At 43.2% G+C, this 57,671-nt stretch carries 51 protein-coding genes, 6 tRNA genes, 1 rRNA gene, 1 other RNA gene and 1 pseudogene (1 of these 60 running past the window's edge); 53 read left to right on the top strand and 7 right to left on the bottom strand.

Going from position 1 to position 57,671, the window contains the following annotated elements; all coding sequences use genetic code 11:
• The 8 genes from G596_RS0105920 to G596_RS21175 all read left to right on the top strand — a co-directional run.
• Positions 1-351, top strand: a 23S ribosomal RNA gene (locus tag G596_RS0105920); the annotation flags it as partial.
• A gap of 95 nt (positions 352-446) precedes the next feature.
• A tRNA-Asp gene (locus G596_RS0105925) sits at positions 447-520 on the top strand.
• A 27-nt stretch (positions 521-547) separates the two neighbouring features.
• A tRNA-Val gene (locus G596_RS0105930) sits at positions 548-620 on the top strand.
• A 31-nt stretch (positions 621-651) separates the two neighbouring features.
• Positions 652-724 (top strand) — tRNA-Thr (locus G596_RS0105935).
• A gap of 8 nt (positions 725-732) precedes the next feature.
• Positions 733-814: transfer RNA gene (locus tag G596_RS0105940), tRNA-Tyr, on the top strand.
• Positions 815-827: 13 nt separating this feature from the next.
• Positions 828-901, top strand: a tRNA-Met gene (locus G596_RS0105945).
• A 9-nt stretch (positions 902-910) separates the two neighbouring features.
• Positions 911-983 (top strand) — tRNA-Phe (locus G596_RS0105950).
• 192 nt (positions 984-1,175) lie between these two features.
• Positions 1,176-1,733 (top strand): HD domain-containing protein, encoded by a 558-nt coding sequence (locus G596_RS21175; protein ID WP_022760923.1) that lies wholly within the window; start codon positions 1,176-1,178, stop codon positions 1,731-1,733.
• Between the two features lie 103 nt (positions 1,734-1,836).
• Here G596_RS21175 and pckA read toward each other — a convergent pair whose 3' ends face one another.
• Complete coding sequence (gene pckA, locus G596_RS0105960) at positions 1,837-3,450, bottom strand: phosphoenolpyruvate carboxykinase (ATP) (RefSeq protein WP_022760924.1); 1,614 nt, start codon at positions 3,448-3,450, stop codon at positions 1,837-1,839.
• A gap of 244 nt (positions 3,451-3,694) precedes the next feature.
• Between pckA and G596_RS21180 the strand changes: the two genes are divergently transcribed.
• The 8 genes and pseudogenes from G596_RS21180 to G596_RS0106000 all read left to right on the top strand — a co-directional run bounded on the left by G596_RS21180 (position 3,695) and on the right by G596_RS0106000 (position 10,748).
• Positions 3,695-5,140, top strand: a complete 1,446-nt coding sequence (locus G596_RS21180) for an aminotransferase class I/II-fold pyridoxal phosphate-dependent enzyme (RefSeq protein ID WP_022760925.1) — start codon at positions 3,695-3,697, stop codon at positions 5,138-5,140.
• A gap of 39 nt (positions 5,141-5,179) precedes the next feature.
• The gene (locus tag G596_RS0105970) at positions 5,180-5,770 is read left to right on the top strand and encodes a guanylate kinase (protein ID WP_022760926.1); all 591 of its coding nucleotides are present in this window, start codon (positions 5,180-5,182) and stop codon (positions 5,768-5,770) included.
• 12 nt (positions 5,771-5,782) lie between these two features.
• Positions 5,783-6,223 carry a YaaR family protein gene (locus G596_RS0105975; RefSeq protein WP_022760927.1) on the top strand — a complete coding sequence of 147 codons (441 nt, stop codon included), beginning with the start codon at positions 5,783-5,785 and terminating at the stop codon, positions 6,221-6,223.
• A 27-nt stretch (positions 6,224-6,250) separates the two neighbouring features.
• Positions 6,251-7,282 carry a DNA polymerase III subunit gene (locus G596_RS0105980; RefSeq protein ID WP_022760928.1) on the top strand — a complete coding sequence of 344 codons (1,032 nt, stop codon included), beginning with the start codon at positions 6,251-6,253 and terminating at the stop codon, positions 7,280-7,282.
• A gap of 3 nt (positions 7,283-7,285) precedes the next feature.
• Positions 7,286-8,176, top strand: a pseudogene (locus G596_RS25740) (PSP1 domain-containing protein); the annotation flags it as partial.
• A gap of 439 nt (positions 8,177-8,615) precedes the next feature.
• Positions 8,616-9,371 (top strand): tRNA1(Val) (adenine(37)-N6)-methyltransferase, encoded by a 756-nt coding sequence (locus tag G596_RS0105990; protein WP_022760930.1) that lies wholly within the window; start codon positions 8,616-8,618, stop codon positions 9,369-9,371.
• On the top strand, positions 9,361-10,218 hold the full coding sequence (rsmI, locus tag G596_RS0105995; RefSeq protein ID WP_022760931.1) for a 16S rRNA (cytidine(1402)-2'-O)-methyltransferase: 858 nt from the start codon (positions 9,361-9,363) through the stop codon (positions 10,216-10,218). The genes G596_RS0105990 and rsmI overlap by 11 nt, the downstream gene beginning before the upstream one ends.
• Before the next feature lie 80 nt (positions 10,219-10,298).
• Entirely contained in the window at positions 10,299-10,748 is a 450-nt protein-coding gene (locus G596_RS0106000) for a restriction endonuclease (RefSeq protein ID WP_026671218.1), read from the top strand.
• Between the two features lie 111 nt (positions 10,749-10,859).
• Here the strand turns inward: G596_RS0106000 and G596_RS0106005 are convergent, their stop codons facing one another.
• Positions 10,860-11,420 (bottom strand): hypothetical protein, encoded by a 561-nt coding sequence (locus G596_RS0106005; RefSeq protein ID WP_022760933.1) that lies wholly within the window; start codon positions 11,418-11,420, stop codon positions 10,860-10,862.
• A gap of 333 nt (positions 11,421-11,753) precedes the next feature.
• On the opposite strand from G596_RS0106005, the gene G596_RS0106010 reads away from it, so the two are divergent.
• From G596_RS0106010 to G596_RS0106085, 16 genes are all read left to right on the top strand, one after another.
• Positions 11,754-13,349, top strand: a complete 1,596-nt coding sequence (locus G596_RS0106010; RefSeq protein ID WP_022760934.1) for a xylulokinase — start codon at positions 11,754-11,756, stop codon at positions 13,347-13,349.
• An 11-nt stretch (positions 13,350-13,360) separates the two neighbouring features.
• Positions 13,361-14,056: an L-ribulose-5-phosphate 4-epimerase gene (locus tag G596_RS0106015; RefSeq protein ID WP_022760935.1), complete on the top strand. Its 696-nt coding sequence runs from the start codon at positions 13,361-13,363 to the stop codon at positions 14,054-14,056.
• Positions 14,057-14,263: 207 nt separating this feature from the next.
• A complete protein-coding gene (locus G596_RS0106020; protein ID WP_022760936.1) occupies positions 14,264-15,097 on the top strand; it encodes a transketolase in 834 nt (277 codons plus the stop codon).
• A 17-nt stretch (positions 15,098-15,114) separates the two neighbouring features.
• Positions 15,115-16,056 (top strand): transketolase family protein, encoded by a 942-nt coding sequence (locus tag G596_RS0106025; protein WP_022760937.1) that lies wholly within the window; start codon positions 15,115-15,117, stop codon positions 16,054-16,056.
• An 81-nt stretch (positions 16,057-16,137) separates the two neighbouring features.
• Complete coding sequence (gene rpe / locus G596_RS0106030; protein ID WP_026671219.1) at positions 16,138-16,797, top strand: ribulose-phosphate 3-epimerase; 660 nt, start codon at positions 16,138-16,140, stop codon at positions 16,795-16,797.
• Positions 16,798-16,933: 136 nt separating this feature from the next.
• Positions 16,934-17,173, top strand: a complete 240-nt coding sequence (locus tag G596_RS25180) for a hypothetical protein (protein ID WP_022760939.1) — start codon at positions 16,934-16,936, stop codon at positions 17,171-17,173.
• A gap of 294 nt (positions 17,174-17,467) precedes the next feature.
• Entirely contained in the window at positions 17,468-18,100 is a 633-nt protein-coding gene (locus G596_RS0106040; protein WP_022760940.1) for a hypothetical protein, read from the top strand.
• A 105-nt stretch (positions 18,101-18,205) separates the two neighbouring features.
• Positions 18,206-19,759 carry an O-antigen ligase family protein gene (locus G596_RS0106045; RefSeq protein WP_022760941.1) on the top strand — a complete coding sequence of 518 codons (1,554 nt, stop codon included), beginning with the start codon at positions 18,206-18,208 and terminating at the stop codon, positions 19,757-19,759.
• A 128-nt stretch (positions 19,760-19,887) separates the two neighbouring features.
• Entirely contained in the window at positions 19,888-20,763 is an 876-nt protein-coding gene (locus G596_RS0106050) for a methionyl aminopeptidase (protein WP_022760942.1), read from the top strand.
• A gap of 69 nt (positions 20,764-20,832) precedes the next feature.
• The gene (gene metG / locus G596_RS0106055) at positions 20,833-22,890 is read left to right on the top strand and encodes a methionine--tRNA ligase (RefSeq protein ID WP_022760943.1); all 2,058 of its coding nucleotides are present in this window, start codon (positions 20,833-20,835) and stop codon (positions 22,888-22,890) included.
• Between the two features lie 179 nt (positions 22,891-23,069).
• A complete protein-coding gene (locus tag G596_RS0106060) occupies positions 23,070-24,005 on the top strand; it encodes an alpha/beta fold hydrolase (protein WP_022760944.1) in 936 nt (311 codons plus the stop codon).
• A 68-nt stretch (positions 24,006-24,073) separates the two neighbouring features.
• Complete coding sequence (locus G596_RS21190; protein WP_022760945.1) at positions 24,074-24,790, top strand: YesL family protein; 717 nt, start codon at positions 24,074-24,076, stop codon at positions 24,788-24,790.
• 204 nt (positions 24,791-24,994) lie between these two features.
• Positions 24,995-26,104: an ABC transporter ATP-binding protein gene (locus G596_RS0106070; RefSeq protein ID WP_022760946.1), complete on the top strand. Its 1,110-nt coding sequence runs from the start codon at positions 24,995-24,997 to the stop codon at positions 26,102-26,104.
• 329 nt (positions 26,105-26,433) lie between these two features.
• Entirely contained in the window at positions 26,434-27,903 is a 1,470-nt protein-coding gene (locus G596_RS0106075) for an ABC transporter substrate-binding protein (protein WP_022760947.1), read from the top strand.
• Between the two features lie 93 nt (positions 27,904-27,996).
• Positions 27,997-28,914, top strand: coding sequence for an ABC transporter permease (locus tag G596_RS0106080; protein WP_022760948.1), 918 nt, complete (start codon positions 27,997-27,999; stop codon positions 28,912-28,914).
• Positions 28,915-28,932: 18 nt separating this feature from the next.
• Positions 28,933-29,820, top strand: a complete 888-nt coding sequence (locus G596_RS0106085; protein ID WP_022760949.1) for a carbohydrate ABC transporter permease — start codon at positions 28,933-28,935, stop codon at positions 29,818-29,820.
• 15 nt (positions 29,821-29,835) lie between these two features.
• Here G596_RS0106085 and G596_RS0106090 read toward each other — a convergent pair whose 3' ends face one another.
• Together G596_RS0106090 and G596_RS0106095 are read right to left on the bottom strand one after the other, a co-directional pair.
• Complete coding sequence (locus G596_RS0106090; RefSeq protein ID WP_022760950.1) at positions 29,836-30,570, bottom strand: response regulator transcription factor; 735 nt, start codon at positions 30,568-30,570, stop codon at positions 29,836-29,838.
• Positions 30,548-32,398 carry a sensor histidine kinase gene (locus tag G596_RS0106095; protein ID WP_022760951.1) on the bottom strand — a complete coding sequence of 617 codons (1,851 nt, stop codon included), beginning with the start codon at positions 32,396-32,398 and terminating at the stop codon, positions 30,548-30,550. The genes G596_RS0106090 and G596_RS0106095 overlap by 23 nt, the downstream gene beginning before the upstream one ends.
• 104 nt (positions 32,399-32,502) lie before the next feature.
• Between G596_RS0106095 and G596_RS0106100 the strand changes: the two genes are divergently transcribed.
• The 16 genes from G596_RS0106100 (at position 32,503) to ffs (ending at position 47,423) form a co-directional block, all read left to right on the top strand.
• Complete coding sequence (locus tag G596_RS0106100; RefSeq protein ID WP_022760952.1) at positions 32,503-34,113, top strand: ABC transporter substrate-binding protein; 1,611 nt, start codon at positions 32,503-32,505, stop codon at positions 34,111-34,113.
• Between the two features lie 18 nt (positions 34,114-34,131).
• A complete protein-coding gene (locus tag G596_RS0106105; RefSeq protein ID WP_242829168.1) occupies positions 34,132-35,760 on the top strand; it encodes an alpha-L-arabinofuranosidase C-terminal domain-containing protein in 1,629 nt (542 codons plus the stop codon).
• Positions 35,761-35,880: 120 nt separating this feature from the next.
• On the top strand, positions 35,881-36,972 hold the full coding sequence (locus G596_RS0106110; RefSeq protein ID WP_022760954.1) for a PucR family transcriptional regulator: 1,092 nt from the start codon (positions 35,881-35,883) through the stop codon (positions 36,970-36,972).
• 89 nt (positions 36,973-37,061) lie between these two features.
• Positions 37,062-37,616 (top strand): tRNA adenosine(34) deaminase TadA, encoded by a 555-nt coding sequence (gene tadA, locus G596_RS0106115; protein ID WP_022760955.1) that lies wholly within the window; start codon positions 37,062-37,064, stop codon positions 37,614-37,616.
• Positions 37,606-38,595: a radical SAM protein gene (locus tag G596_RS0106120; RefSeq protein ID WP_022760956.1), complete on the top strand. Its 990-nt coding sequence runs from the start codon at positions 37,606-37,608 to the stop codon at positions 38,593-38,595. Before tadA ends, G596_RS0106120 begins: the two co-directional genes overlap by 11 nt.
• 219 nt (positions 38,596-38,814) lie before the next feature.
• Positions 38,815-39,360 (top strand): hypothetical protein, encoded by a 546-nt coding sequence (locus G596_RS0106125; protein ID WP_022760957.1) that lies wholly within the window; start codon positions 38,815-38,817, stop codon positions 39,358-39,360.
• 137 nt (positions 39,361-39,497) lie between these two features.
• Positions 39,498-40,910, top strand: coding sequence for an ABC transporter substrate-binding protein (locus tag G596_RS0106130; protein WP_022760958.1), 1,413 nt, complete (start codon positions 39,498-39,500; stop codon positions 40,908-40,910).
• Positions 40,911-41,068: 158 nt separating this feature from the next.
• Positions 41,069-41,956: a carbohydrate ABC transporter permease gene (locus tag G596_RS0106135; protein ID WP_022760959.1), complete on the top strand. Its 888-nt coding sequence runs from the start codon at positions 41,069-41,071 to the stop codon at positions 41,954-41,956.
• Between the two features lies 1 nt (position 41,957).
• The gene (locus G596_RS0106140; RefSeq protein ID WP_022760960.1) at positions 41,958-42,806 is read left to right on the top strand and encodes a carbohydrate ABC transporter permease; all 849 of its coding nucleotides are present in this window, start codon (positions 41,958-41,960) and stop codon (positions 42,804-42,806) included.
• Between the two features lie 286 nt (positions 42,807-43,092).
• Complete coding sequence (locus G596_RS0106145; RefSeq protein ID WP_022760961.1) at positions 43,093-43,323, top strand: hypothetical protein; 231 nt, start codon at positions 43,093-43,095, stop codon at positions 43,321-43,323.
• Positions 43,324-43,376: 53 nt separating this feature from the next.
• Positions 43,377-43,772: a hypothetical protein gene (locus G596_RS0106150; protein WP_155829172.1), complete on the top strand. Its 396-nt coding sequence runs from the start codon at positions 43,377-43,379 to the stop codon at positions 43,770-43,772.
• A 37-nt stretch (positions 43,773-43,809) separates the two neighbouring features.
• A complete protein-coding gene (locus tag G596_RS24700) occupies positions 43,810-43,947 on the top strand; it encodes a hypothetical protein (RefSeq protein WP_022760963.1) in 138 nt (45 codons plus the stop codon).
• A 24-nt stretch (positions 43,948-43,971) separates the two neighbouring features.
• The gene (locus G596_RS0106160; RefSeq protein ID WP_022760964.1) at positions 43,972-44,484 is read left to right on the top strand and encodes a hypothetical protein; all 513 of its coding nucleotides are present in this window, start codon (positions 43,972-43,974) and stop codon (positions 44,482-44,484) included.
• Positions 44,485-44,577: 93 nt separating this feature from the next.
• The gene (locus G596_RS23600) at positions 44,578-46,347 is read left to right on the top strand and encodes a sensor histidine kinase (RefSeq protein ID WP_022760965.1); all 1,770 of its coding nucleotides are present in this window, start codon (positions 44,578-44,580) and stop codon (positions 46,345-46,347) included.
• A 129-nt stretch (positions 46,348-46,476) separates the two neighbouring features.
• A complete protein-coding gene (locus G596_RS0106170; protein ID WP_022760966.1) occupies positions 46,477-47,232 on the top strand; it encodes a response regulator transcription factor in 756 nt (251 codons plus the stop codon).
• A 91-nt stretch (positions 47,233-47,323) separates the two neighbouring features.
• Positions 47,324-47,423, top strand: an RNA gene (gene ffs / locus G596_RS24335) — signal recognition particle sRNA small type.
• A 26-nt stretch (positions 47,424-47,449) separates the two neighbouring features.
• On the opposite strand, the gene G596_RS0106175 is transcribed toward ffs, so the two are convergent.
• Positions 47,450-48,322, bottom strand: coding sequence for a helix-turn-helix domain-containing protein (locus tag G596_RS0106175; RefSeq protein WP_022760967.1), 873 nt, complete (start codon positions 48,320-48,322; stop codon positions 47,450-47,452).
• 311 nt (positions 48,323-48,633) lie between these two features.
• Here G596_RS0106175 and G596_RS0106180 point away from each other — a divergent pair, with 311 nt between their 5' ends.
• Entirely contained in the window at positions 48,634-49,614 is a 981-nt protein-coding gene (locus tag G596_RS0106180) for a glycoside hydrolase family 43 protein (protein WP_022760968.1), read from the top strand.
• 140 nt (positions 49,615-49,754) lie between these two features.
• On the opposite strand, the gene G596_RS0106185 is transcribed toward G596_RS0106180, so the two are convergent.
• A complete protein-coding gene (locus G596_RS0106185) occupies positions 49,755-51,230 on the bottom strand; it encodes a nicotinate phosphoribosyltransferase (RefSeq protein ID WP_022760969.1) in 1,476 nt (491 codons plus the stop codon).
• A 199-nt stretch (positions 51,231-51,429) separates the two neighbouring features.
• Here G596_RS0106185 and G596_RS23605 point away from each other — a divergent pair, with 199 nt between their 5' ends.
• The 3 genes from G596_RS23605 to G596_RS0106200 all read left to right on the top strand — a co-directional run bounded on the left by G596_RS23605 (position 51,430) and on the right by G596_RS0106200 (position 55,272).
• On the top strand, positions 51,430-52,740 hold the full coding sequence (locus tag G596_RS23605) for a 5-bromo-4-chloroindolyl phosphate hydrolysis family protein (RefSeq protein WP_022760970.1): 1,311 nt from the start codon (positions 51,430-51,432) through the stop codon (positions 52,738-52,740).
• A gap of 87 nt (positions 52,741-52,827) precedes the next feature.
• Positions 52,828-53,982: a toxic anion resistance protein gene (locus tag G596_RS0106195; RefSeq protein WP_022760971.1), complete on the top strand. Its 1,155-nt coding sequence runs from the start codon at positions 52,828-52,830 to the stop codon at positions 53,980-53,982.
• A 126-nt stretch (positions 53,983-54,108) separates the two neighbouring features.
• A complete protein-coding gene (locus tag G596_RS0106200; RefSeq protein WP_026498698.1) occupies positions 54,109-55,272 on the top strand; it encodes a galactokinase in 1,164 nt (387 codons plus the stop codon).
• A 62-nt stretch (positions 55,273-55,334) separates the two neighbouring features.
• On the opposite strand, the gene G596_RS21205 is transcribed toward G596_RS0106200, so the two are convergent.
• On the bottom strand, positions 55,335-56,018 hold the full coding sequence (locus G596_RS21205; RefSeq protein ID WP_022760973.1) for a hypothetical protein: 684 nt from the start codon (positions 56,016-56,018) through the stop codon (positions 55,335-55,337).
• Positions 56,019-56,214: 196 nt separating this feature from the next.
• Here G596_RS21205 and G596_RS21210 point away from each other — a divergent pair, with 196 nt between their 5' ends.
• Positions 56,215-57,671: the 5' portion of a VanW family protein gene (locus G596_RS21210; protein WP_022760975.1), read on the top strand. Its footprint extends 259 nt past the window's final position; 1,457 of the gene's 1,716 nt are visible here — the first part of the coding sequence; its start codon is at positions 56,215-56,217; its stop codon lies off the right edge, out of view.

Raw genomic sequence — 57,671 nt, forward strand, 5'->3', positions numbered from 1 at the left:
GGGCTGTTCGCCCATTAAAGCGGTACGCGAGCTGGGTTCAGAACGTCGTGAGACAGTTCGGTCCCTATCCGGCGCGGGCGTAGGATATCTGAGAGGAGCTGTCCTTAGTACGAGAGGACCGGGATGGACGGACCGCTGGTGTATCAGCTGCATCGCCAGATGCATAAGGCTGGGTAGCCAAGTCCGGAAGGGATAAACGCTGAAGGCATCTAAGCGTGAAGCCCCCCTCAAGATGAGATATCCCTGCTTCGGCAGTAAGACCCCTTAGAGACTATGAGGTAGATAGGCACAAGGTGTAAGCATGGTAACATGTTCAGCTGATGTGTACTAATAGGTCGAGGGCTTGTCCAAAAAAATATGGATATAGAACAAAAAAAGTAGTTGATTTTCTGTAAGCGATGTAGTATCATTTCAGTGTTCGGTTTTGAAGGTACAGACGAAGATCTGGCCCGGTGGCTCAGCTGGTTAGAGCGCCGCCCTGTCACGGCGGAGGTCAGGGGTTCGAACCCCCTTCGGGTCGTTCAACAATCTAATATTTGTGAAATCTGGGGTCTTAGCTCAGCTGGGAGAGCATCTGCCTTACAAGCAGAGGGTCATAGGTTCGAGCCCTATAGGCCCCACTATTTCTGAAAAGACATTTTTCAGAAGTAAGCCGATGTGGCTCAATTGGCAGAGCAGCTGATTTGTAATCAGCAGGTTAACGGTTCGAGTCCGCTCATCGGCTCTTTATATGGATGGCTTCCCGAGTGGCCAAAGGGGACAGACTGTAAATCTGCTGCAAATTGCTTCGGTGGTTCGAATCCACCGCCATCCATTCAACTTAATATCGCGGGGTGGAGCAGTCTGGAAGCTCGTCGGGCTCATAACCCGAAGGTCATAGGTTCAAATCCTGTCCCCGCTACTCAAATTTGCCTAGATAGCTCAGTTGGTAGAGCAGAGGACTGAAAATCCTCGTGTCCTTGGTTCGATTCCGAGTCTAGGCATCTTTTTTATTAATTTTATTCTTTTTTCAGTTTTATTTTTCCCGGTTATGCCGTATAATACAATCCGTGAGAAGTACAGATGTATATTCTTGTTTTAAGCAATATAGTAAGGCAAGAGGCCGTAGCTTTTATTTGCTGAAGCTGGGATGAGCATCTTTGATTTTAGGTATTAAGAGTTAGGATTTATCATATATGACAAGAGAAGAGAAGCACAGGTTTATTGAGGAGAGGCGCAAGCATGTCAGAGAGGTTTTAGCAAAACACGGTAATGATATTCTTGAATCTCATAAGTTCCACAAGACCAAGCATTTTATCCAGCATGGAGACATGTCTGTTTATGATCACAGTCTAAGTGTTGCTGAGAGGGCAATTAGAATCAATAGATTCATTCATGCGAAGTGCAATGAGAGAGACCTGGTAAGGGGAGCTCTGTTACACGATTATTTCCTTTATGACTGGCATAAGGACGGCAAAGATAAGGGTAACGTACATCCTAAGCTTCATGGCTTTTTTCACCCCTCTACGGCCCTTAAAAACGCAAGTAGGGACTTCGTATTATCTGAACGTGAAAAGGACATCATAAAGAAGCATATGTGGCCATTAACGGTAATACCGCCTATGTGTAGGGAAGCTTGGATTGTTACGATGGCTGATAAGTATTGTTCAGCTATGGAGACCTTTGGACTTCATAAAGCAAAGATAAGAGCCAGACACATTGATTTACCGGCTCAGGATATAGAGAGACTATAAATCATATTCATAACTTTAATGATTATATCGTTTACAATAATAAGCAAATAAAAAGCGCCGACATTCAAGCCGACGCTTTAATTATTTTATTTTGAGATTAAGATCAAATCTTAGGACCAGCTGCTACAAGAGCTTTACCTGCATCATTGCCTTCATACTTCTTGAAGTTCTTTGTGAATCTCTCTGCAAGATCCTTTGCCTTTGCTTCCCATTCAGAAGCATCTGCATATGTATCACGAGGATCAAGAATTGCAGGATCAACACCCGGAAGTGATGTAGGAACTTCGAAATCGAAGATCGGGATCTTCTTTGTCTCAGCCTTGTTTACATCGCCGTTAAGGATTGCATCGATGATTCCACGAGTATCCTTAATGGAGATACGCTTGCCTGTGCCGTTCCAACCTGTGTTAACAAGGTAGGCCTTAGCACCAGACTTCTGCATCTTTTTAACGAGCTCTTCACCATACTTTGTAGGATGAAGCTCAAGGAATGCCTGACCGAAGCAAGCTGAGAATGTAGGAGTGGGCTCTGTGATGCCACGCTCTGTACCAGCAAGCTTAGCTGTGAAGCCTGACAGGAAGTAGTACTGAGTCTGCTCAGGTGTAAGGATTGATACAGGAGGAAGTACTCCAAATGCATCAGCTGAAAGGAAGATAACGTTCTGAGCATCAGGACCAGCAGAAATCTTGTTAACTTTTGAAGCGATGTTGCTGATGTGGCTGATAGGATAAGATACACGAGTGTTCTCTGTAACGCTCTTATCATCAAAGTCGATCTTACCATTTGCATCAACTGTTACGTTCTCAAGAAGAGCATCTCTCTTGATTGCGTTGTAGATGTCGGGCTCAGCGTCCTTATCAAGACCGATAACCTTAGCATAGCAGCCGCCCTCGAAGTTGAATACTCCGTTGTCGTCCCAGCCGTGCTCATCATCACCGATAAGAAGTCTCTTAGGATCTGTTGAAAGAGTTGTCTTACCTGTTCCTGAAAGACCGAAGAAGATAGCAGTGTTCTTACCTTCCATATCAGTATTAGCTGAGCAGTGCATGGAAGCAATGCCCTTAAGAGGAAGGTAGTAGTTCATCATTGAGAACATACCCTTCTTCATTTCTCCGCCGTACCATGTGTTGATGATAACCTGCTCACGGCTTGTGATATTGAATGCTACGCAAGTCTCGGAGTTAAGGCCGAGTTCTTTGTAGTTGTCAACCTTAGCTTTTGATGCGTTGTAAACAACGAAATCAGGCTCGAAAGAAGCAAGCTCTTCATCTGTAGGAACGATGAACATATTCTTAATGAAGTGAGCCTGCCAAGCAACCTCAACGATGAAACGAACTGCCATACGGGAATCCTTGTTAGCACCGCAGAATGCATCAACAACGAAAAGTCTCTTGTCGCAAAGCTCTTTCTTAGCGATATCCTTAACTGTAGCCCATACTTCTTCGCTCATGGGATGGTTGTCGTTCTTATACTCGTCAGATGTCCACCAAACGGTATCCTTTGAGTTGGAATCCATAACGATGTACTTATCTTTAGGAGAACGTCCTGTGTAGATACCTGTCATAACATTAACAGCACCGAGTTCAGTATCCTGACCTACTTCGAATCCCTCAAGACCGGCCTTCTTCTCTTCTTCGTAAAGTGTTTCGTAAGAAGGGTTGTGCACGATCTCAGTTGTGCCTGTAATGCCATACTTTGTTAAATTGATTTCTGCCATTTCTTTAACTCCTTTTCTTTTTCTATTGTGATATCTGTTTGTAAAGAACAGATAAACGCTCCAAAACTTATTATACAATACATTTAGGTAAAAATAATATAAAATTGCTATAAATTTAACAAAACGTTCAGAAATTATCTAAGAAAAAGGCGGGTTTGAATACATAAAACAGATAAAGTATCATATTTGTAAGAGAAATACCTCTCAAAGACATTGAATTTCTAAACAGAAGATGGAAGTGTATATGAAAAAAGAAGAGAGTCTAAGAGATTGCCTTGAAAATTTAAAAAACAGTGATTTGTACCCATTTCACATGCCGGGACATAAAAGAAACCCGGGCGCAGGCGAGATGGCAAGATATATGGATATTGATATTACCGAGATTGATGACTACGACAATCTCCATGATGCAGACGGAATTATTCTAAGGGCGGAGGAGCGTGCTAACGCTCTATACGGAGCAGATGAAACGCATTTTCTTGTAAACGGAAGTTCAAGCGGAGTATTGGCGGCGATTTCTGCGGTTGCAGGCAGGGGTGAGAAAATCATAGCAGGAAGGAATGCCCATAAATCCTTTTATCATGCAGTCTACCTTCGTGAACTGGATGTCACATATATCCTACCGGATCCGGAAGGTCTGGTTAACCCGAAGGATATCGAAGATGCTTTTGATAAAAACCCTGGAATAAAGGCTGTTTTTATAACTTCGCCAACCTATGAAGGCATGGTGTCTGATGTAAAGAAAATAGCACAGATTACACATAAAAATGGGGCAATCCTGGTGGTTGATGAAGCTCATGGGGCGCATTTCGGACTTTATAAAAAGCTGCCAGAAAGCTCCGTGACCGAAGGCGCGGATATAGTGATACATAGCCTTCACAAGACATTGGCGGCAATGACTCAGACAGCACTTATTCATGTGAAGGGTGACAGAGTAGACCGTGAAAAACTTAGAAGATTTTTAAGAATATATCAGACGAGCAGTCCTTCATATGTGCTGATGGCATCGATAGATTCCTGTATAAATGACATTAATGACAATGGTAAGGAAGTGCTTGAAAGGCTGATATATTTCAGAAAAAGGATTGAGGAGGAAACAGCAGATCTGACATGGATAAGGATTCCTCATTTTTCAAAACGACAGGATCCAGGGAAGGTACTCATATGCTCTGCTGACTGCGCTATTACGGGACAATGGATATATGATATACTTCGATTAGAATATAAATTGCAGCCGGAGATGGCCGGTGATACTTATGCACTAGCTATAATAACGGGATATGATACCGAAGATGGAATTTCAAGGCTTATAGAAGCGGTAAAAGAACTGGACACCAGGATAGAGAATGAAAAAAGTAATTGTTTAGGGAGTGCTCGGAACAAAAAAGACAAAAAGGAAAATATTGAACAGAGTAGCGGGTCGACAGAACTTCCGAAAACAGTAATTCCTTTCTATAAGGCGTGGGATGGCGATATGGAGGAAGTTGATTTAACAAGGGCGGCCGGAAGGATTGCGGGAGACTTCATCAATCTATATCCTCCTGGAATACCCCTGGTGATACCGGGAGAAGCCATTGATAAAGAGCTCGTTCGGAAAATCGGAGAATATATTAATGATGGAAGAAATGTTCAGGGTGTGAAGATCTCAGCAAAGGGAGAAAGGACCGTAAAGGTTGTGGCGCCGATGTAACATTTTTTCTGAAAAAATAAAATTGGGAAAAGACATAAAATGGGCAAGATTTATTTGATCATGGGCAGGAGCTCGTGTGGAAAAGATACAATATATAAAAAGCTTTTGGAGCGAGGAAAGCTCGATCTTAAAAAGGTTATTATTTACACTACAAGGCCAATGCGCGAAAAGGAAATGGACGGAGTTCAGTATTATTTTTGCAGCATAGAGCGTTATGAAAAATACAAAGAAGACCGTAAAATAATAGAGGAACGTACTTACAACACAATGTACGGACCCTGGCACTATTTCACGGTGGATGACGGACAGATAGATCTAAGTGAGGGAAATTACCTCATGATTGGGACAGTAGATATGTATGTCTCAATCAGGGAGTACTTTGGTGAGCAGAATGTCGTGCCGCTGATGATAAATGTTAGTGACGGCATGATAATGCAGAGAGCCATGAAGAGAGAGCTAAAGCAGGAAGAGCCCAAATACGATGAGATGTGCAGAAGATTCCTTGCGGATAAAGCGGATTATTCGGATGAGAGGCTTAAGGGTGCGGGGATAGACAGAACCTTCGACAATGACGGAGAACTGGAAGTCTGCCTTGATGAGATTGAGAGCTTTATCTCATCTGAAAAGTGATGAGGACATATTATGGATATAAGGATTGACAATGTTCAACCAACTTCACAGGTCCAACAGACACAGCCTCAGCAGGAGGTGAGCGGGGATTTTAAGTTCACACTTACAAGTAAGATCGAGGACTCGGCACTCGCAGAGCGCCTTAATCTGATGATGCAGGATATCGTGCAGCAGGGAAAACAGATTGCCAAGAAAAACGATATCAGGGACATGCAAAGATACCGCTTCCTTATCAAGGATTTTTTAAATGAAGTAGTCACAAGGTCCCACGCCTTTTCACGTGAAAACTTCCTGGACAGACGAGGACGCCACAGAGTATACGGAATAATCAGACTTGTGGATGAAAATCTCGATGAACTGGCTCAGGAGCTCGTTAAGGATGAGAAGGACAATATAAGCATACTTGCCAAGATAGGCCAGATTCAGGGACTTCTACTGGACATTTTTACATAAACATATATTTAGGAGGAACGAGCGCAGATGGCGCGTTTTTCAGACATAATAGAGCAGGATCAGATAAAAGAGCATATGCAAAATGCTATCAGGACCGGCAAAATATCCCACGCCTACATAATTTCCGGCGATGTTGGAAGCGGAAAGAAAATGATAGCAAGGACCTTTGCAAAAACGATTCTGTGTGAAAACAAGCAAGAAATAGGTGGATATATTGAAAATTGCGGGGAGTGTCACTACTGCAAGCAGGCGGAGAGCGGATCACATCCTGATATCAGAATTGTGGCTCATGAAAAGCCAACTTCAATAGGCGTTGATGAGATCAGAGATCAGGTTTGCGATGACGTATATATAAAACCCTACTCAGATCACAAAATATATCTTATTCCCGATGGGGAGCTCATGACGCAGCAGGCCCAGAATGCCCTTCTAAAGACGCTGGAGGAGCCGCCTGCTTATGCGACTATCATCATTTTGACATCCAATATCGATGCGTTTCTTCCGACTATTTTGAGCAGATGTATAGTATTTCCGATAAAGCCGGTGAGAGATGATCTGATACAAAAATACCTCATGGAAAAGAGGAAGGTTGTGGATTACAAGGCTCACCTTGCCGTGTCCTTTGCGCAGGGAAATGTGGGAAAGGCAATCCAGCTTGCGGAAGATGAGAGTTTTGAAAAGCTGAAAAATGATGCGATAGATCTGACGGCAAGGCTTCCTAAAGCGCAGATAAGCGATGTAATTGCAAGGCTTCAACTGCTGCTGACACCGGAGGGCAGCAGCGAAAAAAAACCGGATGCACTTTTAACAAACGATTTTCTTGATGTGCTTATGTTCTACGTCAGAGATATCCTGGTGTATAAGGCAGAGGGGAGCGCGGATCACTTGATTTTCGCGGATAAACTGTCGTATATTAGTAGTGTTACGGAAAAATGTTCCTATAAGGAAATTGATAATATATTAAAGGCAATTGACAGGGCCAGAAACAGGATTCATTCCAATGTAAACAGTCTTATGACCCTTGAGATGCTGATGCTTGATATAAAGGAGAATTTATAATATATGACCAGGGTTATCGGCGTAAGATTCAGAACGGCCGGCAAGATCTATTATTTTGATCCGGGTAATTTTGAAATAAAAAAGGGCGACCATGTAATTGTTGAGACAGCGAGGGGAGTTGAGTACGGAACAGTACTTTCCGATCCCAAGGATGTTGATGACAGCGAGGTTACAAAGCCCCTCAAGGCCGTACTTCGCATGGCGAATGAGAAGGACGACGAACAGGAAAAGAGCAACAGAACAAGGGAGAAGGAAGCTTTCAGGATCTGCAAGGAAAAGATAATTAAGCATGGTCTTGAGATGAAGCTTATAGATGCTGAGTACACCTTTGATAATAACAAGGTGCTGTTTTATTTTACTGCGGATGGCAGAATCGATTTCAGAGATCTGGTAAAGGATCTCGCATCAGAGTTTAAGACCAGAATAGAGCTCAGGCAGATCGGTGTAAGAGATGAGACTAAGATAATCGGAGGATACGGAATCTGCGGCAGACCGCTTTGCTGCCATTCCTATCTTGCGGATTTTATCCCTGTTTCCATAAAAATGGCTAAGGAGCAGAATCTTTCACTTAATCCGACAAAGATTTCCGGTGTTTGCGGAAGACTTATGTGCTGCCTGAAAAACGAAGAGGATGTATACGAGGAACTCAACCGCAAGATGCCCGGAGTTGGTGATATCGTTAAGACAAGCGATGAACTTGAGGGTGAAGTTGCAAGTGTAAATATCCTCAGACAGACAGTGAAGATTCTTGTTGATGTGGATGATGAGAAGGAAGTTCACGAGTGCAATGTAGACGACCTTACTCTTGTGAGAAAGAAGCAGAAGCATAAGCAGAATCAGCCAAAGGAGAAGGATGCAGACGAAGAGGCTGCAAAGGCTTTGGAGCAGCAGGATAAGAATCAGGCTCCTTCCCAGGCAAAGAAGCAGAATAATAATCAGGACAGAAAGCAGAATACTCCTCAGGAGAAAAATCAGAAAAAGGAAGCTGATGCAGACAAGGAAGTAAATCGCGCAAATGCTGATAATTCTGAAGCTTCGGCAGCAGGTTCTGCTGATAGTGTGAAGGATAAGGAAAGCACACCTGACAGAAATCAGAGTAAAGAGCAGAATCCTGGCAAAGATCAGAATTCTAATAAAGATCAGAATACGAATAAAGACCAGAGAAATTTCGATAAGAAGAACAGAAAAAAGAATTTCAATAAAAAAGGTCAGAACAACCGCAGTAAGAATCAGGACAACAGAAACCAGAATAATAGAGACCGAAACAATAAGAATCAGGGCAACAGAGATTCCGGAAAAGATAACAGAAACCAGAATCGCAGCGAGGGAGCGGATGGAAAACAGCAAAACTAACGAGTTTTTCCTAAAACCCGGAGAGAGACTTGATGATCTTCAGCGAAATGAGCTAATGATCATCCAGGATCCGGAGAGGTTCTGCTTCGGGATGGATGCGGTACTGCTATCGGGATTTGCTACGGCCACAAAAGGTGACCGGGTTCTTGACCTTGGTACGGGAACCGGCATTATTCCACTTTTGATGTCAGCGAAAACTGATGCAGAGGAGCTGATAGGTCTCGAAATACAAGAGGATAGTGCGGACATGGCAAGAAGGAGCGTTTGCTATAACAAGCTGCAGGACCGTGTCCGAATAGTTTGCGGAGATATAAAAGAGGCGGAGAAAATATTTGAACCTGCCTCTTTTGACGTTGTAACAACAAATCCGCCCTATATGATAAAGGGACATGGGCTGACAAATCCTGATAGTCCCAAAGCTATAGCCCGGCATGAAGTACTTTGTGACCTGAAGGACGTCATGAGGGCGGCCAAGATAATGCTTCATCCCGGCGGAAAGTTTTTTATGGTTCACAGACCGTTCAGGCTTGCGGAGATACTTGCCTGTATGCAGGAAAACAGGATTGAGCCAAAGCGTATACGGATGGTCCACCCTTATATCGATAAGGAACCGAGTATGGTACTTATAGAAGGTGCAAGGGACGGAAAGCCAAGGCTTTCGGTGGATCCGCCGCTTATCATATACGATGAACCGGGGAAGTACGGTAGAGAGATGGTTGAAAATTATGGATTCTAAAACCGGCATGTTATACCTCTGTGCAACACCCATAGGGAATCTTGGAGACATTACGGAGAGGGTACTTGAGACACTTCGCAGTGTCGACATTATTGCGGCAGAGGATACCAGAAACAGCATAAAACTGCTCAATCATTTCGATATTCATACGGAAATGACGAGCTATCACGAATATAATAAGGTCGAAAAGGCAGAATATCTGATACGTCTGATGCAGGACGGCAAGGATATTGCTCTCATAACGGATGCGGGAACGCCTGCAATTTCGGATCCTGGAGAAGTTCTTGTGCGCATGTGCCACGAGGCAGGAATTACAGTGACCTCGCTTCCCGGACCGGCGGCTTGCATTACAGCGCTTACCTTGTCTGGCCTTAACACCAGAAGATTTGTATTCGAAGGATTTTTGCCGGGACTTGATGACAAAAAGGAGCGAAGACGAATTCTCGAGCAGCTCCGGGATGAGCACAGAACAATCATTATGTATGAAGCACCCCATCATTTAAGGGGAACACTTAATGATTTAAGCGATGCACTTGGTAATAGGAAGCTCACAGTATGCAGGGAGCTAACGAAACGTTTCGAGGAAATAATGCCAACCACGATAGAAGGTGCGGTTACTTATTATGAGGAAAATGAGCCCCGCGGGGAATATGTTCTTGTAATAGAAGGGATAAGTCTGGATGAGCTGGACAGGCAGCAGAGGCAGGAATGGTCGAAGATGAGCCTTCAGGATCACATGGCTTACTATGAAAATGAAGGCATGAGCCACAAGGATGCAATGAAGCAGGTTGCTGCCGACAGAGGAGTCGGGAAGCGCGAGATCTACAAGGCGCTCCTGGAGGATTAAATAGATTATTCTAATGGATGGAAGAATAAAATGTCTTCCCCCACTGGGGGAAGGTGCCCGAAGGGCGGATGAGAGGCATTTTGAGCATAAATAATAACATAATACTTATATCGATTTTAATAGCCGTAATCTTACTAATCCTGCTCGTCCTTCTGCTGATAATCCGAATACGCAGGCATCGCCCTCTTCCGATGGATGAGCTTGAGGGACATGACTTTGAGTATTACTGTGCGGATCTGTTAAAAGCACACGGATTTATTGATGTTGAAGTTACGAAGGGTAGCGGAGATTTCGGAGCGGATATACTTGCGGAAAAAGACGGCATCAGCTATGCCGTGCAGTGCAAGTGCTATGATAAACCCATCGGAGTAAAGGCGGTTCAGGAAGTTTACGCAGGCCGTGATTATTACGACTGTATGGTGGGAGTTGTAATGACGAATCAATATTTCACGGCACCTGCTGTGGAACTTGCAAAGAAATTGAAGATTATGCTGTGGGATAGGGGATATATAGATTCCATGGAGGAATGATACCAAAAAGGCTGTCGTACCAAAAGCGGTACGACAGCCTTTCTTACGATTCTTTCATAGTTACACATCCGATAATTAGGTTCTCATTAGTCTTAAGTTACCTAATATAGCTTATTTCCATCCAAGGCAATCCTTGTATGTCTCTTCTGTTCCGGCTGCGAGGTTGCCACCCTGGAAGATATAGATCTGGTTATCGGAAGCTTTAAGGTTGAGTGCGATCTGTCTGTCGTTAACTTTCTCAACAGCGATAGTATTGAACTTCTCACCATGCATTGATACAGCAACGATATCTGAAGGCATATCAAAACCATCTTTAACATGTAATACTACTCTGCCACCGGAAAGAAGGGGCGGAAGCTTAACGCCGAAAGCGCAAACAATTGTTGAACCATGTGCTGCAGCTACAGACTGAGCTGTTCCTGTATAATTAGGAAATACATGGAATAAATCTGCTGTCATGCCGGATTTCTCCTGACCTTCGATAGTGCAGTCGCCTACACCTGAAGATACGGGAACGAAATCATTGGTCTCAAGCCAGAGTCCGCTAAGAACTGCGTTGTTAGTATACTCACCGGGAAGTAATCTGCCGGGAGCCATGGGAGCTGCGCATACGGAAATAGACATAGCGCAAACCATAACTGCTGCTAAAGCGAAAGAAACAATTTTCTTCATTTGAATTTCCTCCTTAATACGATTAAGTTTCGGATGTAACTACGTCACTGCCAAACATCATAGCGTATAGATATAAATATAACATTTAGATAATATAAAGAATTTATTAAATAAGGATGTAAAAAACGCCATACGGCATGGGGACTGAGTCTCAGATTATTTTATTATTTGCTAAAGAAATTTGGATTGAAATAAACAAGTTGTACATATAAATCGTCAGAAAGTTGTACAAAATGCCTACACAAATAGCATTGACCGTGTATAATATCGCGGCTATGATAGAATCTTGGAGAGGAATCTTCTGATTGAAAAAAGGAAAAGGAGAATAGAATTATGGGAGATGCAAAAAGTGCTATTGTTGAGGGAAAAACATTACTCGGAATAGAATTTGGTTCCACAAGAATCAAAGCGGTTCTTACCGATATGGATAACAACCCGATTGCGCAGGGTTCTCACGGATGGGAGAACAGACTGGACAACGGAATATGGACTTATACACTTGATGATATCTGGGGTGGACTTCAGGACTGCTATAAAAAGCTTACCGAAGATGTTGAGAAACAGTATGGCGAAAAGCTTACAAAGGTAGGTGCCATGGGCTTTTCGGCAATGATGCACGGATACATGGCATTTGATAAAGACGATAATCTTCTGGTTCCTTTCAGAACCTGGAGAAACACAATAACCGAGCAGGCTTCCGAGGAACTTACAGAGCTTTTCGGATATCATATTCCTCAGAGATGGAGTATTGCTCACCTCTATCAGGCAATGCTTAATGGAGAGGATCATGTAAAGAACGTGACATTCTTCACGACACTTGCAGGATATATTCATTGGCAGCTCACAGGAGAGAAGGTTCTCGGAGTGGGTGATGCATCAGGAATGTTCCCTATTGATTCAGCAACATGCGATTACAACGAAAAAATGGTAGGCCAGTTTGATAAACTTGCCGCTGATAAGGGCTTTGGCTTCAAGCTTCGTGATATTATTCCGAAATCACTTCCCGCAGGAGCAGATGCAGGAAAGCTCACCGCAGAAGGTGCTAAGAAGCTTGATCCTACAGGTACTCTTGAGGCAGGCATTCCGGTATGTCCTCCTGAGGGAGATGCAGGAACAGGTATGGTTGCAACAAACTCTGTTGGTGTAAGAACCGGTAATATCTCAGCTGGAACCTCTGTTTTCTCAATGGTAGTTCTTGAGCATGACCTTTCAAAAGCATATCCGGAGCTTGATCTTGTAACCACTCCCAGTGGCGAGCAGGTTGCAATGGTTCACTGCAACAATTGTACTTCAGACCTCAACGCATATGTAGGTCTTTTCAGAGAGTTTGCAGGAGCTATAGGAGCGGACGTTGATGACGACAAGCTTTACGGCACACTTTACAGAAAGGCTATGGAGGGAGATGCTGATTGCGGCGGACTTCTTGCATATAACTACTTCTCAGGTGAGAGCATCACAGGCTTCAACGAAGGAAGACCGCTGTTCGTAAGAAGACCTGATGCAAAGATGAATCTTGCAAACTTCATGAGAACACACCTTTATACTGCACTCGGTGCACTTAAGGTAGGTAACGACATCCTTATGAAGGAAGAGAACGTCAAGGCTGATTTCTTCTTTGGTCAGGGTGGATTTTTCAAGATCAGAGGCGTTGGTGACAGAGTTATGGCAGCAGCGCTCGACACACCGATCAAGCTTATGGAGACAGCAGGAGAGGGCGGCCCTTGGGGTCAGGCAATTCTTGCGGGCTTCATGCTTAATAAGGAAGATGGCGAGACACTTGAGCAGTACCTCAATAACAAGGTATTTAAGAGCGGAAAAGTTGATACCTGCGAGCCTGTAGCTGAGGATGTAAAGGGCTTTGATAAATTTATGGATGACTATAAGGCCGGACTTGAGATCGAGAGAGCGGCAGTTAATAAGTTACTGTAAGGAGATAAATGATGTTAGAAGAACTTAAAAAGAAGGTCTACGAAGCAAACATTCTGCTTCCAAAGTACGGCCTTGTAACTTTTACCTGGGGAAATGTCAGTGAGATTGATAGAGAGTCAGGGCTTTTCGTAATAAAGCCCAGTGGTGTTGATTATGAGACCATGACTCCCGATGATATGGTTGTCATGGACTTAAACGGCAATAAGGTTGAGGGAAAGCTCAACCCCTCCTCAGACACACCTACACATGTGGAGATATATAAGGCATTTAAAGAGGTTGGTGGTGTGGTTCATACACATTCCTCTTATGCTACAAGCTGGGCACAGGCAGGAAGATCAATTCCCTGCTATGGTACAACACATGCGGATTATTTCTATGGTGAGATACCCTGCGTAAGATGCCTTACAAAGGATGAGATTGAGGATGCCTACGAGGAGAACACCGGTCACCTTATCGTAAACGAGTTCGAGGCGATGGGCAAGGATCCGGTGGCGGTTCCAGCAGTACTTTGTAAGAACCACGGCGTTTTTTCCTGGGGTAAGGATGCTCATGAAGCTGTTCATAACGCAGTTGTAACAGAAGAAGTTGCCAAGATGGCATACAGATGCGAGGTTATTAATCCCAGAGTACAGCCCGCGCCTCAGGAGCTTCAGGATAAGCACTACTACAGAAAACATGGTGCGAATGCATATTATGGCCAGGGATGACCCCTCATCCGCCCTTCGGGCACCTTGTCTTCGCTCCGCTTCGGTCGGCGCAGAACAATCGTCCCCCAAGGGGAAGGCAAGAAAGTGCAAAAAAACCGCAAAAATAGAATAGTCACATATTGCGAATTGTGCTAAATTTATACTGCACGCGTAGAAAAAGCTGTTCTGCGCGCAAAGAGAGACAGAAGTAAAGGAAGTGGAGGAATTATGACGAACAAAGAATTGCAGAAAATTGCAAATGAAGTCCGTAAGGGCATAGTCACAGCGGTTCACGCAGCAGGTGCAGGACACCCGGGCGGATCACTGTCAGCAGCAGATATCTACACATATCTGTATTTTGAGGAGATGAATATTGATCCCAAGGATCCTAAGGCAGAGAATCGTGATCGTTTCGTGCTTTCCAAGGGACACACAGCACCCGGCCTTTATTCAGTAATGGCTCAGCGTGGATATTTCCCCGTTGAGGAGCTTAAGACTCTTCGTAAGCTTGGTTCAAGACTTCAGGGACATCCCAGCATGCAGTACCTTCCCGGACTTGATATGTCATCAGGTTCACTTGGACAGGGTGTTTCAGTTGCTTGTGGTATGGCACTTTCTGCAAAGCTTGATAATAAAGACTACAGAACATACGCACTTTGCGGCGACGGTGAGATTGAAGAGGGTCAGATTTGGGAGGCAGCTATGTTTGCCGGCTTCCGTAAGCTTGACAACCTTGTTGTTATTGTAGATAACAATGGTCTTCAGATTGACGGACCTGTAGATGAAGTTTGCTCACCTTATCCTATTGATAAGAAGTTCGAAGCATTTAACTTCCATGTAATCAATATTGATGCACACGATTTTGATGCCATAAGAGCAGCCTTCAAGGAGGCTAGAGAGACCAAGGGACAGCCCACAGCAATTATTGCACACTCTATAAAGGGTAAGGGCGTATCCTTCATGGAGAACCAGGTTTCATGGCACGGTGTAGCACCTAATGATGAAGAGTATGCTAAGGCTATGGAAGATCTTAATAAGATCGGCGAAGCATTAGAAGCATAATAGATTTGGAGGTTAAAATGAGCGAAGTTAAGAAGATAGCTACCAGAGACAGCTATGGTAAAGAACTTATAGAGCTTGCAAAGGTTAACGACAAAGTAGTAGTACTTGACGCAGACCTTGCAGCAGCAACAAGAACAGGCTGGTTCAAGAAGGAATTCCCGGATCGTCACATCGACTGCGGTATCGCAGAGTGCAACATGATGGGCATTGCAGCAGGACTTGCTACAACAGGTAAGATTCCTTTTGTCAGCACATTTGCTATGTTTGCAACAGGACGTGCTTATGAGCAGGTTCGTAATTCAGTAGGATATCCTCATCTCAACGTAAAGATCGGCGGAACACATGCCGGAATTACAGTAGGTGAAGACGGTGCCAGCCACCAGTGTAACGAGGACCTTGCTCTTATGCGCACAATCCCCGGCATGGTAGTTATGTGCCCTGCAGATGATATCGAGGCAAGAGCTTGTGTACGTGCAGCAGCTGAGCACGAGGGCCCTGTTTACATCCGTTTCGGACGTGCAGCTTGCCCCATCGTTAATGACAGACCTGATTACAAGTTTGAGCTTGGTAAGGGAACTGTTCTTCGCGAGGGAACAGATGTCAGCATTATCGCTACAGGTATTGGCGTAGGTTCAGCTCTTGAAGCAGCTGAGAAGCTCGCAGCAGACGGCATCAGCGCAGAGGTTATTAACATCTGCACAATCAAGCCTATCGACAGAGAGCTTGTTGTTGCTACTGCAAAGAAGACAGGCAAGGTCGTAACTGTTGAGGAGCACTCTGTAATCGGCGGTCTTGGATCTGCAGTATGTGATGTTCTTTCAGAAGAGTGTCCTACAGTAGTTAAGAAGATCGGTATGCAGGATAAGTACGGCGAGTCAGGTTCTGCAGGAGATCTTGTTAAGAAGTACGGCCTTGATGGTGAGGGCGTATATAACTCAGTAAAAGAATTCTTGAAGTAATACTGATTTGAGATTTGACTAACAGCCTGCATATATGATATATGTGGGCTGTTATTATTTTGTTTGGAAGGAAATACACCTATCATGAATATTCTTGCACCATCTATTTTGTCGGCGGATTTTACAATACTTGGAGAGCAGATAAAGGAAACTGAGGCGGCAGGCGCACAGTACCTTCACTTCGATGTAATGGACGGATTGTTTGTGCCGTCAATATCCTTTGGATTACCTGTTCTTAAATCTATCAGGAAGGCTTCAAATCAAGTCTATGACGTTCATCTTATGATAGAAGAGCCTATTCGTTATATAGAACAATTTGCCGAAGCAGGGGCAGATATTATAACTTTCCATGTTGAGGCAGCATCTGATCCCAGAGAAGTAATAGATAAGATTCATAGTCTCGGAAAAAAAGCAGGTCTTGCAATAAAGCCCAAGACACCGGTAGAAGCAGTAAAATCTTACATCGAACATATTGATATGCTGCTTGTCATGACGGTTGAGCCCGGATTTGGCGGACAAAAGTATATAGATGAATGTACTGATAAAATACGAGAAGCCAGGGATCTGATTAAAGAAAAAGGGTTATCTGTAGATGTTGAAATAGATGGAGGAGTCACAATGAATAATATTAATGTACCACTGGAAGCAGGTGCAAATGTAATTGTGGCCGGGTCTGCAGTATTTAATGGTGATATTCAGGAAAATGTAAGAAGTTTAATGGCAAAATTTGAAATAGTATGAGTTTTTTAAGGAGTGATGATAATCCGCATCACTCCTTAATTTTTTCTAAAATATCCCTAAATAACGAGAATTGCTGCGCCATATATCGTATAATTATATTGGAAGTATACCCAGTTGTGAAAGTAAGGGTAACGATATGGCGCACAATGTTAGAAATATATGCATGAATTGTGGAAGATTTTTCATAGCAAGGGAGAGTAACCATGCTTTCTGTTCTCTTGAATGTAAGAAAATGTATTCCAATCATTCAGGCTATAGATGCAGGGATTGCAGGAATGCAGCCTGTAAGGTAAGGAACGATTCGCTTATGAATTCTCCGCCTGATTGCGAAAATTTGCAGCTCCATAAATCCTACAAGGCATCGGGCTCAAAATAAATGTAATATTTAATTTATCGAAATGCTATAATACAAATCAACTTAAAGAAAGGCGGATGTTTTGCGAATGCGCATAATATCTGCCTTTTTGATATTTGTAGTGATGATTTTGAATAATTGTATTTATAAAAAAATTATAAAGAATTATAAAAAATGAAATGAATATTCACTAATTGAAACAAAAAAGCAACAATTAACTTGCAATTATATCCATATGAGTTATACTTATAAACAGCTTCGGAAAAAACCGAGGCTAAGAAAAGTGATTATAAAAAGACGAAAGGGGATACTATCATGAAACTTAACAAACACATTATGGCTATGAACTTAGCCGCAGTAATCGCTTTTGGTGCTGTTGCAGGCATCATTGCACCTTCAGTTGCAGGTGAGGACAACATCGTTGCTTATGCTGCTGTTACAGACGGACAGGCATCTGTTCAGGATGAAGTAACTGGTGGTCAGGTATCATTTAACGAGAAGGACAACCCGGACCTTAAGGGCTGCGATTTCGAGTCTAATGGTGATGGCGCTACAGTAACACTTACAGCTGTTGATAAGACTGCTAAGAAGGTTAAGTTTAAGACCGGAACATTGAAGGTTGGTGATAAGGAATATAAGATTACCAGTATCAAGAAGGGTACATTCAAGGGCTCAAAGGCTACAAGCATTGATGTATCAAAACTTGAGCTTGAGAAGCTTACAGCTAATATGTTCCAGGGCGCAACAAAGGCTAAGACTATTAAGGTCAATGGCGCTAAGCTTACAAAGAAGAGCATTGACAAGAACTTTGTTAAGGGCCTGAAGAAGCTCACAAAGATTCAGGTTGTTGCTAAAGCAAAGCAGTTCAATAAGATTAAGAAGGCACTTAATACTGCAGCTAAGAAGACAGGCAACAAGAAAACACAGGTTAAGAGAGTAAAGAAGTAATTTAACCAATAGTCCTTATTACACAGGCAGGGAGAAATCCTTGCCTGTGTTTTTTTGCATAGGTATAATAAACGATGTGAAATTGTGTTTTACGGGAGGTTTGGATTGAGACAGAAGGACAAAACAACTGCGCAGGTAATTCATGAATACGGAGAACTGCTGACTAAGTACTATCTGGTGGTAATGTTTGTAGTTTTGCCGCTATATTTTCAGAATGGCTATTCGGATATTGCAAATTCAAAATACATATTATATAGACTGGTATCTACAGCATTTTTGATAATTACAGGACTAGTGTGCTTCTTGGTTGAAACAGCCTGCGAAAAGACGCAGAATGTCAGAAAAAAGCCGATTCTTCCTATCATATTTGTAACCGCTCATCTGATTTTTAATCTCTTAACCTGGGTGTTTGCGGTTGACCATAAAATAGCATGGAGAGGGAATGGAAGTTGGCACATGGGATTACTGTCGCAGATTCTGTTTTTGGGCTCGATGCTTCTCGTTTACTATTATTACTCCGATAAGTATTTGATATGGATAGCAGCTGCAATAGGAGCTGTATTAACAGGGATACTTACTATATTGAACAGGATTGACATTTACCCCATCGATATGGGGAATAAATATCCGGGGTTCATTTCCACACTGGGTCAGACAAACTGGGCAACAATATATACGGTTATGCTGATTGGAGCAGGTATTGGATTGTTTGTTTATGAAGAAAAGCCTCTTTTCAGATATATTATTCTGGTCTTGAATTGTGTGGTTATAGCCGGAGCATGGATGGCGGGAAGTGATACCTTTTTACCGGCAATGTTCTTCGAACTTTTTATTATGTTTGGAATTTGCTTGAAGAAAAGGGAACTGATGAAGAGGTTTTCCGAGTTTCTCCTGGCATTTGGTATAGCTACAGAGTTTGTATACGTTTTTGTATTTGTTCTATTTCATGATAGATTTGTATTTGTTGATGAACAGGATGCAGTCAACACACTTTTGAAAATGCATATAGGCCTGATTATTATTGTAGGTTCATTGATAATTTTAGGCATTATGCAGTTAACTAAGAATAAAGAGTGGAATAAGAAACTTCTTGAGATAGCATTTCGAGTACTGGTTTGCCTTATGCTTATTGCTTTGGCAGTAACTGTAGTCCTTATGGTAGTAGTAACAACTACACCTGAAAAAGCAGGCGCTTTTGCAAACATTCGAATGCTTAACTTTGATGATGACTGGGGAACTCACAGAGGCCTGAACTGGAAGTGCTCCATAGCCGGATTCATTAGGATGTCGCCTATTCGTAAAGTGATCGGAATGGGACAGGGATATTTTAATCCTCTTATGCAGTCCTTTCCTGATTTACAGGCGCGGTTAGAGGCGATGTATGAGGGCTTTGCACTGATGGTTGCTCACAACGAGTACCTTAACATGCTTATAGAAAACGGCATCCTCGGCTGTCTTACATACATCGGAGTGCTGGTTTCATCCTTTGCACTTCTTTGGAAAAGAGCGGATAAGCATAGACTTTCACTTATGGCATTGCTTTCACTTTCAGGCTATATTGCCTGCAGCTTCTTCTTTTTCCAGCATGTGTATGCGACATCTTTTATGTACATTTTCATTGCGATAGCGCTGTCAGAGATAAGAGGAGAGAAAGCATAAGCAGTCACGTTGACAATAATCGTTTCAAAAGGCATACTAGATAGTGGCTTTTTGGCAAAATGAGAATGGTTTGATTTTTCATAAAAAGTACTAATGACCGGTAGGAGTAGAAAGGTCGATAATAAGATATGTATAAAAAAATGGACAGAAACGATCCGTGCTGGTGCGGAAGCGGCAAGAAGTACAAGACTTGCCATGAGAGCTTTGATGACAGGATAATCGCTCTCGAGAGAGCGGGAAAGATTGTTCCGAAACGCTCACTTTTGAAGACAGAGGCTGACATAGAGGGCATTAAGGCAAGTGCGAAGATAAATATGGCCTGCCTTGATGAGGTCGCTGATAAGATTAAGGCCGGTATGTCGACTCAGGATATTGATGATATCGTAGCTGATGTTACAAGGAAAATGGGCGGCATTGCAGCTCCTCTTAATTACGAGGGATTTCCCAAGAGCGTGTGCACTTCGATTAACGATATGGTGTGCCACGGAATTCCTTCTCCTGACGATATTTTACAGGATGGAGATATAATTAATGTAGACTGCTCAACGATTCTGAATGGCTACTTCTCAGATTCTTCACGAATGTTCTGCATCGGAGATGTGGATCCGGAGTGGAAGAAGTTGGTAGATGTAACCAAGGAAGCGGTTGAGATCGGTGTTAAGAATGTTATTCCATGGACTCCGCTCGGAGATATGGGAAATGCAGTTCATCAGCACGCTTTGAAGAACGGATATACAGTGGTTCGCGAGATTGGTGGTCACGGCTGCGGCAACGAATTCCATGAGGAACCGTTCGTTAGCTTTGTAAGTAAACCCGGCACAGAAATGATCATGGTTCCGGGCATGGTATTCACGATTGAGCCTATGATAAATATGGGAGGCGATAAGATCTTTGTGGATGCCGATAATGACTGGACTGTTTATACAGAGGATGGCTCACCATCAGCACAGTGGGAAGTCGAGATTGTGGTGACAGAGACGGGATGCGACATACTTTGTTGGTGACCCCTCATCTGGCGCTTCGCGCCACCTTCCCCCAGAGGGGGAGGCAATAAAACAAGGAGATTTTGGTAAATGCAGAACAAAGGAAAATATTATATTACAACAGCGATTGCTTACACATCAGGTAAACCGCACATCGGCAACAGCTACGAGATAGTACTTGCCGATGCTATTGCAAGATATAAGAGGAAGGATGGCTATGACGTTCACTTCCAGACAGGCTCGGATGAGCACGGCCAGAAGATTGAGACCAGAGCTATCGAGGCAGGCTGCAGCAGCCCCAAGGAATTTGTTGACGGTGTTGCTGGAACAATCAAGAGCCTCTGGGATATGATGGACACTTCCTATGACCGTTTCATCAGAACAACCGATGAGGATCACGTGGAGCAGGTTCAGAAGATTTTCAAGAAATTCTATGACCAGGGAGATATTTATAAGGGATCCTACAAGGGGATGTACTGCACAGAGTGTGAGGCTTTTTACACAGAATCTCAGCTTGTGGACGGCAAGTGCCCTGAGTGCGGATCAGATGTTCATCCCGCTGAAGAGGAAGCATACTTCTTCAAGATGAGTAAGTATGCGCAGCAGCTCATTGACCATATCAACAGCCATCCTGAGTTTATTCAGCCGGTTTCACGTAAGAATGAGATGATGAACAACTTCCTTCTCCCGGGACTTCAGGATCTGTGCGTTTCAAGAACCTCATTCAAGTGGGGTATTCCTGTAAGCTTTGATGAGAAGCACGTTGTATATGTATGGCTTGATGCGCTCACAAACTATATCACCGGTATCGGCTATGATGTTGACGGCAGCAGTGAGCAGTATAAAAAATGGTGGCCTGCGGACCTCCATCTTATAGGAAAGGATATCATCAGATTCCATACTATTTATTGGCCTATCTTCCTTCTTGCTCTTGGTGAGCCTCTTCCGAAGCAGGTGTTCGGACATCCCTGGCTCCTTCAGGGCGGCGAGAAAATGAGTAAGTCTAAGGGTAACGTTATCTATGCTGATGACCTTGTAAGCCTTTTCGGAGTTGATCCTGTTAAGTACTTTGTTCTTCATGAGATGCCTTATGATAATGATGGTGTCATTACTTGGGAACTTATGGTTGAGCGTTACAACTCAGACCTTGCAAATACACTCGGTAACCTTGTAAACCGTACAATTGCTATGTCCAACAAGTACTTTGATGGCGTTGTGGCAGATAAGGGTGTAGAGGGAGGCGTTGATGCTGACCTTAAGGCAGTTGTTACAGGTGCCTATGATAAGGTTGAGAAAAAGATGGATGAGCTTCGCGTAGCGGATGCTCTTACAGAGATTTTCACAGTTTTCAAGCGCTGCAATAAATATATTGATGAGACTGAGCCGTGGGCACTTGCAAAGGATGAGGCTCAGGCAGACAGACTTTCAACCGTTCTCTATAACCTTGTTGAAGGTATTACAATCGGAACAAGCCTTCTTGAGCCCTTCATGCCAAGAACAGCTGAGAAGATTTTCGGAATGCTTAACACTAAGAGCCGTGATTTTGATACACTTGATACCTTCGGAATGTATGAGAGCGGCACCAAGGTAACGGATGCTCCCGAGCAGACCTTTGCCAGAAAGGACCTTAATGAAGTCCTTGCAGAAGCAGCAAAGATAACTGAGAAGCAGAAAGCTGACTTCATTGAAAGTCAGAAAAAGGCTAAGGAAAACCTTACTAAAGCAGGAATGCTCAAGGAAGCTAACGCCATTGTTATAGGTGGTGCTGAAGAGAGCTCTGAGGAAGCGGCAGCAGACGGCGGAATCGATATTCCCGCAAAGGATGAGATCACTTTTGATGACTTCATGAAGCTTCAGTTCCAGGTTGGTGAGATCATCGCCTGCGAGGCTGTTCCGAAGTCCAAGAAGCTCCTTTGCTCACAGGTTAAGATCGGAAGCCAGACCAAGCAGATTGTATCAGGTATCAGCAAGTACTATTCTCCTGAGGAGATGGTTGGTAAGAAGGTAATGGTTCTTGTAAACCTTAAGCCTGCTAAGCTTGCGGGAGTGCTGTCCGAGGGAATGCTCCTTTGCGCAGAGGATGCGGAGGGTAACCTTGCGCTCATGACTCCCGAGAAGGCAATGCCTTCAGGTGCAGAGATATGCTGATATCCTTTACTTAATGAAGTTAATATGATAATTATGAAAGGCCTGTTTCAAAATAGAGACAGGCTTTCATTTTTTTATAAAAAATTATCAATTTAACGAATTTTTAAGAATACGGATTTACGATATTGTGGTAAAATATCCCTAGAAGGTATATTCTGTATGCATATAAGGGGGTTTTTATGGCACGCAAAGAGGAACTTACTTACAAATCTAGAGACCGCGAGACTACTATTCATGCTATTAGATGGATTCCGGATGAGAAACCCATAGCTATTTTACAGATCATCCATGGTATGCAGGAATACATCGACCGTTACGACGAATTCGCTAATTATATGGCAAATAACGGAGTCATGGTTATTGGTAACGATCACCTTGGACATGGCGATTCCGTTTCAACTAAAGTGCCTTATGGATATTTTTGTAAAAACGATCCCGCGACGGTTATCCTTCGTGATGCGCACAGACTTAAGAAGATGACACAGGAAGAGTATCCGGGACTTCCGGTAATCCTTCTGGGACACAGCTTTGGTTCCTTTGTTGCAAGAGAGTATCTTACCAGATACGGCACGGGTATCCAGGGTGCGATTATTCAGGGCACAGGCTGGCAGTCACCCGGAACAATTAAATCAGGTAAATCGCTTTGCGCAATCCTCGGAGCTTTCTTTGGAGAGAAGCATCGCTCGAACTTCCTTAACAATATGGCTTTCAAGGCTTACAACAGCAGAATATCAAGCCCGAAGACCAAGTTTGACTGGCTTTCACATAATGAGGAGAGCGTTAAGAAGTACGAAAATGATCCCAAGGACAATTTCGTATTCACAGTAAACGGCTTTGAGACACTGTTCGAGGTTCTCTCAAGAGTTCAGGATCTTGGCAAGATGGATGATATTCCGAAGAAGCTGCCGATTCTTCTCACAGCAGGTAAGGAAGATCCGGTTGGAGAGTATGGCAAGAGCGTTGAACACCTCTACGGAATCTGGAAGGATCAGATAGGCCTTCAGAACCTTGAAATCAAGCTCTATGACGGAATGAGACATGAGCTTCAGCAGGAGATCGGAAGAGAAAAAGTATTTTCAGATCAGCTTGAATGGATTAAGAAAACAATAAAATAATATACAATTTTCGCCCAAGCATGTTATAGTAGTGCTTGGGCGTTTTTGTATTTTAAAGGAGAAATTTTATGGGAAAGATATTTGATTTAGACAGTCCTGTTATGAGAGTCCTGAATGTAGTAGCGGATCTCATGATTTTGAATTTTGCGGTTTTGTTGTTTGTACTTGTTCCCTTTACGGGTGGAGCAGCCCTTACGGGTATGCATTATGTCCTTCTGAAAATAGTAAGAAATGAAGAGACTTATGTACTTAAAGGGTTTTGGAAATCCTTCAAACTGAATTTCAAACAGGCAACAATTATTTGGATAATTATCGTTGCGATTTCAGCGATTATCGGTATGGATTTTTGGTGGATATATAATAATGCAGGTGCCATTCCTCCGGTTTATGCATATATAATGTTTGGAATCACCGTTATTCTGTATATGGTTTCGCTGTACATATTCCCGCTGCTTGCAAGATTCGATAACCCTGTCAGGGGAACACTGAAAAATGCAGTAATGTTTGCGATCCTGGGACTTCCCAGAACAGTTGCAATGGCAATTATTTCGCTTATTCCGCTGTTACTTTTGTATTTCTTCGAACTTAGAATTATACCGATTCTGATGATGTTCGGATTTACAGGACCGGGGTTCCTTATGGCGGTTCTTTACAATGGATTGTTCCTTAAATTTGAGCCCAAGGTTGAGGTTCCGAAGGATGATGAGATGCATCTTGACGATGAGGACGACGAGGAGCTTCAGGCTGCGATCAAGAGATTGCAGGAGGCAAGAGACAAGAAGTAAGGAGGCATTTTGCACATAAGATTTTACTTTATTTGTGCAAATAGTCATAACCAATTTATAAAAAAATTATAAATAAGCATTTTTTACAACGATTAAGGAAATCTTTGTATAATAGTTGCATAGCCAAAGCAAAACGCTTTGGCTATACTTGTTTTTGTTAGGAGCGAGACGCTCTTTTTATTTGCACAGAGGAGGAAAAGGAAAATGGCAAGTTTAACACTTGAAAATGTATGCAAAGTTTATCCTAACGGGTTCGAAGCTGTTAAGAATTTCAACCTTGATATCCAGGACAAGGAATTCATCATCTTCGTTGGACCTTCAGGATGTGGTAAGTCAACAACTCTTCGTATGATCGCAGGTCTTGAAGATATTTCTTCAGGTACACTTAAGATCGGTGATCGCGTAGTTAACGATGTAGAGCCTAAGGACAGAGATATCGCAATGGTATTCCAGAACTACGCTCTTTATCCTCATATGACAGTATATGATAACATGGCATTCGGCCTTAAGCTTCGTAAGGTTCCGAAGGCTGAGATCGACAAGATGGTTAAGGATGCAGCTAAGATCCTTGATCTTACAAACCTTCTTGATCGTAAGCCGAAGGCTCTTTCCGGTGGTCAGAGACAGCGTGTTGCTATGGGTCGTGCTATCGTTCGTAATCCTAAGGTATTCCTTATGGATGAGCCTCTTTCAAACCTTGATGCTAAGCTCCGTGTTCAGATGAGAACTGAGATCGCTAAGCTTCACCAGAGACTTGGTACCACAATCATCTACGTTACACACGATCAGACCGAGGCTATGACACTTGGTACCAGAATCGTAGTTATGAAGGACGGTGTTGTTCAGCAGGTTGATACACCTCAGAACCTTTATGACAAGCCTACAAACCTTTTCGTTGCTGGATTCATGGGATCACCTCAGATGAACTTCCTTGATGCAGAGGTTGAGGTTTCAGGCGACAAGGCTAGCCTTAAGATCGCTGGTCAGTCTATCGAGCTTCCTCCGGCTAAGGCTAAGAAGGTTATCGATGGCGGCTACGCTGGAAAGACAGTTACATTCGGTATCCGTCCTGAGGACGTTGATGATTCCGAGATGGTTGTTAGCACATCTAAGGCTGTATTCGAGTCTACAATCAACGTATACGAGCTTCTTGGTGCAGAAGTTTATCTGTACTTCGATCTTGCAGGCTTCCCTGTAACAGCACGAGTTGATTCTCGTACAACAGCTCGTCCCGGCGACAAGGTTAAGTTCGCATTCGACGTTGAGAAGATTCACGTATTTGACAAAGAGACAGAGAAGGTTATCACAAACTAATTTATGTGATAAACAGTATATGCACAAATAATAAAGAACTGAGCATTACGCTTGCGTAATAGCTCAGTTCTTTTTATTTGTATACACCTTTATAGAATAAACGAAAATTAGAAGATAAATATTTACTATAAGAAATGTACAATAAAAACGAACAAAAGTGCATACTATACATTCACCATTTATTGTATAAATAAATACAAAGAAACGGCAAAAGGGGAACGTTATTTGTACATTATGCCGATTCAAAACCGTAACAAAAAATATTAAGTAGGAGGATGTAACAAAATGAAAAAAAGAGACTGGTAGCTTTACTATCTGCTCTAACGTTGGTGCTTAGCCTTACCGCTTGTGGCGGAAGTGGCGCAGGAACTTCCGGTGGTGGCGGAACAAATTCTGATCAGGCCAGTGGGGACGGTTCCGGATCAGGCGAGTATGTCAAGCTCGTAGTTTGGGGAAATGGTAATGCTGATACTGAAGACTGCAACGAAGTTGCTGAAGCCGTTAACAAGATCACACGTGAGAAAATCGGTTGTGAGATCGAGCTTGTTCGTGGACAGGATGCTGAACAGATCAACCTTGCTCTGACCTCCGGTGAAGCTATTGATCTTATGTGCTACAACAACATAAGTGGTCAGTTTAACACTGTAGTTAATAATAATTGGGCATATCCCCTTGATGATCTTTTAGAGAAATATGGACAGGGAGCAAAGGGAGTAATTAACGAATATGACCTTGAAGCCTGCAAAAAGGATGGTGTGCTCTATGCACTTCCGAACCAGAAAGATACATCACGTGCAGCCGGATTTGCTATGCGTAAGGACATCTGTGACGAACTTGGTATCACAGTTCCTGAGTACGGCACTTATGATGATATGCACGAAATCCTTGTAAAGGTTCACGAAGCTCATCCTGAGATGGATGCTCTTGTTCCCACATGGGCACAGGGTGGTATGCAGACAACTATTCCCGCTGATCCGCTTGGAGACTCTCTTGGTATCCTTGAGGATTGCCGCGAAGACAGCACAACAGTTGTTGACGAAGCAGAGACAAAGAGCTTCCAGGATTTCTGCAAGATGATGTGGCAGTGGAATCAGGAAGGTTTGATCATGCCTGATGCTACAACAACTACAGAGAACGCTCTTCTTTCAAACAATGGATTTGCAATGTATGAGAACTGGAAGCCCGGCAAGGAACTTGAGGTTTACAAGGGCAACGGCAAAGAAGTTTACTTCATGAAGATTCATGGACCTATCAAGCATACAGCAATTCCTAATGGTAACTCATGGATGATTCCTTACAGCTCAAAGCATCCTGAAGAAGCTATGAAGCTTTGGAACCTTATGTATACAGATCCTGAAATTTCCAACCTGTTCATCAACGGTATCGAAGGTAAGCACTGGGTATACACTGATGACACCAAGAAGATGATCACATCTCCTGAAGGTGTTGATCCGAACGCTTCCGGTTATTCTTCAATGGATTGGGCATGGCCTAATCAGCAGATTACACCAGTTTGGGAAGGCGCTGAGGATCCCGATCTTTGGACAAAGCTTAACGAGTTTAACAACAGTGGAGAGCCTAGCCCTGCTATGGGATTCATTTGGGACAGCTCACCTGTTATGAACCAGGTAACAGCTTGTAACAACGTTGTATCTTCTTACAGGACCGCTCTTCTTTGGGGCGCTATCGATCCTGAAGAAAACCTCCCTAAGTATATTGACGAACTTAAGGCAGCCGGCATCGATGAGATCATCGCCGAGAAGCAGAAACAGCTTGATGCATTTCTTGCAAGCAAATAATTCTGCCAATAATAATTAACACAAAAAATGCAGGTGTCAAATATCATTTTGGCACCTGCATGATAATATTACTTGAAGGAGGATGGGGTTAGGTTGAAAAAGACAAAGAAAACATTAAAACGCTTCTGGCCGATGTATTTAATGTTCATACCCGGGGTAGTATATCTTTTTATAAATTCATATATTCCGATGTTTGGAATACAGATAGCCTTCAGGCAGTATAATGCTGCGCAAGGTGTATATGGAAGTCCCTGGTGCGGATTTAAAAATTTCGAATTCCTCACCAGAACCAAAGACGCATGGATAATGATCAGAAACACAGTACTTTATAATGTCGTATTTATTGTACTTGGAACTATTCTGGCTGTAGCAACAGCGATCATTCTTAATGAGATCCGCAACAAAACAGCGAAGCAGGCATATCAGACGATTATTCTGATTCCTTTCCTGATTTCAATGGTCATAGTAAGTTATCTTGCTTACGCTTTCCTGAGCACCAGTGATGGCTTCATCAACAACTCACTAGTCAAACTGCTTGGAAAAGAGCCCATTGACTGGTATAACACTGCAAAATATTGGCCCGTTATTCTGGTTCTTATCAATATCTGGAAGGGCCTTGGATATAATATGATCCTCTATTATGCTACCATCTGCGGTATTGACGGCACACTTTATGAAGCTGCTGTTGTGGATGGAGCTAATCGTTGGCAGAAAATTGTTCATGTTACATTGCCCGGTTTGAAATCTACAATTATCATACTGACACTTATGGCTCTTGGCGGAATTTTCCGTTCTGATTTCGGTCTTTTCTATAAGGTTCCGCTCAACTCCGGTCCGCTTATCAATGTAACGCAGACAATTGATACCTACGTATACCGCGGACTTATCCAGAATAACAATGTAGGAATGTCCTCAGCAGCAGGCCTTTATCAGTCCGTTGTTGGATTTGTTCTGGTAGTAACGGCTAACGCTATAGTCAGAAGAATAGACAACGAAAGTTCGCTGTTTTAATAGGAGGATTGTAGAAACATGGTACAAAAAGACAGAGTATTTCAGACCTTGGCAAATGCGCTGATGATCATTCTGGCTATCTGTGCACTTGCGCCTTTCTTTCTTATGCTCATGTCATCACTCACAGATGAACAAACTTTGTTAGCAAACGGATATAGTTTTTTTCCGGAAAAATTTAGTACATATGCTTATAAATATCTGTTTGTTCAATCCGGATCTGTGGCACGTGGTTATGTGATTTCAATATCAGTTACAGTTGTAGGAACTCTATCCAACCTGTTTGTTACTTTGCTATATGCTTATCCGCTTTCAAGAAAAGAGCTTCCCGGAAGACAAATTTTTGCATTCTATCTATTCTTTACAATGCTCTTCTCAGGAGGACTGGTTCCTGCATATTTGATGTGGACACAGACATTCCATATTCGAAATACAGTTATTGCGCTGCTTGTTCCGGGCTTACTTATGAGCCCTTTTAACGTCATTATGATGCGTACATACTTCACCACCAATATTCCTGATGAAGTTATTGATGCAGCAAGAGTTGACGGAGCAGGTGAATTCGGAATCCTTTTCAAGGTGGTATTCCCTATGGCGCTGCCGATAACCGCTACAATCGGGCTCCTGGTTGGACTTGCATACTGGAATGACTGGATGAATGGTCTGTATTATATCAATGATGACAAACTCTACAGTATTCAGGTACTGCTTATGAAGATTCAGCGTAATCTAGATCAGCTCAGGCAGCAGGCTCAGAACGGTAGTGGAAATGTTAACATGGCTGATCTGCCTTCAACTTCTGTAAGAATGGCATTGACGGTTATGGGTATCCTTCCCATTATGATCATATATCCTTTCCTGCAGAGATACTTCGTAAAAGGTATCACAATCGGAGCAGTAAAAGGGTAAGCTGGAAAATACCTGCTATTTGCGGTATTGTTGGGGAGTTTGACCCGTTGTTTTCTTGAATTGTCTGTAAAAATATGAGGTATTGGGGATTCCAACCTGTTCTGCGATATCCGAAATGCTCATAGTCGTGTTTTTTAGTAGGTATTTGGCTTGATCCATTCGTTTTGAATTGATATAAGCTGTAAGCGTTGTTTCAAATTCCTTATGAAAACAAAATGACAGATAATCTGGATTTAGGTGTATGGCATCAGCAATCTTGACACGGTTTAAATCTGCGTCCGACAGATGGTCGCGGATATATCTTCGTACTGTGTGGACAAAACTGTTGTCGTTGATTTTGATGCCGTTACCTGCTTCGCTTTCAGGATTTACCTGTTTCGGGCGCAAAAATGCCATGGCGCGGGATAGCTCCTGGTTCAGGTTCTGTTTTCCAATGGGTTTAAGCAGATAATTGAAGCAGTGATAATGCATGGCTTCCTGGGCATAGTCAAAACGCTGATGTCCGGATAATATAATTGTTGTTGGCTGAAGTCCTTCAACATTAAGTTGTTCAAGTAGTTCAAGCCCGGTTTCCTTGGGCATCTCGATATCCAGCAGCATCAGATCAACCTGTTCTTTTTTTAGGATAGTCATCCCTTGCTGCGCACTATAGGCTGTGAAGATATGGTCAAATCCAAGTTCTTCTTTATTTATCATACCTACAAGACCTTGAACAATATAGTATTCGTCATCTATTATCAGAAGATTCATGAAAACTCTCCTTTTCCGAGTATTTTTTGTAAGGGAAGCGTATTGTAACACATAAACCCATGCCTTCCGCGTTTGCAAAGCTAAGCATTGCCTCGGATCCAAGAATGAGTCTAAGGCGCATAGCGGTATTATAGAGTCCTATGCCGGTTCCCTTCTCCGTAACTTCAGGATGTTCCAGGATATGGTTGTACTTTTCAAGTTTTTCTTCGGACAGACCGCTTCCGGAATCGGTATGCTCAAGGTACACAAAGGTTTCGTCATTTTCAATCTTTTTTGTCGCCTTGACTCGGATAAGAAAAGGCTCGCCCATAATAAGTCCCGTCTTAATGGAATTCTCGGTAAGAGTGAGGAGAATCATCGGGAACACCTCTGTATTCAGCAGATCAGGGTCAATTTCCTTTTCATAGTGCAACGTCTCGGGAAATCTGTACTGAGTCAGCAGTATGTAATTTTCGAGATATTCAAGTTCCTCAGACAGCGGAACAATATTCCTGTCAGAAAGCGTATACCGCAGATGAGAGGATAGTGTGGAGATTATCTGATTTGTCACTTCCAGATTTGACTGATCCTGTGCTGACATAAACACAGTGTTCAGACAGTTGATCAGGAAATGAGGAGCAACCTGGTTTTTCAGAGATTTCAATTCAAACTCGCGAGCCTGGAGCTGTTCTTCATAGACACTGATCCTTAGATTACCTATCTCGGATATTAGTTTATTAAAGGCATCTGTAATTTGGACTGTCTCTTCATAGTTATTTGAAGGAGTGATTCTGGTGTCCAGATTTCCGGATCGGATGTTCCTGGTTACTGCCATAAGAGATTTGGTCGGAATCTCAATGATCATCCGTCCCATGCGGTTATAGGATATAAAAAAGCAAACAGCCCATAGGATAATAAGTGCCAAAAGATAATAAAGAGATCGGAAAGCCTGTAAAAACTGTTTTTGAGGAAGCAGCACGGTAAAGCAGTAATCTGAAAAGCTTTGTCTAAAGGAGATAATGATCCTTTTTCCGATGCCCGGGATACTTACAGTAACAGGACCGGAGAGAGATTTCTCAACAGGGAGATTTGGTTCTTTCCCGGAATCATTCGCATTGCCATCTGCTGCAAAGGTATTACCGGAAAACAGCACTTGTCCGGAGCTGTCTGTAATCAGTAGGATGGCATCATTTCCGAAAAACTCTTCAAATCCTGGAAGGTTGTTTAGGTCAATCCATGCGCCACCGTATATTCCGCCTACTCTAAATGTCCTGATAAGGCAGTTCTGGTCTTCAATAAAATACCAGTTTTGAGGAAGATAAGCGCCGGATCCGTCGTCTTTCAGGTGCGCCTGTAAAAGTGATCTGATAAAAGAAGGGAACGGATAGCCCGAACTGGTGCCTGTATTGGCAGTATTATAGACCGGAAGAAATACATCTTTATCGGGATAATACAGGTAAAAGCCCCTGATTACGGAGTGCGGTGTAATCTGAGTAGATAATCGGTTCTGGATACGTGCCATGCAGCCTACTTCCTCATTGCTATCCATGGTAGTACGAAGCCTTATAATATCCGGATCAGATGAGCAGTTGTCGATGAGGAACATGATATTCTGACTAAGTTCTACATCGAGTCTGTTATCGTAAAAGCGAAGAGAATCTTGAACAGAACGATATGAGAATTCTCGCAGGTTAAAAAAGATAACCATTGTAACTGCTGCGAGAAGGGTGGTAAAGATAAGCATGGACATTAAAAACAATATATCGAACCGGTGCAGCAGAGAGTGCTTTTTCTTTGATGCCGGCAAAATATTATGAAAATAGTGACAAATCTCCTCCATATTGTACATATCCACACCTTCTTTTATTGTTAAAATAATACTGGTTATCTAAAAAAATATCAAGATAATTATATATTCTGCACAATGCTTCATGATAAGGAGAAGTTTCTGGAATGAAAAGAACAATGAGGTGGGCAGCTTTTTTTCTGATTATACTAATTACGGTCACTCTCATGGCATGTGGCAGGAGCAAGACCGGGGCAGAAGAAGTTACAGCTTCTGAATCTGCCGAAACAACTGAAAGTAACATGTCTCCCGCATACAGCAAGGCAATAGAAGATCGCAGAGCTGAGTATGAGAAGACAGGAGAGTATCAAAAGGTCACTTATGCTATATATACCTGGACCGGTAGCCCCATTGGTATAGAGAGAATACAGGAAGCAATGAATAAAATCCTGCGTAAGAAGCTATGTCTGGAGATAGAGCTTTTGGCGATGGATTTTTCTTCATACGGTCAGGATGTTCATCTGAAACTGACAAACAATGATGAACAAATTGACTGGTTCGGCGGAAATGTCATCGGGTATACACTCTGCGTAAATAATGGATTTTGCTATGACCTTAATAAGGACGATTTACTTAAAAATTATGGACCGGGAATAGAGGAGCTTATCCCTGAAAAATACCAGGAAGCCTGTAAATATGCAGGTCATCTGTATGGTATCCCTCCGGTAAAAGATTATGCCATCACTACAGCTGCTATTGTGATAGGCAAGGAATATCTTGATGCAATCGATTATGAATATGAGGAAGACGAAAACCAGGAAGTTCAGTCAACCTGGGATGAGATAGAAAAAATTTATGAAAAGCTTCACAAGGAATTTCCGGATAAGTATGTTTTTGCAGTATCAGGCAACCATTTTGCTCAGGGTTCTATTGTGGATAATATTGGCAATGACTGGTTCGGTGTTCTTTTGGATCCAACAAAGGACAGGAAAGTCACAAACCTGATGGAGAGCGATGAGTGGATGGATATGGTCCAGCGTATGCACAGATGGAATCAGATGGGCTTTATCTCTCCGGATGCTTTGAGCGATAAAAGTTCCAGCTCCGCAAGGATTAAGTCCGGAGACTATATGTCGATGCTCGCTCCGTCAAAACCGGGTTACAAGTCCCAGATATCCGGCGAATGCGGAAGGGAAATGATTGTGTTTCGCTTAGGCCAGAACATAATCAAGTCTACAGGTATCACATCCGTAATTACATGCCTTAATCAGGCTTCTCCGGATCCTATTGCTGCAGTGCAGCTTATGAACGAGCTATACACGGATCCACAGCTATCTACCCTGCTGGTATGGGGGGAAGAGGGTATAGATTACGTCACAAAACCGGATGGGAGCATTGACTTTCCGGAGGGCGTGAATATACAAAACGCAGAGTGGTATCACACTATGAACTGGGAGATGCCCAACCAGTATATATGCCCTTACTGGGCCGGTGATTCTCAGGATTTGGGTTCAAAGATAATGGAATTTAATGCGAACGCAGAGACCTCTATCGCCCTGGGATTTACTTTTGACAATAGTCAATATACCGCAGAATATGCGGCATTACAAAACATATACGATGAGTATTCAAATCAGCTTCTGTACGGCTTTCTGGATCCTGTTTCAGGAACGGCGGAATTTAACGAAAAATTAAAACAAGCCGGTTTAGATGAATATATTGCAGAGAAGCAAAGACAGTTTGATTTGTGGCTGGCTGAAAATGACAAAAATCATTGAAATGTCATCACGGAATTAATGATTGAGAATAGAAAGGAAAAGAAAATGGCTAAAAAGGCAAAAGTTTCTATTAATCCGAATTTTAGGATAGGAAATATATCAAAACGTATCTATGGTGCATTCATGGAACCCATCGGATCGATTGTGTACGGAAACATGTACAACCCCAAGCATCCGACTGCAGATGAGCAGGGATTTCGTAAAGACTGGATCGAGGCATTGAAAAAGACAGATGTACCTGCGGTCCGCCTTCCGGGAGGCAATTTTGTATCCGGCTGGGACTGGAAGGATTCTATTGGTCCAAAGGAAAACAGGAAGGAGCATCTGGACCTGGCATGGCATCAATATTATCCGAATGATGTCGGACACGACGAGTATCTGCAGTGGGCTGAAAAGGTAGGCCTGGAGCCAATGTATACAATAAACCTTGGCACAGGTGGCATAAATGACGCTATCTACAACGTTGAATATACCAACCATGATGACGGCACTTATTGGTCAGAGCTTCGCAAAAAGAATGGTCACGAGAAACCATACGGAGTTAAAGTATGGTACCTTGGAAACGAAATGGACGGACCATGGCAGGTTGCTTCCTGGGAGAAGGATCCCAGAGGGTATGGAATTCTCGCAAATGAAACCTCAAAGGCAATGAAATGGGTTGATGGAAGTATCGAAACGGCAGTCTGTGTCTCGAGCTCTCCGGACCTTTCGCATTTTCCCGATTGGGATTTACAAGTCCTAAAGGAATGCTATAACTCGGTCGATTATATTTCCATGCATCATTATCAATCTGCGGAAATTGGTAATTATGCGCAGTTTATGGCCGCTTCACGTTATTACGAAGATTATATCCGTACAGAGATTGGTCTGTGTGATTATGTTCAGGCGCTCATGCACTCCCCTAAGGTTATGAAGCTGTCCCTGGATGAGTACGGAGTAATGCCTCTGCCTAAAAAGGAACTTCATTTCGGAAGAGAGCGCTACGTAGAACCCGGCACACATTACGCTTTTGATCCGGAGCGCGAGTATGTCCGTCACGATCCGGACAATATGCCTTCGAGGTCGTTCCCGCCTATGGATCCGATGCTTATGGCGCTTGGAAATGCAGGCGTTATCATGGAAATGCTTCGCCATGCAGATCGTGTAAAGATTGGTTGTATGACTTCAGGCCTTGGTGTTGCGGCAGGATGTGATCATGATCATGTCTTCACGATCCCGGCTTATTATCCGTATGCAGATCTCATGAAATATGGTCATGGAATTTCTCTGCAAACTGCTGTCGAATGTGAGAAATATGATTTGGAAAGCTTTGCGCTTGATGATACGCACAAATACCATGAACAGGATCAGGTAGACTTTATTGACAGCGCTGCAGCTTATGATAACGAGACCGGTGAACTTACAGTTTTTGTAATAAATCGTGACTGGGAAGATAGCGCAGACTTTACACTGGATATAACAGGACTCACAGGCATGCGCTTTGAAGGTCATACGGAGATGTTCACTGAAAACAGAACACCGGATGAAGAGGCAGATAAAAACCTCGCGCCCACAGAGGCTAAAGACACTGTCTGCAATGAGATGACAGTAAAAGCAGAGCTTAAGCCACTCTCTTGGAATGTGTTCCGTTTTGTGAAAGAAGTATAGTGAAACTAGCCATAAAACCACTTGAACTCCGCTATTTTGAAAAGTAAAATGATTGTAGATTAGATTTTTGGACGGCAAAATGTGCAAAACTGTACTACAAGAAAAGTGGTGGAGGCATAAATGATTACTGCGCAGATTATACAAAACAGTATTGATGAACTTTCTGCTATTACGAGGGTTCAGCTCAGTGTTATGGATTTGAAAGGAAAGGTTGTGGCTGCAACTGCAGAAGCTCCGAAGTTTGAGGGATCATTCATTTCGGACTTTGCCGCATCACAGGTTGATTCTCAGGTTATTGGCGGAATGCATCTTTTGAAGATTATGGATGAGGGAGATCTTTCATATATTCTACTTGCCAAGGGGCAGGGCGAAGATGCATATATGGTCGGAAAAATCTGTGTAAGCCAGCTGCAGAATCTGATAGTTGCTTATAAGGAAAAATATGACAGGAACAACTTTTTCCAGAATCTGCTTCTTGATAATCTGCTTCTTATCGATATCTATAACCGCGCAAAGAAACTTAGAATCGATGTCAATGTGCCGAGAGTAATAATCATTGTTGAGACAAAGGCAGGACGTGACAGCGGCGCGGCTGAGCTGCTCGGAAGCATGTACACCAGCGGAAGCGGAGACTATGTGACAGCTGTGGACGAGACCAGTGTTATTCTGATAAAGGCGCTTAAGTCAGGTGAAACCTATGAGGAAATAGCCGGTGTTGCCACAACAATTGTAGATATGATGAACACAGAGGCAATGCTTGATGTTCGTGTATCCTACGGCACAATAGTCGGCGAGATCAAGGATCTGAGTAAATCCTATAAGGAAGCGAAGATGGCACTCGATGTCGGCAAGATTTTCTACGCAGAAAAGCGAGTAATTGCGTACAACATGCTCGGCATCGGAAGACTGATTTATCAGCTTCCCGTAAACCTGTGCAAGGTTTTCATAGATGAGATATTCGGAGACCGCGAGATTCCCGAGAATCTTGATGAGGAAACTCTTAACACAATCAACAAGTTCTTTGAGAATAACCTGAATGTATCTGAGACCTCCAGACAGCTGTTTGTGCACAGAAATACGCTTGTTTACAGAATTGAGAAGCTGGAGAAGGCTACAGGACTTGATATCAGAACCTTTGATGAGGCGCTTACCTTCAAGATTGCGCTGATGGTGCTGAACTATATGAAGTATGTGGATTCCGGAAGATTTTGATTGATACAAAAATAAAGCACATGGTGAAAAGCTATGTGCTTTTAGTTTGTTAGGCTGCTAAATTGAGGCATAAAGGAGTTGTAATTAGAATGGCTAAACGTCCGGAATTAAGTGTAAGAACGGAACAGGAAAAACTTGATGAGAAATATATGAGAGCTGCACTGAAGCAGGCCCGCAGGGCTATTGAACTCGGCGAGGTGCCGATAGGCTGTGTCATAGTATATGAGGGAAAGATTATCGGACGAGGGTATAATCGTAGAAATACCGATAAATCCGTGCTTTGCCATGCTGAGATTACCGCAGTGAAAAAGGCATGTAAGAAGATGGGCGACTGGAGGCTTGAGGAGTGCACCATGTATGTGACACTTGAGCCCTGCCAGATGTGCGCCGGTGCTATCGTTCAGTCAAGAATTCCCCGCGTAGTGATGGGAGCTTCAAGTCCCAAGGCCGGAAGCGCAGGAACGGTTATTAATATTCTTGAGAATCCGGAGTTTAACCATCAGGTGGATATTACCAAGGGAGTTCTTGAAAAGGACTGCAGTGATATTTTAAAGGAATTTTTCACGGAGCTAAGGAAGCGGAATAAGGCTGAGAAAGAAGCCAGAAAGCTGGCCGAGGCGGAAGGAGAAAATTTTGCTGGATAATTGTAGAATCTGTCCCAGAGGCTGCGGCGTTAACAGAATATCCGGAGAGCTTGGTTACTGCGGACAGGGAGCTGTTTTGACAGCAGCCAGAGCTTATCTTCATGCATGGGAGGAACCCTGCATATCAGGAGAACACGGTTCGGGAACCGTGTTCTTTTCGGGTTGCAATATGCGATGTGTCTTTTGTCAGAATCATGAGATTGCATCAGGTGAGGTGAAAAAAGAGATTTCTGCGGAAAGACTTGTGGAAATCTTTATTAGGCTGCAGGAAGAGAAGGCTTCTAACATCAATCTTGTTACGCCTACTCACTTTGTACCGCTGATCATACCTGCTCTTGAGGCTGCAAAGCGGCAGGGGCTTCACATTCCGGTTGTCTATAACACAAGTGCTTATGAAAATGTCGATACACTTAAGGCATTGGAGGGGCTTGTTGATATTTATCTGCCTGATTGCAAGTATTATTCCGAGAAACTGTCGATGAGATACAGTAATGCCCCCGGATATTTTGGAATTGCCATGGATGCTATAGAGGAGATGCTGAGGCAGGTCCACGAGCCTTTGTTTATGTGGGAGAAAAAGGCTGCCGAAGATGATAGACAGTTAACAGACATGTTTGGCGCTATTGAATATAACAGAATAATTGAAGAATTATCTGATGATGATTACAGCGGTCCGCTTATGAAAAGTGGTGTTATTGTGCGCCATCTGATGCTTCCCGGGCAGTTGTCTGATTCTAAGAAAGTTATCAAAGAGCTTCTTTCTCGTTTTGGTGACAAGGTATATTTGAGCATAATGAATCAATTTACCCCCTATGGGGATTTATCTGCTTATCCGGAACTACTCACAGGCGTTAATGCTTCAGAATATGAAGAACTCATAGATTACGCTATCGATCTTGGCATAGAGAATGGCTTTTTCCAGGGAGAGGGCACGGATTCCGAGAGCTTCATCCCGGCCTTTGATTTCGAGGGACTATAAAAAGTAAACACCTTCCTGATGGCTTCCATCACTTTTTCAGACACATGTAACAAACATTTGCACAAATTATTAGTGAAGTATGAACGATTTGTGTACAAAAAGTAAAAAAAGTGCTTAATGAGGTAAAAGATTTACATTCAATCTATACAAAGCATTGTTTATATTTATTTTAGAAATGAAACATCTGTATAGATAAATAAAGGCAACAAAATGAGAAGTATGAAAAAAGTATTAAAAACAACATCGATCCTGACAATGCTCATCGTCATGATGACAGTATCGGCAGGATGCGGCAAGAAGACTGAGAGCTGGGCATATACACATGAGCCCACGGAAGAAGCTATTGCGCTCTATGACAATGGCAAGGCAGTCTTCAAGGGTGAGAAGTATACATATACCAAGGATGATGAGTATATCACCCTTACCGATAAAGATAAAAATGAGACAAAGCTTCGCTATGAAATGAATGGCGATACAATGACTCTCTATGAGAAGTCAACATATAAGCTTAGCAGTGAAGAAGAGCACGACGGACTGGTAGGAACCTGGACACAGGACAACGGCTGGTCATATGTCTTCACGAAAGATGGGGAATTCAGTGAAGAGGGCATTTTCTTTGGACACTACACTGTAGATGAGAAGGATTCATGCATAAAGCTTATGTACAGTGATCCGATAGAGGATGCATATCTTTACTACACACTGAATGATGATGAGCTTGTAATCGACTATCCCTGGCCGATGATCAAGACTCAGCAAAATTGAGTATAACCCCTCATCCGTCAGCTTCGCTGACACCTTCTCCCCTAGGAGAAGGCAATAATGTAGATCTAAAGCACCACGTGCTTAAGATATAACGTATTAATGGCAGAAATGCCCAAAAAGAAAAGGAGAGGTATGTTATGAAAATGAAGCGTATTGCATCATTGCTGCTTACGGGTGTTATGACTTTATCACTCGTTGGATGCGGTGGGGGAAATTCAGCACCGGCAGCAGACAACACAGCTAAAGAGGAAGCTCCGGCTGCAACAGAAGCTGAAAGCACCGAAGAGACCACTGAAGCTGCTGACACAGCAGAGGAGGCTACAGAGGCTGAGAGCACAGAAGAGGCTACAGAAGAAGTAGCAGCTGATGATGGTGAGGCTATTGATCTTTCAATGTGGTGTATTGCAACAGAGAGTGATTCAAACCGTCATTCTTATGAAGCTGCAATTGCCGACATGGCAGAGAAATATCCCAATGTAAACTTCACATGGGAAGCATTTGAGAACCAGTCCTACAAGACAAAGATCAAGGCTGCAGTTGCTGCAGACGAGATGCCTGATATCTTCTTCACATGGTCATGTGCATTCCTTGGTGATTTCGTAGATGCAGGCAAGGTTTACTGCCTTGATGATGCTTATGAGAACTACAAGAGTGAGCTTCCTGAAGTTATGATGGGTAACTCCACATACGACGGAAAGCACTACGGTGTACCGCTTACAATGAACATCGTTGGTCTCTTTGCAAACATGGATCTTCTTAAGGAAGCTGGATATGATGAGATTCCCGGAACTTATGATGAGTTCATCGCTTGCTGCGACGCCCTTAAGGATAAAGGAATCATTCCTTTCGGATGTGCAGGAAAAGAGACATGGTGCGTAACAGAGTATCTTGAGTCTGTAATCGAGAAGAGCGCAGGCGCTGATACACTTAACGAGATCTTCGCAGGCAAGGCAACATGGAACAACCAGGACGTTGCTGATGCTGTTGATACATTCCAGGGTCTTGTAAACAACGGTTACTTCGATCCTTCAGGAATCGGTCTTACAAACGACGAAGTTAAGAACAACTTCATGGCTGGCAAGTATGCATTCTACATGAACGGAACATGGAACTGTGCTGACTTCGCTGCTAACGAAGAGTTCAAGGATAAGGTTAAGGTTAGTGAGTTCCCTGTAATCAATGCTGACAAGGCTAAGCTTGGACAGCTCATCGGTGGACCTTCAGATACACTTGCTGTAGCAGCATCTTCACCTAACGCTGACAAGGCTGCTGAGTATGCATTCGAGCTTGGTAAGCTTATCTGCCACTATGGTTACCTTGATGGATGCGGACTTCCTGCATGGACACCTTATGGCGACACAAGTTCTGTAAACGAGCTTACACAGACAGTTGCAGGCATCGTTGCTAACGCTGATACAATGGTACTCTTCGGCGACACAGCTATGAGCGCTGATTCTGCTAACACATATCTTTCATATGTAGATCAGGTTTATGGTTGCCTTCTTGATGGTAAGCAGTTCATCGAAGGGCTTGCTAAGGACATCCAGTAATAACAAATAATAAGTCGGATTAGACTTTACTTTGTCCTTCCTGACTTCTGAATAAAATTGGAAGCAGGAAGGACTTTTTAATGCAAAGGCATTTTGCCTTACTAAGGTTATGCCAGTAGAGCCGGATACAGAAGAAATTCGGCTGGGAAGGTTTGTGTATGAATAAACAAGGTTTAAAAAAAGGATTAGCAATTTTCGTATTTCTGCTTCCGGGACTGCTCCTTTTTGTAAGCATACTTATTGCACCGATCGCAGTATCTGTGTACAGAAGTTTGTATGACTGGAACGGTTTTTCCGCAGGCACATTCATCGGTTTTGACAACTATGTCGAGTTGTTCACAAACGGGTCGATCAAGTTTGTGACATCACTGAAAAATTCGTTGATACTGGCATTTTTCTCAGTTTTTGTGCAGTTACCTTTTGCGCTTTTGCTGGCACTCCTTCTTGGTAGAAGAGAGAGCCTTAAGGAGAGAGTATACTTATCAATATTCTTTATGCCGGTTCTAATTTCAACAGTAGTTATCGGTCAGCTCTGGCTGAAAATATATAATCCCGATTATGGTCTTTTGAACAGATTCCTTGAAGCAATAGGCAGAGGAGACTGGAAACACGTATGGGTAGGTGAAGTAAGTACTGCTCTTGGAAGTATCATCGTTCCTACGGTATGGCAGTACGTCGGCTATCACATGCTGCTCATGTATGCAGGAGTTAAGGGCGTTGACATGGACCTCAGAGAGGCAGCAATGCTCGATGGTGCAACAAAGTGGCAGGTAGACAGATACGTGGTTATTCCGATCATCAAGCCCATCATCAGAGTAAGCGTTATCTTCGCGGTAACAGGTTCACTGAAAACCTATGACCTTGTAAGAATCCTTACTGAAGGTGGTCCGTTCCAGTCCACAGAGGTACCCAGTACCCTTTTGGAAAACATGCTGTTCCTTCGAAACAGATATGGAATGGGAAGTACTATTTCTGTCATGCTGATAATACTGTGCTTTGCATTTGCTCTGCTGATAAGTGCAGCATTTAGGGAAAAGGAAGATTAATATGGAAAGCTATACACTTAAGGAAACAAATCCTGTATTTAAGGTTTTTACGGAGATAATATTAGTAATCTGGGCGATTATTAACCTATTTCCTATATATTTCATGTTCACATTTGCCCTGAAATCCAACGATGAAATCTTTGGTGCAAACGTGATAGGTCTCCCGAAAAAATGGCTGTGGTCAAACTTTACAACTGCCATGGGCACGGGAAACATGGGCCTTTATTTCTTTAACAGTTTGCTTGTTACAACTATTGCCATTGCCATATCTATTATGGCTGCGATGATGGCTACTTACGCTATCACAAGAATCAGATGGAAGGGCAGTAAGCTGATGAACGCATTTTTTATGCTTGGACTCACAATACCGATCCAGGCATCAATCGTTCCGGTTTATGTAGTGCTTTCAAAGCTTCACTGGCTCAATAAGTATTCAACACTTATTATTCCGTATGCAGCTTTTTCGCTTTCAATGGCAATTCTGATCAGCACCGGATTCATGTCCGAGATACCTTTTGCGCTTGATGAGGCAGCAAGAATCGACGGATGCGGACTTTTCGGAACATTTTTCAGAATAATCCTGCCGCTTATGAAGCCCGCGGTTTCAACAGTTGGCGTTTATTCATACCTTCAGTGCTGGAACGAGTTCATGTTTGCTAACGTATTCATCTCAGACTCAGTGCATAGAACTCTGCCAGTAGGTATCAAGGCCCTGTCAGGACAGCATACAACGGAGTGGGGACCCATTGGTGCTGCGCTTGTTATCGCGACCTTCCCGACACTTATAGCTTATCTGTTCCTTAGTAAAAAGATTCAGGCAAGCTTCATCGCAGGTGCGGTCAAGGGTTGATGGCCTTTTGACAATACTTTCTGAATTATTAAGAATTTATTAAGATTATTAACAATTTGGGATGATATTGTTGTATTTTTAGCAAAATCATGCTATTGTAAAGACGCTTTTTGTTTGATATATCGAGGGGGAACGATAAATCAGGGGAGCGCAAGAAGTGTCTTACAGTTTTGTTTGGGGAGTCTTTAACAATTAAATTATTTAAAAATCAAGGGATGTGATGCATTTATATGCATTACATCCCTTGTTGCGTGTATGTAGGGGATCGAGGACAGTGGAGAATCTGATGAAAAGAGTTTGCTTGGGTGCAACAAAACTCCTGATGGTTATAACCATAATGCTGATAATTGTTTACGGCAGAGGAATAACAGCAAAGGCAGTGAATGTCACCTATGAAAAAGAAAAGGTGATAAATCTTGTTAATAAAAAAATGACAGGATATATAAATGCCATCAATATAAAAGTTGAACAATGGAAACGGGATGAGGCTTTGAATGATATGGCAAATCATTTTTGACACTTTGTCGAAAAAGAAAGAAAAAAATAGAAGGAATTAATAAGGTAAGGGAAATGTATATTGATTACATGAACTATGCAAGGGTGCGGGAATTCCATTTGCTGATATTGGCGGCGTGGATTATACCATATTTTTCAATTCTTGATTTTCCGCAGCTGATAACTCCATTTTTTGTTACACTGGGATTCATTATCTACGATTTGGTGAAATCCAAGGGATATTTTCCCTACAACAAGTATGTAATTACGATCATATGGACGAATCTGGTAGGCATAGCTTTGTCCACTGCAATTTATGTGTCCGGATATGTGAATGATCCATATGTAAGTGTCGGTCCTGAAATGGGTTTATTTTTTGCGGGAATAATGGATGCAATTTACCTGGTTCTTCTGGCTGTTTGTATAGCGGGAGGATTCATTATCTTATTTGTAAAAAATAAAATGGCATAAACATAGGTATGGTATCAGTGACAGCGGAAATGTACTGATGTTTGAGGAAATCGGAGATATCAATTTCATCAGCATTCCCCCGCTGATGGTTGCAAGAGTAAAGAAGTCACCCAGTAAGGGTGATGCGTTCTACCTGAAGGGATCAACAATAAAGAGAATTAAAACTGCTGAATAAAAGCAAAATGGGTAAGGAGGAAAAATGGGGACATCATTTCGTAATATTCAGGTTTACAACCCCGGACATAAGAATCAATATGAGCTTGAGGAAGACTATTGCATAGAGCATTTGACTCCTGACTGGGATACAATTTTCGAGGATAATCTTGAAACTGAATTTGAAGATGTAAGAGAAGAAGCAGTGCGACTGTCAGAGAGGCTGGATACGCCGGTTATCAGTATTAGCTATTTTGATGACATGCTCTTTGCAATAGAGGTTCTTGAAGGAGGAAAATCGACAGCATATCACTTTGTTGGAGATGAAGGAATGGATACAAAAAATATTCAGGAACTTTTCAAGGCTTTGCGTCTTGAACCCGAGCTGGAGATTCCTTTTAGAAACGTCATTAAGAAGGCAGGATTTGCGCCTGACTCAATGCAGTTAATTGAAGATCTTGCAAGAATTCCAATCGGTGCGTTCAGCATTAAGGATGAAGAAGATTACTATAGATTCAGAGATCGGGAAGAGATCCTTGATGAAATCTCAAAGTTGTAAGCAAATAACTAATTTACACCTTGTTAAAGTTTTGAAATCAATTCTGAATATACTATAATAGTGTAAGCACATTTTGGTTTTTTAGGGGTTTACATGAAGTTCGGCAATTGGGGATTAATTAAAAAGAATAGGAGCGGAGTATCTCTTTCACTGAGCCTTAAAAAGCTCATCTTTGAGGTGGTTTTGGTTGCAATTGCAGCATTTATTATTTCAATGACCATCATTACCGAGAGAGAGCGCCGCGACTATGGAGTCAGAGATTCTGATAACGTCTTAAAAACTCTTTCCAGTAATATTTCATCAGATATTGAAAAATACACATCGCTCTCGAGGCTCATAATGATAGAGAGCCGCGTGATCGATTTTTTGCGCGCGGAAGTATCAGCTGTGAGTATGGGAATGATAAATGATGCCAGATACGGTATAATGGACATTTTGAATTCCACAGAGGGTGTGGATAGCGTAATGGTCATAAGAGAAGATTTGATCATCGTTGCAACCAACAGATTCACCTATAATTACAACACGGATCTGATGAACAGCGAGGACTGGCGCAGGGAAATATATGAGGGCAACGGTAGGGCAGTAGTGTCCCTAAACAGCTATGGTATTGCCGAGAAGGCGGACGGAAGGCCCATGGTTTCTATAGGAAGAGCCATTAATGACATTGATACCCAGAAGCGCACGGGACTCCTTATGATGAACATCTCCACAAACGTATTTGAAAATATGCTGACGAGGCTTGGATACAACAATATCTGCATCATGGGAACCGACGGGACCTTTCTCGCCGGGAACCGCGAGTATGAGAGCTACTTTGGAGATGAATTTCTTAGTGAAAAGATCAGACACAGAAATATCAGGCTGGGCGGAAAAGATGTCCTTCTTTCAGGATGCAGAGTGAATGACCTTCCGATAGTAATCCTTAGGGTTTCACCCTACGGCACAGCGGGAATACCCTTCAGAATGCTGTATATCCTGTTGTTTCTTCTGGTTGTTTTCACTCTTATGGCAGTTTTTGTTGCAATATTCATAAGACAGAACATAACAGATCCGATATTTGAGCTATCGGGAGCGATGGAGAGAAATAAGCGCTCCGGAGAACTGAAAAAAATAGATGTTGAGGTTCCTTACAGTGAATTAAACATGCTTGAGGGTGATTATAACAGTATGATCGACCACGTAAACGAGCTGTTTGATGAGCTGGTGGAGAAGGAAAAGACTCTTCAAAAGGCGGAAATGCGTGTTTTACAGGAGCAGATTAAGCCGCACTTTTTATATAATTCAATTGAGACCATAGGATTCATGGCGCTTGATGCCGGAGCTGACAAGGTGCATGATGCTCTGGAGACACTCGGAAGCTTTTACAGGAATTTCCTTAGTAAGGGCGACAGAGAGATTCCGCTTTCCCGCGAGATCTGCATTGTTAAGGATTATCTATCACTTCAGAAGCTGCGGTATGGAGATATTCTTGATGATGAATACGACATTAGTGAGGACACGCTGGATTTTGTTGTGCCTAAGCTTATCCTGCAGCCGATGGTGGAGAACTGCATCTATCACGGCATACGACTTAAAGGTGAAAAGGGCACAATAAAAATATCTGCACATCTCGAGGACGGAGAGCTCCATCTGATAGTTAGAGACACCGGAGTAGGCATGGATGCTGAGCTTATAGAGAAAATCGTGACCTCGAGGAGCAATACCTACGAACAAAACTCGAGTAGTTTTGGATTATGGGGTACAATAGAGAGGATAAGGTATTACACAGGCAGAGAGGATGTAGTCAGGATAAGCAGTGAAATAGGGGAATTCACGGAGGTTGAGTTTATTATTCCTGATATGATGCATCCAGGGGCTTGAGTATAAATTGTAAAAGCCTTCCCCTCGGGAGGCGCTCAACGTCCGGGGGACGTTGGTTTAGCGCGGACCGAAGCGGAGCGAAGACAGGTGTCAGCGAAGCTGACGGATGAGGGGATACGGGGAGGTATTATGTACAGAGTAATGATCATAGACGATGAGGAATCCGCACGCAAATTGATGCGTGCAGCTATAGATTATAAAAGTCTCGACATGGAAGTTGTCGGCGAAGCCGCCAGCGGCATAGAGGCAATAAACACTATTGATGAGATAAAACCGGACATCGCCTTTGTTGATATATCCATGCCGTTCATGGACGGAATAGAATTCACGGAGACCGCAACTAAGCGCTATCCGAACCTGATCATCATCATCATGACGGCCATAGATAAATTTGAGTATGCAAGAAAATGCGTAAGTCTTCCGGTTTTTGACTATATGCTTAAACCCATGGTGCGTGCGGAGGTTACAAAGGTTCTTGAGCGCGCAAAGGAGAAACTTGATGCGATGGGAGGAGCCGGCACCTCAGACTTTGCGGACAGCGAGGAAGAACCTGCAATTACAGAGGCTAATTCCACCGAACTGATCAAGCAATATGTTAAGGACCACATCACGGATTCCACCCTTAACCTTGCGTTTGTTGCGCAGAATTTTGGCTTTTCCTCAAGCTATCTTTCCCGCAAGTTCAAGCAGGATACCGGCAAGAACTTTGCGAAGTACTTAACAGATCTTCGAATGAAGAAGGCCATAAAGTATGCTGAGCAGGGGTACAAAATGTACCAGACGGCAGCAGAGGTCGGGATTCCGGATCCCAATTACTTTGGGAGATGTTTTAAGAAATATGTTGGAATGAGTTATTCTGATTATATAGTAGAAAAGGCACAATAATGTGCCTCGTGGTGGATAATGGTTGACAACTTATCATCATCTGCTTATTATTAACAAATGACGGTCTTGTAACGGGTGCACGCTCGTGCGGGATCGGGTCTTATGCAATGAGAGCCTGCGAACCGTGTCAGGTCGGGAACGAAGCAGCACTAAGCGGAATCTCTCATGTGTTGTAAGGTAGCCTGGTTTCGCCCTGCGTGTGTCCATTACAGGACCGTTACGCTTTATTCCCACACCAGTACATATTTCTGAATTCTGTTGGTGTGCATCCCTTTATTATCTTGAACATTCTTATAAAAGAGGACAGCGACGGGAAGCCGCAGTTTAAGGCTACATCCGTTACAGAGTTCCTGGGATCTGTAAGATATGTTTCAGCTTTTGCAATTCTCTTCTGGTTCACATATTTATAGAAGGAAACGTTTGTAAACTGCTTGAATCTTCTTGAGAAATAAAACTTGCTAAAGCCGCTTCTGTCGGCAACATCATCGAGAGTAAGGTCCTCAGAGCAGTGCTCCTGAAGATAGTCGCAGATCTCGATAAATTTCTCAAAGTATTCGTCGCCCTTGGCGTATTCCGCAGAATCGTCGGTGCGCTTTTTGCTGACGTAATTTTTTCCTATAAGAGACATGAATTCCAGAAGCTTACAATAGATATCAACCTCTGAAAAAGAGGCATTCTTTTCATAGATCTGGTTGATCTCCAAAAGGAGAGTCTTTGCCCTGTCGTGGATCTGAGGATAATCCTCGGGAGTTACGACAATATAAGGAGACATGATGTTGATAAGTGATTCAACGTCATGCATGAATCTGAGCTCATTGGTATCGGGCTGAAAAATGATGCGCTGACCAACTTCGGGAGCTTTTATGGAGTGGATGCATCCCGGGCAGATAATGGCGATATCGCCCTCTCTTAGAACAACATCTTCGCCTGCACAGTTCAGGAAGTACAAATTGCGAGTGGGCATAATGAGCTCAATCGCAGCATGCCAGTGCGGCGGATAATCTTCATATTTATCATTGTCATATAATTTTATGGAAGTACTCTGTTTAAAATTGACTGTCTCAACAAGTCCGTTTAAAGTTTCAATCATATTCGTTTCCTCTAAGGTTCTCAAATATGCAATTAGCAATATCTGTAAATTACAGAGTTTATTTTATTACAAAAAGGTGCTCTTTTAACTATCAAAAATTGCTTTTAACCGATTAATTATTGCGGACAAAAGCGCTAAGATTATGGCTTTTGCACAATTTTGCCATGTGAAAATAGGTGATAATTAATGATATGAGCAAAAAAGCGAAAATAATTAAGGCAATTTTTTGACACCAATTAACAACTATTGCAAAGAAATGAGCAAGGCGCCTGTGATAATCTTAATCCACTGGTAATAGAGAGGAGTTTATAATGAGCAAAGAAAGAGAGCCTTTAGTTACACATATTTTCACAGCAGACCCGTCAGCACATGTTTTCGACGGAAAAATCTATGTATATCCGTCACATGATATTCCGCATGACGGTGAGGATAACGATAACGGTGATGAGTATCAGATGCAGGATTACCACATCCTTTCCATGGATAAGCTCGGCGGAGATGTTACAGATCATGGCGTGGCACTCAGCATGCACGATGTACCCTGGGTTAGCGATCAGATGTGGGCACCGGATGCGGTTTATACAAACGGCAAGTATTATCTTGTATTTCCGGCAAGAGATAAGGAAGGAAACTTCAGACTCGGTATCGCAGAGAGCGATAAGCCCGAAGGACCTTTCAAGCCTGAGGACAATTGCATTGAGGGAAGCTTCAGTATAGATCCCTGTTCCTTCAAGGACGACGACGGAAAAGTATATGTTTACTTTGGCGGCCTCTGGGGCGGACAGCTTGAGAAATACAGAACAGGAAAATTCGATCCTAACGGCACAGAGCCGGAGAAGAATGAGAATGCGGTTTTCCCGAAGATGGCACTTATGAGCGAGGATATGAAGTCCTTTGCAGAAACACCCAGAGATATTCAGATTCTGGATGAAAACGGAAAGCCCCTTCTTGCAGGTGACGAGGATCGCAGATATTTCGAGGATCCCTGGACCTACAAGTACAACGGAAAGTACTATTTCTCATATTCAACCGGAACCACACATTATCTCTGCTATGCTGAGAGTGATAACCCATACGGCCCCTTCATCTACAAGGGACGCATCATGGAGCCTGTAATCGGTTGGACAACCCACCATTCAATTCTTGAGATTGAGGGTGAGTGGTACCTGTTCTATCATGACTGTGAATTGTCAGGCGGAATCAACCACAGAAGATGTGTTAAGTATACAAAGCTTAACATCGCAGAGGATGGAACTATAGAGACAATCCATCCCTATGATCATAAAAAATAATTATCCTTGAATAACCGGATGATATGAAAATGTAATAATTATAAAAAACAGCCCGGGGATTTAAGTATATAGATTTCAAGCGATTATGCGTAAGCAACGAGATTGAAATCTATATACTTAAATCCCCGGGCGTCATTTTATCAGTTTTCTACATTTGTCATATCGAGTCCGGACATTTGATCCAGAAGTTTCATCTTGGTGTCATACAAACGACGGGACAGATCCACATGAACCTCGTGAGGATTGAAGAGACGTCTTGTCTCCTCCCAGAGTGTATCCTGCTCCTTGAGGCAGTAATCACGAATTTCCATCGTCTTAGGTGAAGTGTAGACACATTCGCCGTTTTTGAATATAGGAACCATGATCTCTCTTAAAGTGAAGCTTCCTGCGGGAAGAAGAGTCTTCTTCCAGGGCTCTAAGGGATCGAAGAGCAGAAGCTGTTTATCCTCAGTAAAGGTCTCGTTTTCGAGACAGATGAGGTCGGCCTTAACCTTGCCGCTTGCCTTTTCATAAACTCTGTAGATCTTCTTGTTTCCGGGGTTGGTGACCTTCTCGGAATTCTCGGAGAGCTTGATCTTGGGAATAAACTCACCGTCTTCGCCCATAACCGCTGCGAGCTTGTAAACGCCTCCGAAGGACGGATTGTCCTTGGCTGTGATGAGGTGTGTACCAACGCCCCAGGAAGTGATGGCAGCGCCCTGTGACTTAAGGGATGAGATAAGGTACTCATCAAGATCGTTGGAAGCTGAAATAATAGCATCCGGGAATCCGGCGTCATCGAGCATCTTGCGGGCCTCTTTTGAAAGATAAGCAAGGTCGCCGCTGTCGAGACGGATGCCGAAGAAGCTAAGGTCGATGCCTTCTTCCTTCATCTCCTTGAAAACACGGATTGCATTTGGTACACCTGACTTAAGGGTGTCATAGGTGTCGACAAGAAGGATGCATGCGGAAGGATACAATTTTGCATAGGTCTTAAAAGCTGTGTACTCATCAGGGAAACTCATGATCCAGCTGTGAGCATGTGTGCCCTTTACAGGGATATCGAAGAGCTGTCCGCACAGAACATTACTGGTGCCGACACATCCGCCGATAACTGCGGCTCTTGCACCGTAGGTTCCGGCGTCAGGACCCTGAGCACGGCGAAGACCGAACTCCATAATTCCGTCGCCCTCAGCGGCATAGCAGATTCTTGCTGCCTTGGTTGCGATAAGCGACTGATGGTTGATGATATTTAAAATCGCGGTTTCAATAAGCTGAGCTTCCATGATGGGTGCGATGACCTTAACAAGGGGCTCTCTGGGGAAAATGAGTGTTCCTTCGGGGATGGAATAGATGTCCCCGCTGAATTTGAAGTCGCGAAGATAATCAAGGAAATCCTCGTCAAAGATACCAATGCTTCTGAGATAATCGATATCTTCCTCGTCAAAATGCAGCTCTTTAATATAGTTAATAAGCTGCTCAAGTCCGGCCATAATCGAGTAGCCGCCGCCAAACGGATTATTTCTGAAAAAAGCATCAAAAATTACGGTCTCGTTCTGGGACTTGTTCTTGAAGTAGCCCTGCATCATCGTAAGTTCATACAGGTCTGTCAGCAGTGTCAGATTTTGTCTGTCCATACAATTTTACCTTCTTAAATATAAAGTTTTTGGAAAAAAGTAACTCCACGGTCAATAATAACACAATTTTTCACTTTAAGGTACCAAAGTAAACCAATTAAAGCCCTTGAATTTACGCGGTCTGAGATTGTTTTTTGATGGATAATATTATAAAATGGAAAAGATTTGAATCAGTTGTTTTATTGAGGATGGTTGAGTTATGGGAGATTACGATAACATCTATAACGCTGGTAACAAGATATTAAAAGAGGTTACCAAGGCGGTCGAGACAGGAAATTATGATAATCTTAGTGTTTCACTGAAGGTTTCAATAGAGGATGCGGTCAGGGCAGCAAAAGCTAATCCCTCACAGAATTTCAGAGGCAAGGCTTCGACAGGCAGGACCGTAAATTATGCAAGCGGCGCCAAAAGGATACCGTTTTTTACAAGAAAAGTCAGCATGAATCACGGAATGGGCAAGGTAGTTGGAGGCATAGTAGGTGCTGCAATTTTCGGACTTGCAACCCTTGGGGCCATATCAACCGGTGTGTGGGCGCAAGCCGTTACTTATCTCGCAATCACAGCATTATTCGGCATTCTTATTAAGGTAGGATCCGATGATAAAAAGCTGGCAAAAGCTTTTAATAAATACGGAAGAATCTTGGGGAATTCCGAATTTTTCGCAGTCGGTGATCTTGCGATGGCAGCAGGAGAGCGTTCCGATACGGTTCTGAAAAACATCAAGAAGATGATAAATAAGGACTTTCTTCCTACCGCAAGGTTTGACAGGAATGAGACTACGGTAATGCTTTCCGAGAGAGCTTTCGCGCAGTACATGAGAGCTGAGAAGGCCAGACAGGACAGAGAACTGGCTGAGGCACAGCAGATGAGCCAGGATCGCTTCAGTGCCGAGAGCACAGAGGGTGTAACAAACCAGGGCGTTAAGTCTATCATTGATGAGGGTAATGCTTATCTTGCAACTATCCGCAGAATTAATGATGAGATTCCCGGTGATGAGATGTCGGAGAAGCTCTATCAGCTTGAAAATATCATGAGGAAGATTTTCACCCAGGTGGAGAATGAGCCCGAATGTGCGGACGAACTCAAGAAGTTCATGAATTACTATCTGCCCACAACAACCAAGCTTTTGAATGCTTATGTTGATCTCGATAAGCAGCCTGAGGTTGGTGAGAACATCACGAGAACCAAGAAAGAGATTGAGGGTGCTATCGATGTAATAAACGATGCCTTTGAAAATCTTCTGGACAGCTTGTTCCAGGATATGGCATGGGATATTTCTTCAGATATATCGGTTATGAAAACCATGATGGCGCAGGACGGTCTTACCCCCGATGGGCTTATGTCCGGACAGCCTATGCCCGAGCCGGTTCCTGTTCCGGCAAGAACTGCACCGCAGCCGGCACCGCTTTCGTTTGAGGGATCTGCATATCAGGTAGCCCCCGAATTGCAGCAGGCCGCAGGTGCGCAGGCACAGGCCGCTGAGGATGAAAAGGTACAGCTTAAGTTTTAACCCGAAGAATAACAGTAATCATTTTTAGTCGTAAATGTTTGTTTTTTGAAACATTATGAAAAGAAAATTTTAGTTGGAGGAAGTAAAATGGGAGACGAGTTTAAAGAGTTTGAGAATTCAGCACCGACATTGTCATTTGACGCACCGGTAGCCGAGGCAGTTGCACCTGCGCCGGCAGCTACAGCACCGCAGACACCTGAGGCAGCTGCAGCAGAGGCACAGCTGACTGAGGAGGAGATGAAGCAGGTTGATGCTTTCGTTCAGCAGATTGATATTACCAACTCTCAGGGAATCATGAACTACGGTGCAGGCACACAGAAGAAGATGGCAGATTTTTCGGAAAAGGCCATTGATAACGTTCGCACAAAGGATATGGGACAGGTCGGCGACATGATCACAGGCCTTGTTACAGAGCTCAAGAACTTTGAGGTTGAAGAGGACGAGAAGGGACTTAAAGCACTTTTCAAAAAGAGTGCCAATAAGGTTACTGCATTAAAGGCAAGATATACAAGCGTTGAGAAAAACGTTGAGGCTATCAGCAATGAGCTTGAGAGACATCAGATGACTCTTATGAAGGATGTTGCCACACTCGACAACATGTACAAGCTCAACCTCAATTACTACAAGGAGCTTTCAATGTACATCATTGCAGGTAAGAAGAAGCTTGAGCAGGTTAGAGCAAACGAGCTTGTTGCAGCTCAGAAGAAGGCAGAGCAGTCAGGACTTCCTGAGGATGCACAGGCAGCTAAGGATATGGCAGCTCTCTGCGACAGATTCGAGAAGAAGATCTACGATCTTGAGCTTACACGTACAATCGCTATGCAGACAGGCCCTCAGATCCGTATGGTTCAGAGTGCTGACACAGCAATGGCTGAGAAGATCCAGTCCACAATCGTTAACACTATTCCGCTTTGGAAGAACCAGATGGTTATCGCAATCGGAATCGAGCACTCCGCACAGGCAGCTAAGGCTGAGCGCGAGGTTAACGACATGACCAACGCACTTCTTAAGAAGAACGCAGACATGCTGAAGGTTGCTACCGTTGAGGCTGCTAAGGAATCAGAGCGAGGCATAGTTGACATGGAGACACTTAAGCACACCAACGAGACACTTATCACAACTCTTGACGAAGTTATGAGAATACAGACTGAAGGTAAGGAAAAGCGTAAGAACGCAGAAGCAGAGCTTGCACAGATCGAAGGCCAGCTCCGCGAGAAGCTCCTTCAGGCAGCGAAGAACTAAAGCCATCCCCCTTGGGGGCGCTCAACGTCCGGGGGACGTTGGTTTAGCGCGGACCGAAGCGGAGCGAAGACAGGTGGCACGAAGTGCCGGATGAGGGGCTAGGAAGGACAGAATATGGAACAGAAAATGAAAGACGCAGTACTTAAGGGATTCGAAGAGCAGTATGGCAAAAACGACAGCGTTAAAGCATACTTTGCTCCCGGCCGTGTTAATCTTATTGGTGAACACACAGATTACAACGGCGGGCACGTATTTCCCTGTGCACTGACAATAGGAACATACGGAGCTGCAGCGAAGAGAAACGACAGAAAAATGCGCTTCTTTTCAATGAATTTTGACAACGGAAAAATTATCGAGGCTTCACTTGATGATCTTGAAAAATCCAGAACAGCAGGCTGGACAGCATATCCGGTTGGTGTTGTATGGGCTTTTGAGAAAAGAGGCCTTAAGCTCGATACGGGCTTCGACATGATAATCTACGGCAATATTCCGAACGGTTCAGGCCTTTCATCTTCTGCATCCCTTGAGGTTCTGACAGGATTCATCTTAAGAGACCTCTACGGATTTGATGTTACCAATCAGGATCTTGCACTTATCGGACAGTACTCCGAGAACAATTTCAACGGATGCAACTGTGGAATTATGGATCAGTTTGCATCTGCAATGGGAAAAGAGGAGAATGCAATTTTCCTCGATACTGCGGATCTGTCCTTTGAATATGCACCCATAAAGCTTGACGGTGCGAAGATCATCATCAGTAATACAAATAAAAAGCACAAGCTTACAGATTCTGCTTACAATGCCAGAAGAAGCGCTTGTGAAAAGGCTCTTTCCGAGCTTCAGACAGTTGTTGATATTAAGACACTGGGTGATCTTACTGAAGAGGAATTTGAGGCTCATAAGGACGCCATCAAGGATGATGACAGACGCATCAAGGCTAAGCACGCCGTGTATGAGAACCAGAGAACGATCGAAGCAGTTGCTGCTTTAAAAGCAGGAGATCTTGAGAAATTCGGCGAGCTCATGAAGCAGTCTCACATTTCACTTCGAGATGACTATGATGTAACAGGTATTGAGCTTGATACTCTTGCCGAGGAAGCCTGGAAGATTCCGGGAGTTATCGGATCCAGAATGACAGGCGGCGGCTTCGGTGGCTGCACTGTTTCAATAGTTAAGGACGAAGCAGTCGAGGAATTCAAGGAGAAGGTAGGAAAGGCTTATCGCGAAAAGATAGGTTATGACGCAACCTTCTACACAGTATCCATCGGCGGCGGCCCTGCAGTAATTTGAAATAAATAAAGCCTTCCCCCTGGGGGGAAGGTGTCGGCGAAGCCGACGGATGAGGGGATCCTTCACCCGACTATTTCACTGACATCTTCCTTCGTTGGAGGAAGGCTATTTTTTGAATTATCACCAAGCTGCGAATTCAGAATACTGACTATATTACTCTTACTTAATGAATTCAGGCTTTCGGCGATGGGAAGAAGCTTTTCTATCTTAGAATCAGCCTCAGTCTGGGACAGCGACAGCTTGTTTTTATAAAGATCACACAGAAGCTTATAAGTTGCGGTCACGTCGGTTTTGGTAGATACTGCAAATTCAAGGACGGAGACAGCTTCCTTATATAAAGAAGCGTCATACAGCTCTTTTGCCCACTTTTGAAGGTTTGTGACCAGTGTTGTGTAGTTCTGGTCGTAGGCTGTGAGCTCCGTAATGTTGGGAGCACCGTATTCAAGCTTGAGATCGGTGTTGGTAATTCCGGTCAGATTGACGATCCTCTGCTCAGCGAGCCGACGGATGCTTTTTTCACAAAAATCGATCTCATCGTTCCCGGTTACAGCGCCAAAGGGGAGCTTGTCCATAGGGATTGTGACATAGTCCAAATGCTCGAGACTTTTTCGTCTCGTGCTGTTGGCTCGAAGTTCTTTATCCCAGAAGTCTTCTTCCTTTTTGCGAATTTTCTCATTGTTCCTGTGTATCGCTATGTTGGTCATCAGGACGAAGAGGATAAAGGTTGTCAAAAAAGGTAATTTCATTTATAATTTCCTTTCAGAAAATTTAGGAGTATAATACTATGTTGAAGTTTTTTAATTCCGGCAAAAACAGAAAAGTCATTTCTGCAATAATCATTATCGTATTGATTCTTGCACTGGTAATTCCGCTCGCAAGCAGTCTTTCCTTCTGATTATATAACACCGGTATTTGCCAGGAAAGTGGCGAAATGGAGAGATTATGAAAAAATTTATGTTCCTTTGTCTGATGGCGCTTACGCTTGCACTTGTAATTCCGGCAGGTAGCGCTAACGCCGCTTCAGATACTATTCACCAGGGAGTTTTCATTGGTGATGTTGATGTTTCGGGCATGACAACTGAGCAGGCTACAGAGGCTGTAGGCCAGTACATCGAGCAGCTTCGTGCCAAGAATGTGACACTCAGAGGAAAAGGAGAGGGACAGAGCGTAGCAGTAACAGTGGCCGATTTCGGTCTCGGCTGGGCTAATCCCGAAGTAGTTGATGAAGCTTTTGCTCTTTGCAGAAAGGGCAACATTATTCAGCGATACAAGGCGATCAAGGACCTTGAGCACAGTACACAACGTTATAACATCGAGTATTCCTTTAATGACGATGCAATCTACCAGATCCTGGAAGTAAACTGCGCACCCTTTAATGCTTCCAAGGCTAATTACACTCTGAAGAAAACCGGTGATGGATTCACTATTTCAGAGGGACAGACAGGCTATATTCTTGATGAACAGGCTTCTCTTACCGCTATTAAGGATTATATCCAGGAAAGCTGGGATCACAACGATTGTGCAATTGATGTTGTGATTGAGGAGGATTTGCCTGAGGGTAGTTACGAGGAGCTTAGTCAAGTCAAGGATGTTCTCGGAACCTATACTACAAGCTATTCTTCATCAGGTGCTGCCAGAAGTGCCAATGTAGCAAACGGCTGTAGCCTTATCAACGGTACAACTGTTTATCCCGGAGAGGAGTTCTCAGTTCTTGAGACTATAACTCCTTTTACGGAGGCTAACGGTTATTTTCCCGCAGGTTCGTACCTTAACGGAATAGTTGTTGAAAGTGTTGGCGGTGGTATCTGCCAGGTTTCAAGTACACTTTACAATGCTGTTTTGAAGGCAGAGCTTCAGGTTACCGAGCGTCACAACCACTCAATGATCATCAATTATGTTAAACCGTCTATGGATGCTGCGATTGCAGAGACCGGCGGTAAGAACTTCAAGTTTGTAAACAGCACAGAGCACCCTATTTATATAGAGGGTGTAACTACTACAGATAAGCATATAACCTTCACTATCTACGGCGTGGAGACAAGACCTTCCACACATAAGGTTGAGTACCAGAGTGAAGTTTTAGAGGAAACACCGGCAGGTGCTGACCAGATAGTTGCAGACGGCGGATCACCGATAGGTACAGTAAGTACCCAGTCTGCACACATCGGATATAAGGCACAGCTTTGGAAGATTACTTATGAAAACGGCTCCGAGACAAATCGTGAGGTAATCAATACCAGTACTTATAAGATGGTTCCCAGAATTATCACAGTAGGAACCGCAACATCAGATCCGACTGCTGCAGCACAGATTGCAACAGCAATTGCAACCGGTGACATCAACCAGATAAAAGCAGTGGCAGGCGCAATCGCCGCTGTTCAACAGGTTGCCGCACAGGG

The sequence above is a fragment of the Butyrivibrio sp. AD3002 genome, from assembly GCF_000420905.1.
Classification (GTDB): domain Bacteria; phylum Bacillota; class Clostridia; order Lachnospirales; family Lachnospiraceae; genus Butyrivibrio.

Coding starts and splice junctions, on each gene's coding strand:
- G596_RS21175 (WP_022760923.1), top strand. CDS start 1,176: ATGACAAGAGAAGAGAAGCACAGGTTTATTGAGGAGAGGCGCAAGCAT.
- pckA (WP_022760924.1), bottom strand. CDS start 3,450: ATGGCAGAAATCAATTTAACAAAGTATGGCATTACAGGCACAACTGAG.
- G596_RS21180 (WP_022760925.1), top strand. CDS start 3,695: ATGAAAAAAGAAGAGAGTCTAAGAGATTGCCTTGAAAATTTAAAAAAC.
- G596_RS0105970 (WP_022760926.1), top strand. CDS start 5,180: ATGGGCAAGATTTATTTGATCATGGGCAGGAGCTCGTGTGGAAAAGAT.
- G596_RS0105975 (WP_022760927.1), top strand. CDS start 5,783: ATGGATATAAGGATTGACAATGTTCAACCAACTTCACAGGTCCAACAG.
- G596_RS0105980 (WP_022760928.1), top strand. CDS start 6,251: ATGGCGCGTTTTTCAGACATAATAGAGCAGGATCAGATAAAAGAGCAT.
- G596_RS0105990 (WP_022760930.1), top strand. CDS start 8,616: ATGGAAAACAGCAAAACTAACGAGTTTTTCCTAAAACCCGGAGAGAGA.
- rsmI (WP_022760931.1), top strand. CDS start 9,361: ATGGATTCTAAAACCGGCATGTTATACCTCTGTGCAACACCCATAGGG.
- G596_RS0106005 (WP_022760933.1), bottom strand. CDS start 11,420: ATGAAGAAAATTGTTTCTTTCGCTTTAGCAGCAGTTATGGTTTGCGCT.
- G596_RS0106010 (WP_022760934.1), top strand. CDS start 11,754: ATGGGAGATGCAAAAAGTGCTATTGTTGAGGGAAAAACATTACTCGGA.
- G596_RS0106015 (WP_022760935.1), top strand. CDS start 13,361: ATGTTAGAAGAACTTAAAAAGAAGGTCTACGAAGCAAACATTCTGCTT.
- G596_RS0106020 (WP_022760936.1), top strand. CDS start 14,264: ATGACGAACAAAGAATTGCAGAAAATTGCAAATGAAGTCCGTAAGGGC.
- G596_RS0106025 (WP_022760937.1), top strand. CDS start 15,115: ATGAGCGAAGTTAAGAAGATAGCTACCAGAGACAGCTATGGTAAAGAA.
- G596_RS25180 (WP_022760939.1), top strand. CDS start 16,934: ATGGCGCACAATGTTAGAAATATATGCATGAATTGTGGAAGATTTTTC.
- G596_RS0106040 (WP_022760940.1), top strand. CDS start 17,468: ATGAAACTTAACAAACACATTATGGCTATGAACTTAGCCGCAGTAATC.
- G596_RS0106050 (WP_022760942.1), top strand. CDS start 19,888: ATGTATAAAAAAATGGACAGAAACGATCCGTGCTGGTGCGGAAGCGGC.
- metG (WP_022760943.1), top strand. CDS start 20,833: ATGCAGAACAAAGGAAAATATTATATTACAACAGCGATTGCTTACACA.
- G596_RS0106060 (WP_022760944.1), top strand. CDS start 23,070: ATGGCACGCAAAGAGGAACTTACTTACAAATCTAGAGACCGCGAGACT.
- G596_RS21190 (WP_022760945.1), top strand. CDS start 24,074: ATGGGAAAGATATTTGATTTAGACAGTCCTGTTATGAGAGTCCTGAAT.
- G596_RS0106070 (WP_022760946.1), top strand. CDS start 24,995: ATGGCAAGTTTAACACTTGAAAATGTATGCAAAGTTTATCCTAACGGG.
- G596_RS0106085 (WP_022760949.1), top strand. CDS start 28,933: ATGGTACAAAAAGACAGAGTATTTCAGACCTTGGCAAATGCGCTGATG.
- G596_RS0106090 (WP_022760950.1), bottom strand. CDS start 30,570: ATGAATCTTCTGATAATAGATGACGAATACTATATTGTTCAAGGTCTT.
- G596_RS0106095 (WP_022760951.1), bottom strand. CDS start 32,398: ATGTACAATATGGAGGAGATTTGTCACTATTTTCATAATATTTTGCCG.
- G596_RS0106100 (WP_022760952.1), top strand. CDS start 32,503: ATGAAAAGAACAATGAGGTGGGCAGCTTTTTTTCTGATTATACTAATT.
- G596_RS0106105 (WP_242829168.1), top strand. CDS start 34,132: ATGATTGAGAATAGAAAGGAAAAGAAAATGGCTAAAAAGGCAAAAGTT.
- G596_RS0106110 (WP_022760954.1), top strand. CDS start 35,881: ATGATTACTGCGCAGATTATACAAAACAGTATTGATGAACTTTCTGCT.
- tadA (WP_022760955.1), top strand. CDS start 37,062: ATGGCTAAACGTCCGGAATTAAGTGTAAGAACGGAACAGGAAAAACTT.
- G596_RS0106125 (WP_022760957.1), top strand. CDS start 38,815: ATGAAAAAAGTATTAAAAACAACATCGATCCTGACAATGCTCATCGTC.
- G596_RS0106130 (WP_022760958.1), top strand. CDS start 39,498: ATGAAAATGAAGCGTATTGCATCATTGCTGCTTACGGGTGTTATGACT.
- G596_RS0106135 (WP_022760959.1), top strand. CDS start 41,069: ATGAATAAACAAGGTTTAAAAAAAGGATTAGCAATTTTCGTATTTCTG.
- G596_RS0106140 (WP_022760960.1), top strand. CDS start 41,958: ATGGAAAGCTATACACTTAAGGAAACAAATCCTGTATTTAAGGTTTTT.
- G596_RS0106145 (WP_022760961.1), top strand. CDS start 43,093: ATGAAAAGAGTTTGCTTGGGTGCAACAAAACTCCTGATGGTTATAACC.
- G596_RS0106150 (WP_155829172.1), top strand. CDS start 43,377: ATGTATATTGATTACATGAACTATGCAAGGGTGCGGGAATTCCATTTG.
- G596_RS24700 (WP_022760963.1), top strand. CDS start 43,810: ATGTTTGAGGAAATCGGAGATATCAATTTCATCAGCATTCCCCCGCTG.
- G596_RS0106160 (WP_022760964.1), top strand. CDS start 43,972: ATGGGGACATCATTTCGTAATATTCAGGTTTACAACCCCGGACATAAG.
- G596_RS23600 (WP_022760965.1), top strand. CDS start 44,578: ATGAAGTTCGGCAATTGGGGATTAATTAAAAAGAATAGGAGCGGAGTA.
- G596_RS0106170 (WP_022760966.1), top strand. CDS start 46,477: ATGTACAGAGTAATGATCATAGACGATGAGGAATCCGCACGCAAATTG.
- G596_RS0106175 (WP_022760967.1), bottom strand. CDS start 48,322: ATGATTGAAACTTTAAACGGACTTGTTGAGACAGTCAATTTTAAACAG.
- G596_RS0106180 (WP_022760968.1), top strand. CDS start 48,634: ATGAGCAAAGAAAGAGAGCCTTTAGTTACACATATTTTCACAGCAGAC.
- G596_RS0106185 (WP_022760969.1), bottom strand. CDS start 51,230: ATGGACAGACAAAATCTGACACTGCTGACAGACCTGTATGAACTTACG.
- G596_RS23605 (WP_022760970.1), top strand. CDS start 51,430: ATGGGAGATTACGATAACATCTATAACGCTGGTAACAAGATATTAAAA.
- G596_RS0106195 (WP_022760971.1), top strand. CDS start 52,828: ATGGGAGACGAGTTTAAAGAGTTTGAGAATTCAGCACCGACATTGTCA.
- G596_RS0106200 (WP_026498698.1), top strand. CDS start 54,109: ATGAAAGACGCAGTACTTAAGGGATTCGAAGAGCAGTATGGCAAAAAC.
- G596_RS21205 (WP_022760973.1), bottom strand. CDS start 56,018: ATGAAATTACCTTTTTTGACAACCTTTATCCTCTTCGTCCTGATGACC.